Annotated in this window: 53 protein-coding genes, 4 tRNA genes and 1 pseudogene (1 of these 58 running past the window's edge); 30 read left to right on the forward strand and 28 right to left on the reverse strand. The window is 60.9% G+C overall.

All coding sequences use genetic code 11. The features are described 5' to 3' along the window. Positions 1–270 precede the first annotated feature (270 nt). The 6 genes from msrQ to KGA89_RS05825 form a co-directional block, all read right to left on the reverse strand. Positions 271–891 (reverse strand): protein-methionine-sulfoxide reductase heme-binding subunit MsrQ, encoded by a 621-nt coding sequence (gene msrQ, locus KGA89_RS05800; RefSeq protein WP_003205600.1) that lies wholly within the window; start codon positions 889–891, stop codon positions 271–273. Further along, the gene (msrP, locus tag KGA89_RS05805; RefSeq protein WP_123351436.1) at positions 891–1904 is read right to left on the reverse strand and encodes a protein-methionine-sulfoxide reductase catalytic subunit MsrP; all 1014 of its coding nucleotides are present in this window, start codon (positions 1902–1904) and stop codon (positions 891–893) included. Before msrP ends, msrQ begins: the two co-directional genes overlap by 1 nt. A 75-nt stretch (positions 1905–1979) precedes the next feature. Then, positions 1980–2825, reverse strand: coding sequence for a CDP-diacylglycerol--serine O-phosphatidyltransferase (gene pssA / locus KGA89_RS05810; protein WP_013694218.1), 846 nt, complete (start codon positions 2823–2825; stop codon positions 1980–1982). Between the two features lie 144 nt (positions 2826–2969). Continuing rightward, positions 2970–3986, reverse strand: coding sequence for a ketol-acid reductoisomerase (ilvC, locus tag KGA89_RS05815; RefSeq protein ID WP_003185459.1), 1017 nt, complete (start codon positions 3984–3986; stop codon positions 2970–2972). 44 nt (positions 3987–4030) lie between these two features. Continuing rightward, positions 4031–4522: an acetolactate synthase small subunit gene (ilvN, locus tag KGA89_RS05820; RefSeq protein WP_003205610.1), complete on the reverse strand. Its 492-nt coding sequence runs from the start codon at positions 4520–4522 to the stop codon at positions 4031–4033. Between the two features lie 2 nt (positions 4523–4524). Next, entirely contained in the window at positions 4525–6249 is a 1725-nt protein-coding gene (locus tag KGA89_RS05825; RefSeq protein WP_003205612.1) for an acetolactate synthase 3 large subunit, read from the reverse strand. A 401-nt stretch (positions 6250–6650) separates the two neighbouring features. On the opposite strand from KGA89_RS05825, the gene KGA89_RS05830 reads away from it, so the two are divergent. Then, complete coding sequence (locus tag KGA89_RS05830) at positions 6651–7073, forward strand: DUF4124 domain-containing protein (protein WP_013694219.1); 423 nt, start codon at positions 6651–6653, stop codon at positions 7071–7073. A gap of 6 nt (positions 7074–7079) precedes the next feature. Here KGA89_RS05830 and KGA89_RS05835 read toward each other — a convergent pair whose 3' ends face one another. From KGA89_RS05835 to mrcB, 3 genes are read right to left on the reverse strand one after another with little or no spacing between them, the layout of a single operon-like run. Next, complete coding sequence (locus KGA89_RS05835) at positions 7080–7409, reverse strand: YqcC family protein (RefSeq protein ID WP_003205615.1); 330 nt, start codon at positions 7407–7409, stop codon at positions 7080–7082. Then, entirely contained in the window at positions 7409–8128 is a 720-nt protein-coding gene (locus KGA89_RS05840; protein WP_003205617.1) for a tetratricopeptide repeat protein, read from the reverse strand. Before KGA89_RS05840 ends, KGA89_RS05835 begins: the two co-directional genes overlap by 1 nt. Positions 8129–8144: 16 nt before the next feature. After that, the gene (mrcB, locus tag KGA89_RS05845; RefSeq protein ID WP_223470877.1) at positions 8145–10463 is read right to left on the reverse strand and encodes a penicillin-binding protein 1B; all 2319 of its coding nucleotides are present in this window, start codon (positions 10461–10463) and stop codon (positions 8145–8147) included. Positions 10464–10582: 119 nt separating this feature from the next. Between mrcB and KGA89_RS05850 the strand changes: the two genes are divergently transcribed. The 3 genes from KGA89_RS05850 to KGA89_RS05860 all read left to right on the forward strand — a co-directional run bounded on the left by KGA89_RS05850 (position 10583) and on the right by KGA89_RS05860 (position 13074). After that, positions 10583–12139, forward strand: a complete 1557-nt coding sequence (locus tag KGA89_RS05850; protein ID WP_223470878.1) for an AAA family ATPase — start codon at positions 10583–10585, stop codon at positions 12137–12139. 90 nt (positions 12140–12229) lie between these two features. Further along, complete coding sequence (locus KGA89_RS05855; RefSeq protein ID WP_003205621.1) at positions 12230–12571, forward strand: pentapeptide repeat-containing protein; 342 nt, start codon at positions 12230–12232, stop codon at positions 12569–12571. A gap of 230 nt (positions 12572–12801) precedes the next feature. Further along, a complete protein-coding gene (locus KGA89_RS05860; RefSeq protein WP_003205623.1) occupies positions 12802–13074 on the forward strand; it encodes a TfoX/Sxy family protein in 273 nt (90 codons plus the stop codon). A gap of 222 nt (positions 13075–13296) precedes the next feature. On the opposite strand, the gene KGA89_RS05865 is transcribed toward KGA89_RS05860, so the two are convergent. From KGA89_RS05865 to KGA89_RS05880, 4 genes are read right to left on the reverse strand one after another with little or no spacing between them, the layout of a single operon-like run. Continuing rightward, positions 13297–14151 (reverse strand): ChaN family lipoprotein, encoded by an 855-nt coding sequence (locus KGA89_RS05865; RefSeq protein ID WP_223470881.1) that lies wholly within the window; start codon positions 14149–14151, stop codon positions 13297–13299. Between the two features lie 16 nt (positions 14152–14167). Continuing rightward, on the reverse strand, positions 14168–14935 hold the full coding sequence (locus KGA89_RS05870; RefSeq protein WP_003205626.1) for a heme ABC transporter ATP-binding protein: 768 nt from the start codon (positions 14933–14935) through the stop codon (positions 14168–14170). Further along, on the reverse strand, positions 14935–15918 hold the full coding sequence (locus tag KGA89_RS05875; RefSeq protein ID WP_167331299.1) for a FecCD family ABC transporter permease: 984 nt from the start codon (positions 15916–15918) through the stop codon (positions 14935–14937). Before KGA89_RS05875 ends, KGA89_RS05870 begins: the two co-directional genes overlap by 1 nt. A 50-nt stretch (positions 15919–15968) precedes the next feature. Then, complete coding sequence (locus KGA89_RS05880) at positions 15969–16847, reverse strand: hemin ABC transporter substrate-binding protein (RefSeq protein ID WP_038857101.1); 879 nt, start codon at positions 16845–16847, stop codon at positions 15969–15971. Between the two features lie 255 nt (positions 16848–17102). Between KGA89_RS05880 and KGA89_RS05885 the strand changes: the two genes are divergently transcribed. Then, positions 17103–17420 (forward strand): Rieske (2Fe-2S) protein, encoded by a 318-nt coding sequence (locus tag KGA89_RS05885; RefSeq protein ID WP_223470883.1) that lies wholly within the window; start codon positions 17103–17105, stop codon positions 17418–17420. Here the strand turns inward: KGA89_RS05885 and sfsA are convergent. Next, positions 17376–18122: a DNA/RNA nuclease SfsA gene (gene sfsA, locus KGA89_RS05890; protein WP_223470885.1), complete on the reverse strand. Its 747-nt coding sequence runs from the start codon at positions 18120–18122 to the stop codon at positions 17376–17378. The two genes, KGA89_RS05885 and sfsA, sit on opposite strands and share 45 nt — an antisense overlap. Further along, on the reverse strand, positions 18122–19294 hold the full coding sequence (locus KGA89_RS05895) for a pyridoxal phosphate-dependent aminotransferase (protein WP_223470887.1): 1173 nt from the start codon (positions 19292–19294) through the stop codon (positions 18122–18124). Before KGA89_RS05895 ends, sfsA begins: the two co-directional genes overlap by 1 nt. Positions 19295–19645: 351 nt before the next feature. Here KGA89_RS05895 and dksA point away from each other — a divergent pair, with 351 nt between their 5' ends. The 15 genes from dksA (at position 19646) to KGA89_RS05970 (ending at position 39669) form a co-directional block, all read left to right on the forward strand. After that, complete coding sequence (gene dksA / locus KGA89_RS05900) at positions 19646–20089, forward strand: RNA polymerase-binding protein DksA (protein ID WP_003185494.1); 444 nt, start codon at positions 19646–19648, stop codon at positions 20087–20089. Between the two features lie 222 nt (positions 20090–20311). Next, the gene (gluQRS, locus tag KGA89_RS05905) at positions 20312–21202 is read left to right on the forward strand and encodes a tRNA glutamyl-Q(34) synthetase GluQRS (protein WP_223470889.1); all 891 of its coding nucleotides are present in this window, start codon (positions 20312–20314) and stop codon (positions 21200–21202) included. A 78-nt stretch (positions 21203–21280) separates the two neighbouring features. Further along, positions 21281–21457: a hypothetical protein gene (locus tag KGA89_RS05910; protein ID WP_003176118.1), complete on the forward strand. Its 177-nt coding sequence runs from the start codon at positions 21281–21283 to the stop codon at positions 21455–21457. Next, on the forward strand, positions 21441–24395 hold the full coding sequence (locus KGA89_RS05915) for a sensor histidine kinase (protein WP_181819118.1): 2955 nt from the start codon (positions 21441–21443) through the stop codon (positions 24393–24395). The genes KGA89_RS05910 and KGA89_RS05915 overlap by 17 nt, the downstream gene beginning before the upstream one ends. 22 nt (positions 24396–24417) lie before the next feature. Next, a complete protein-coding gene (locus KGA89_RS05920) occupies positions 24418–25848 on the forward strand; it encodes a sigma-54-dependent transcriptional regulator (protein ID WP_223470891.1) in 1431 nt (476 codons plus the stop codon). Between the two features lie 715 nt (positions 25849–26563). After that, the gene (locus tag KGA89_RS05925; protein ID WP_003205647.1) at positions 26564–27961 is read left to right on the forward strand and encodes a polynucleotide adenylyltransferase PcnB; all 1398 of its coding nucleotides are present in this window, start codon (positions 26564–26566) and stop codon (positions 27959–27961) included. A 3-nt stretch (positions 27962–27964) separates the two neighbouring features. Then, the gene (folK, locus tag KGA89_RS05930; RefSeq protein ID WP_223470892.1) at positions 27965–28450 is read left to right on the forward strand and encodes a 2-amino-4-hydroxy-6-hydroxymethyldihydropteridine diphosphokinase; all 486 of its coding nucleotides are present in this window, start codon (positions 27965–27967) and stop codon (positions 28448–28450) included. Positions 28451–28813: 363 nt separating this feature from the next. Continuing rightward, on the forward strand, positions 28814–29614 hold the full coding sequence (gene panB / locus KGA89_RS05935) for a 3-methyl-2-oxobutanoate hydroxymethyltransferase (RefSeq protein ID WP_223470894.1): 801 nt from the start codon (positions 28814–28816) through the stop codon (positions 29612–29614). After that, complete coding sequence (gene panC, locus KGA89_RS05940) at positions 29611–30471, forward strand: pantoate--beta-alanine ligase (RefSeq protein WP_223470896.1); 861 nt, start codon at positions 29611–29613, stop codon at positions 30469–30471. The genes panB and panC overlap by 4 nt, the downstream gene beginning before the upstream one ends. A gap of 184 nt (positions 30472–30655) precedes the next feature. Next, positions 30656–31036 carry an aspartate 1-decarboxylase gene (gene panD, locus KGA89_RS05945; protein WP_003205654.1) on the forward strand — a complete coding sequence of 127 codons (381 nt, stop codon included), beginning with the start codon at positions 30656–30658 and terminating at the stop codon, positions 31034–31036. A gap of 341 nt (positions 31037–31377) precedes the next feature. Beyond that, the gene (gene pgi / locus KGA89_RS05950; RefSeq protein ID WP_003205656.1) at positions 31378–33042 is read left to right on the forward strand and encodes a glucose-6-phosphate isomerase; all 1665 of its coding nucleotides are present in this window, start codon (positions 31378–31380) and stop codon (positions 33040–33042) included. Positions 33043–33265: 223 nt separating this feature from the next. After that, positions 33266–35203: an acetate--CoA ligase gene (gene acs / locus KGA89_RS05955; RefSeq protein ID WP_223470898.1), complete on the forward strand. Its 1938-nt coding sequence runs from the start codon at positions 33266–33268 to the stop codon at positions 35201–35203. Positions 35204–35300: 97 nt separating this feature from the next. Further along, positions 35301–36317 carry a class I SAM-dependent rRNA methyltransferase gene (locus KGA89_RS05960; protein WP_038856236.1) on the forward strand — a complete coding sequence of 339 codons (1017 nt, stop codon included), beginning with the start codon at positions 35301–35303 and terminating at the stop codon, positions 36315–36317. Positions 36318–36437: 120 nt separating this feature from the next. Beyond that, a complete protein-coding gene (locus KGA89_RS05965; protein ID WP_223470900.1) occupies positions 36438–39371 on the forward strand; it encodes a DUF748 domain-containing protein in 2934 nt (977 codons plus the stop codon). A gap of 1 nt (position 39372) precedes the next feature. Then, positions 39373–39669, forward strand: coding sequence for a DUF2845 domain-containing protein (locus KGA89_RS05970; protein WP_013694228.1), 297 nt, complete (start codon positions 39373–39375; stop codon positions 39667–39669). Positions 39670–39997: 328 nt separating this feature from the next. On the opposite strand, the gene KGA89_RS05975 is transcribed toward KGA89_RS05970, so the two are convergent. Both KGA89_RS05975 and KGA89_RS05980 read right to left on the reverse strand, forming a co-directional pair. Continuing rightward, positions 39998–40351 (reverse strand): BON domain-containing protein, encoded by a 354-nt coding sequence (locus KGA89_RS05975; RefSeq protein WP_038857822.1) that lies wholly within the window; start codon positions 40349–40351, stop codon positions 39998–40000. 272 nt (positions 40352–40623) lie between these two features. Then, positions 40624–41049 carry a pilin gene (locus KGA89_RS05980; RefSeq protein WP_038857823.1) on the reverse strand — a complete coding sequence of 142 codons (426 nt, stop codon included), beginning with the start codon at positions 41047–41049 and terminating at the stop codon, positions 40624–40626. A gap of 224 nt (positions 41050–41273) precedes the next feature. Here KGA89_RS05980 and pilB point away from each other — a divergent pair, with 224 nt between their 5' ends. Genes pilB through yacG form a run of 5 tightly spaced genes read left to right on the forward strand, consistent with a single transcriptional unit; the run spans position 41274 to position 45891 of the window. Next, entirely contained in the window at positions 41274–42974 is a 1701-nt protein-coding gene (gene pilB, locus KGA89_RS05985) for a type IV-A pilus assembly ATPase PilB (RefSeq protein ID WP_003205669.1), read from the forward strand. 2 nt (positions 42975–42976) lie between these two features. Next, on the forward strand, positions 42977–44194 hold the full coding sequence (locus KGA89_RS05990) for a type II secretion system F family protein (protein WP_223470902.1): 1218 nt from the start codon (positions 42977–42979) through the stop codon (positions 44192–44194). A gap of 1 nt (position 44195) precedes the next feature. Then, positions 44196–45065, forward strand: a complete 870-nt coding sequence (locus KGA89_RS05995; protein WP_223470903.1) for a prepilin peptidase — start codon at positions 44196–44198, stop codon at positions 45063–45065. After that, entirely contained in the window at positions 45065–45688 is a 624-nt protein-coding gene (gene coaE, locus KGA89_RS06000) for a dephospho-CoA kinase (RefSeq protein ID WP_223470904.1), read from the forward strand. Before KGA89_RS05995 ends, coaE begins: the two co-directional genes overlap by 1 nt. Next, the gene (yacG, locus tag KGA89_RS06005) at positions 45685–45891 is read left to right on the forward strand and encodes a DNA gyrase inhibitor YacG (RefSeq protein ID WP_003205675.1); all 207 of its coding nucleotides are present in this window, start codon (positions 45685–45687) and stop codon (positions 45889–45891) included. The genes coaE and yacG overlap by 4 nt, the downstream gene beginning before the upstream one ends. Here the strand turns inward: yacG and KGA89_RS06010 are convergent. The 3 genes from KGA89_RS06010 to KGA89_RS06020 all read right to left on the reverse strand — a co-directional run bounded on the left by KGA89_RS06010 (position 45888) and on the right by KGA89_RS06020 (position 47305). Further along, positions 45888–46103, reverse strand: a complete 216-nt coding sequence (locus tag KGA89_RS06010) for a hypothetical protein (RefSeq protein ID WP_013694234.1) — start codon at positions 46101–46103, stop codon at positions 45888–45890. The two genes, yacG and KGA89_RS06010, sit on opposite strands and share 4 nt — an antisense overlap. A 63-nt stretch (positions 46104–46166) precedes the next feature. After that, a complete protein-coding gene (locus tag KGA89_RS06015; RefSeq protein ID WP_003205678.1) occupies positions 46167–46853 on the reverse strand; it encodes an energy-coupling factor ABC transporter permease in 687 nt (228 codons plus the stop codon). A 41-nt stretch (positions 46854–46894) separates the two neighbouring features. After that, complete coding sequence (locus KGA89_RS06020) at positions 46895–47305, reverse strand: tautomerase family protein (RefSeq protein ID WP_003205679.1); 411 nt, start codon at positions 47303–47305, stop codon at positions 46895–46897. 151 nt (positions 47306–47456) lie between these two features. On the opposite strand from KGA89_RS06020, the gene KGA89_RS06025 reads away from it, so the two are divergent. The 5 genes from KGA89_RS06025 (at position 47457) to KGA89_RS06045 (ending at position 51551) form a co-directional block, all read left to right on the forward strand. Next, entirely contained in the window at positions 47457–48356 is a 900-nt protein-coding gene (locus KGA89_RS06025) for a LysR substrate-binding domain-containing protein (protein ID WP_223470905.1), read from the forward strand. Between the two features lie 459 nt (positions 48357–48815). Next, the gene (locus KGA89_RS06030) at positions 48816–49442 is read left to right on the forward strand and encodes a DUF1780 domain-containing protein (RefSeq protein ID WP_003205682.1); all 627 of its coding nucleotides are present in this window, start codon (positions 48816–48818) and stop codon (positions 49440–49442) included. Next, positions 49439–49966: an MOSC domain-containing protein gene (locus KGA89_RS06035; protein WP_003205684.1), complete on the forward strand. Its 528-nt coding sequence runs from the start codon at positions 49439–49441 to the stop codon at positions 49964–49966. Before KGA89_RS06030 ends, KGA89_RS06035 begins: the two co-directional genes overlap by 4 nt. A 52-nt stretch (positions 49967–50018) precedes the next feature. Further along, complete coding sequence (locus KGA89_RS06040) at positions 50019–50192, forward strand: DUF3094 domain-containing protein (RefSeq protein ID WP_003205686.1); 174 nt, start codon at positions 50019–50021, stop codon at positions 50190–50192. 60 nt (positions 50193–50252) lie between these two features. After that, complete coding sequence (locus KGA89_RS06045) at positions 50253–51551, forward strand: NAD(P)/FAD-dependent oxidoreductase (protein WP_003205688.1); 1299 nt, start codon at positions 50253–50255, stop codon at positions 51549–51551. Positions 51552–51680: 129 nt separating this feature from the next. Here KGA89_RS06045 and KGA89_RS30675 read toward each other — a convergent pair whose 3' ends face one another. The 8 genes and pseudogenes from KGA89_RS30675 to pgeF all read right to left on the reverse strand — a co-directional run. Beyond that, positions 51681–52544 carry a methyl-accepting chemotaxis protein gene (locus KGA89_RS30675; RefSeq protein WP_371916764.1) on the reverse strand — a complete coding sequence of 288 codons (864 nt, stop codon included), beginning with the start codon at positions 52542–52544 and terminating at the stop codon, positions 51681–51683. Beyond that, positions 52536–53306: pseudogene (locus tag KGA89_RS30680) on the reverse strand (MCP four helix bundle domain-containing protein); the annotation flags it as partial. The gene KGA89_RS30675 and the pseudogene KGA89_RS30680, both read right to left, overlap by 9 nt. Before the next feature lie 146 nt (positions 53307–53452). Next, a tRNA-Pro gene (locus KGA89_RS06055) sits at positions 53453–53529 on the reverse strand. A 93-nt stretch (positions 53530–53622) separates the two neighbouring features. Next, positions 53623–53698: transfer RNA gene (locus KGA89_RS06060), tRNA-Lys, on the reverse strand. Positions 53699–53703: 5 nt separating this feature from the next. After that, a tRNA-Pro gene (locus tag KGA89_RS06065) sits at positions 53704–53780 on the reverse strand. A 7-nt stretch (positions 53781–53787) separates the two neighbouring features. After that, positions 53788–53863 (reverse strand) — tRNA-Asn (locus KGA89_RS06070). Positions 53864–54163: 300 nt separating this feature from the next. Further along, positions 54164–56728, reverse strand: coding sequence for an ATP-dependent chaperone ClpB (clpB, locus tag KGA89_RS06075; protein ID WP_003205692.1), 2565 nt, complete (start codon positions 56726–56728; stop codon positions 54164–54166). A gap of 130 nt (positions 56729–56858) precedes the next feature. Then, positions 56859–57119: the 3' end of a peptidoglycan editing factor PgeF gene (gene pgeF / locus KGA89_RS06080; RefSeq protein WP_223470906.1), read on the reverse strand. Its footprint extends 465 nt past the window's final position; 261 of the gene's 726 nt are visible here — the last part of the coding sequence; its start codon lies off the right edge, out of view — the gene reads right to left on this strand; the stop codon is at positions 56859–56861.

The raw sequence follows: 57119 nt of genomic DNA on the forward strand, positions 1-57119 counted from the left end.
TGCGCTTCCGATCTCTCGTTAGCGGGAGGCGAATTCTACAGCGTTACTCGCTGCTGTCAACACCTCTTTTTCACCGCTTTCGACCGAGAAGATCGAACCGCTGATAGAGCCAAACAACACCGCTCTATCTGCTCCTTCCGGGCGTCGATGAACTGAAGCCCAACACCTTCGAAACTTACTTAACTCATTGAATCTCAAGGAGTTTTCCGTTTCGACTGCGCCGGAAGTGGGGCGAATTATAGACTTCCAGAATCTGCCGTCAACCCCTAATTACGCTTTTGTTGCAGAAGGAACTTTCCTACCCAGCAAACGCGGGATCCGACGCATAACCGGCGGGACTCTCAGCATCAACAGTACAGCCCCTATAAAGGCGTATATCGCCCACTCCTTCAGATCTGCCCGCACGATCCACAGCATATGCAACAACCCAAGCCCCAGGATCAGATAAACCAGGCGGTGCAATTTCTTCCAGCGCACGCCAAGCCGCCGCTGACTGTAGCGATTGGATGTGACCGCCAGCGCCAGCAGGCCGAGAAAGCCAAGCGCCCCGACAATAATGTAAGGCCGCTTGCTCAACTCGACGCCCAGCTGCGACCAGTCGAACCCCAATATGAACGCCGCATACCCGCTCAAATGCAGCACCACATAAGTAAAGCACCACAACCCCAACTGCCGCCTGACCGCAATCCACCCTGCCCATCCCGTCAGCTTTTGCAGCGGCGTCATGCTCAAGGTGATCAACAACAGGATCAACGTGCCCAACCCGAGCCGATCCACCAGCACCTTGCCCGGGTCAGGACCCAGCGAGTTCATCAAGGCCTCGTAAAGCCAGAACAAGGGCCAGATCGCCGCCGCGATGAAGACGCCGATTCGCCAGACTGGAAAACGCATCAGTAGTCCTTCCTCAGGTCCATCCCTGCATATAAAGAAGCGACTTCATCCTGATAGCCGTTGAACATCAACGTATCGCGAACATTGGGACTGAACAGCCCGCTCGGTAAACGACGCTCATGCGCCTGGGTCCACCGCGGATGATCGACCGTCGGATTGACGTTGGCATAGAAACCGTATTCGTCAGACGCGATGCTCTGCCAAGTCGTCTTCGGCTGCTCACTCACCAGACTGATACGCACGATGGACTTCACACTTTTGAAACCGTATTTCCATGGGACCACTAGCCGCAGCGGCGCGCCATTCTGGTTCGGCAACTCCCGTCCGTACATTCCCACCGCCAGGATAGCCAACGGATTCATGGCCTCATCCAATCGCAAGCCTTCGACATATGGCCAGTTGATCAAGGCGAAACCGGAACGCTGCCCCGGCATGACCTTGGGATCCTGCAGGGTTTCGAAGCGGATGTACTTGGCCTTGGAGGTCGGCTCGACCTGCTTGAGCAATGCAGAGATGGGGAAGCCAATCCACGGAATAACCATCGACCAGGCCTCGACACAGCGCAATCGATAGATACGCTCTTCCAGTTGATAAGGCTTCATGAAGTCTTCCAACCCGTAGCGTCCCGGCTTGCCCACCTCCCCGTCCACGACCACGCTCCAGGGCTCGGTCTTCAACGACCCGGCATTGGCTGCCGGGTCTCCCTTGTCGGTTCCGAACTCATAGAAGTTGTTGTAATGGGTCGCGTCCTTGAACGGCGTGATGGGCTCATTCTTGACCGTGACCGCGCCCCATTGGACTGAAGGCAGTTTCTCGGCAAACCAGGACGGCGCCTTGCCGGGCTCGACATCGGCATACCGCGCCGCATCGGCAGCACTGGCCCATTGAGGCAAGCCGCTGACGGCGAGGCCAGCCAGGGTTGCACCGAGCATTTGTCGACGGGATAGATAGAGGGATTCGGGCGTGACGTCCGATTCACGGCAGTCGGACGACTTGGGGATCTTGATCAGCATGACAACTCCGCAGTATTGGAGGGCAGGTGCACCAATAGACTGCGGAGTATGGGGGAAATTACATTAAGGCAACGTTTAGCGTCGGCGAAGACGCAACAAGTATTGCACCGGTCCGGAGGCGGCATAGCCCAGGAACACCAACAACAGGATACGCGGCGGATCACTGAACACCACTGCGAACACCAGCACCACCGCCAGAATCGCCACGAACGGCACACGGCCCTTCAGATCCAGCTCCTTGAAGCTGTTGTACTTGATATTACTGACCATCAACATCCCGGCCGCCGCAACCAGCAACGCCACCAGGAACGACATTTTCGACCCCTGGATGCCGTAGTCGCTGAATGCCCAGACAACACCTGCCACGACACCCGCCGCAGCCGGACTGGCCAGGCCGATGAAGTAACGTTTGTCAGCCTTGCCAACCTGGGTGTTGAAACGAGCCAGGCGCAACGCCGCCCCCGCCACATAGATAAAGGCAACCATCCAGCCGACCTTGCCCATGTCCCCCAGCGCCCAACCGAACGCCAGCAAGGCGGGAGCGACGCCAAAAGCGACCATGTCGGACAGCGAATCATATTCGGCGCCAAACGCACTCTGGGTATTGGTCATGCGAGCCACGCGCCCGTCCAGGCCATCGAGCACCATGGCGACGAAGATCGCAATGGCGGCGAACGCGAAGTAACGGCTCGCCCCTGCGCTATCGCCAGCGCTCAAGGCAGCCTGGGCACTCATGGAGCTGATGATGGAATAGAAACCGGCGAACAGGTTCGCGGTGGTGAACAGGTTCGGCAACAGATAGATGCCACGATGCCGGACCTTACGGCCTTCAGCGTCATGGCCTTCTTCGACGTGCTCATCGATGGGCAACAGGCTTTCGGCGTCAGGAGCCTGGTTTGGCTCGTCGGGACGTTCGCTCATGGACAATACCTTGCAACGGTGTGAAAAAATTCGACAGATGTCTGGGACGACGGTTCGGCCGCAAACGATGCAGCTTTATACCAGAAGCCACCGCCCAAACGAAAAAACGCGGCCGAGGCCGCGTTTTTCGATCAAGTTCGCGACTTAGTTCTTGGCTTTGTCGACGATCTTGTTGGCACCGATCCACGGCATCATCGAGCGCAGTTGCTCGCCGATGATTTCGATACCGTGAGCGGCATTGTTGCGACGCTTGGCGGTCATCGAAGGATAGCCGGTAGCGCCTTCGCTGATGAACATCTTGGCGTATTCGCCGTCCTGAATACGTTTCAGGGCGTTGCGCATGGCCTGACGGGATTCGGCGTTGATGACTTCCGGACCGGTCACGTACTCGCCGTATTCGGCGTTGTTGGAGATCGAGTAGTTCATGTTGGCGATACCGCCTTCATACATGAGGTCAACGATCAGCTTCAGTTCGTGCAGGCACTCGAAGTAGGCCATTTCCGGCGCGTAGCCAGCTTCAACCAGGGTTTCGAAACCGGCCTTGACCAGCTCGACGGTACCGCCGCACAGAACGGCTTGCTCGCCGAACAGGTCGGTTTCGGTTTCGTCCTTGAAGGTGGTTTCGATGATGCCGGTACGGCCGCCACCCACGCCAGCAGCGTAGGACAGGGCCACGTTCTTGGCGTTGCCGGACGCATCCTGGTAGATCGCGATCAGGTCAGGGATACCGCCGCCTTTCACGAACTCGGAACGCACGGTGTGACCCGGGGCCTTCGGCGCGATCATGATCACGTCGAGGTCGGCACGTGGCACAACCTGGTTGTAGTGGATCGCGAAACCGTGGGAGAAGGCCAGGGTGGCGCCTTTCTTGATGTTCGGTTCGATTTCGTTCTTGTACAGCGCCGATTGGAACTCGTCCGGGGTCAGGATCATGACCAGGTCGGCCGCAGCAACGGCAGAAGCCACGTCGGTCACTTTCAGGCCATGGGCCTCGGCCTTGGCAACGGTGGCCGAGCCTTTACGCAGGCCGACAGTCACGTCAACGCCGGAATCTTTCAGGTTGCACGCTTGGGCGTGACCTTGGGAGCCGTAGCCGATGATGGCGACTTTCTTGCCCTGGATGATCGACAGGTCGCAGTCTTTATCGTAGAAAACTTTCATGAATTTCCCCTATATCCGGCCGTTCAGGCCATTCGCTAATTTGGTTAGATGCTCAGTACTTTGTCGCCACGGGCAATCCCGGTGACGCCACTGCGTACGGTTTCCAGAATCGAGGCAGTGCCGATCGATTGAATGAAGCTGTCGAGCTTGTCGCTGGTACCGGTCAACTGAACGGTATAGACGCTGGCGCTGACATCGACGATCTGCCCACGATAAATATCGGTAGTGCGTTTGATCTCGGCGCGCTGGGCGCCGGTGGCCTTGACCTTGACCAGCATCAGTTCACGCTCGATGTGAGCGCTTTCCGACAGGTCCACCAGCTTGACCACCTCGATCAGCTTGTTCAGGTTCTTGGTGATCTGCTCGATGATTTCATCGTGCCCTACGGTGGTCAGCGTCAGACGCGACAGGGTCGGATCTTCGGTTGGCGCCACGGTCAGGCTTTCGATGTTGTAGTTGCGCTGCGAGAACAGGCCCACAACACGAGACAGCGCACCTGGTTCGTTTTCCAGAAGCAGGGAAATAATATGTCGCATGATTAGGTACGCTCCGTCTTGCTCAGCCACATATCGCGCATGGAGCCGTCTTTGATCTGCATCGGGTAGACGTGCTCGCTGGTGTCGACCGCAATATCGATCACCACCAGGCGATCCTTCATGGCGAACGCTTCCTCCATCTTCGACTTCAAATCCTTCGATTCGGTGATGCGCACGCCAACGTGACCGTAGGCCTCTGCCAGCTTGACGAAATCAGGCAACGATTCCATGTACGAGTGCGAGTGACGGCTGCCGTAGCTCATGTCCTGCCACTGGCGAACCATCCCCAACACGCCGTTGTTCAGGATCACGATCTTCACCGGCAAACCGTATTGCAGGCAGGTGGACAGTTCCTGGATGTTCATCTGGATGCTGCCTTCGCCCGTGACGCAGGCGACATCAGCCTCTGGAAAGCTTAACTTGATGCCCATGGCCGCCGGAAAACCGAAGCCCATGGTGCCCAGGCCGCCAGAGTTGATCCAGCGATTGGGCTTGTCGAACTTGTAGTACTGCGCAGCGAACATCTGGTGCTGGCCCACGTCGGAGGTCACAAAGGCATCGCCCTTGGTCACTTCGCACAGGGTTTCGATCACGGTCTGCGGCTTGATCACGCTGCCGTCACCCTTGTCATAAGGGAACAGGCCGCGATCGCCGCGCCATTCATCAACCTGCTTCCACCAACTGGCCACGGATTCCTTGTTTGGAACCTCGCCGATTTCCTTGAGGATGGCGACCATTTCGGTCAGCACGCTCTCTACAGGACCGACAATCGGCACGTCTGCCTTGATGGTCTTGGAGATGGACGCCGGGTCGATGTCGATGTGGATGATCTTGGCGTTCGGGCAGAATTTCGCCGGACCATTGATGACGCGGTCGTCGAAACGTGCGCCGACCGCCAGGATCACATCGGCGTGGTGCATCGCCAGGTTGGCGGTGTAGCTGCCGTGCATGCCGAGCATACCGATGAACTGACGGTCGGTGCCCGGGAACGCGCCCAGGCCCATCAGCGTATTGGTGACCGGCAGGTTGAGCATTTTCGCCAGTTCGGTCAGCGGCGCGGAGCCACCACCGAGGATCACGCCACCACCGGAGTACAGCACAGGGCGCTTGGCTGCCAGGAGCATTTCGGCTGCCTTGCGGATTTGCCCGGAGTGGCCGCGCACGGCCGGGCTGTAGGAACGCAGCTTGGCTTTTTTCGGGAAGATGTATTCGAACTTCTCGGCCGGGTTGGTCATGTCTTTCGGAACATCGACCACGACCGGGCCCGGACGACCGGATTCTGCCAGGTAGAAGGCCTTCTTCATGACTTCCGGGATTTCCGACGCGTGCTTGATCATGAAGCTGTGCTTCACGATCGGCCGGGAGATACCGATCATGTCGGTTTCCTGGAATGCGTCGGTACCCACCATGGTGCTGGGCACCTGGCCGGAAATGATCACCATCGGGATGGAGTCCATGTACGCGGTGGCGATACCGGTGATGGCGTTCGTGGCGCCTGGACCGGAAGTCACCAGTACCACGCCGGCCTTGCCGGTGGCACGGGCATAGCCGTCAGCCATATGGGTGGCGGCCTGCTCGTGACGAACCAGGATATGGGTCACTTCCGGTTCTTTGAACAGGGCATCATAGACATGAAGAAGAGCACCACCGGGGTACCCGTAGATATATTTGACGCCTTCGTCACGCAAAAAGCGGACGAGCATCTCACCGCCAGATAAAAGCTCCACGTTGTTCACCTCTAAAACGCCAGAATACCGACCCACAAGAAAGGGACGGGTCTTAATAGGTTTACTTCTCGGCAGAGCATGAGCGACGGTGGTCGCCGACTACGTCAGCACTGACTGAGCAAGTATTGGGATCGTCCCAAGTGTTGCGGGCCTTTCCCACCCAGCGCGAGGTAACGCGTTGCGGGTGTAACAGGTCGGCGCGGATGTGCGCCTCATGATCTGCTGAGTGGGTCTGCTTCTGGCAGTCCCTCTACAGCGGACTTTGGATTCTTCTGTTTCGCCTCCTTCAAGTCAAGTCGTCTATGTGTTTTATTCGAAGTAAGCGCATGAGAACGCAAGAAAAAACCTTTAAACGGCAACTGTGTTAGCTTCAATTGCGCAACCCATGACAAGGAAACAGCATGCGAATGATCTTCTTGACGGCCAGCCTGCTGGTTGGCCTGAGCCCGATGTGCATGGCCGGTCAGGTCTACAAATGGGTGGACGCCCAAGGCGTTACCCACTTCGGCGCCCAGCCGCCCGAAGGCACGGAGGCCACGACCGTGATCAAGTCCGCCCCGCCGCCCGCCAAACCGGCGGCACCGCCGTCTGGCGGAGTCATTGGCGACCAGAAGGCCATCGACCAACAGGTCAAGAAACAGATTGCCGAGCAGGAAGCCCAACTCAAGGCGTTCTGCGAACAGGCCCGGACCAATCTGGCGCAATTGCAGAACAACCCCAGGGTGCGCGAAGACGTAGAGGGGGAAATGCGTCGCCTCACCGAAGAAGAGCGGCGCCAGCGGATCGACGAGACCCGCAAGCAAATCGAGGAGAATTGTCAGTAATGCCGGTCAGCCGGCGTTGCTGATCAACTGATCGAACTGCGCCAGCAGCCGCTGCAACTCGATGCCCTGCCCTGGCCGCTGGGCATAGACCATCTCGGCCATGGCAAGGATGCCCGAGGCGTTGGGCAGCGGCAGGTCGTTTTCCAGGATGGCTTTCATCCTGGGCAGGAAGATCCATTGCAGCCATTGCTCGAAGTCCAGGGTGTCGACCGCGAACGGCTCGACACTGGCCAGTGCCTGCGCCGAAGGCGAAACATCGCTCCACCAGCCCTGGACCCGCAGTTCCCGCTCGATCAACAACAACTGATCGGCGATTTGAGGAAAACGCGTATCCATCAAAGCGAAACCTTGGCCTTCTGACGGGCCAATGCCGCGCCAGCGGAATCGCCCTGTTTCTCACGGGCCTGGGCGATCAACTCCCACAGGCTGGCCTGAAGTGCCGGGCGACCACTGGAGAATGTCAGGCCACGACGGGCCAGCTGTTCGGCTTGCGGCGCATCGCCCTGGGCCATGCGCACCTGGGCCAGGCGATAAAGCACCTGGGGTTCGCGCGGCGCGACACGCTGGGCACGCTCCAGGCTGGAAGACGCACCGTTGAGGTCACCACCGGCCTGTTGCTGTTGCGCCGTGGTCAACAGGGCCAGAACCGGGCCGTCGAGCTGTTCATCGGCGGACAGACCACCGGCTCCTGCCGATGGAATGCTGCTCGGCGTCGAAGGCATGCTGTAGCTGCCCTGGTCGATCGGCGAGGTTTCGATTGGCCCGGGGGTGATCGGGCCCGGCGTGATCGGCGTGCTGCTGATCGGCGCCGAGGTCGTCGCGCCGCCACCAGGCACCATCACGACGACACCGGTGTCGCCCTGCGGGATTGCCTGGACCTGGCCCTGCGCCGGCCGCTTCACTGTCGTTTGACGGAAACCGCCATTGGCCGAGACCCGCTCGCTGTTGGAAACAGCGGTGCCGGAATCAACGACCGGAATCGAACCGCGTTGTACGGTAGAGCAACCACTGAGCAAAGCCACGGCCGTTACCGCTGGAATCAACCACTTGTTCACTTGAAACCCTCTTTGCTTAATTCATCCAGTCCTTGACCCAATCCATCACCGATTCGGCGGGATTCGTGCCGCCACAGGCTGCACCGGGTGGCGGTTCGCTGCCGCGAATATACGGCATCTGCACGGCGCCCGGGCAATTGGCATCGGAGCCTTGCCCCGTGCGCGAATCAACCCACGCCTGGACGATGTTGTCCGGTTGCGGCATGTCCAGCGGCAACGGGTCGGCCTTGCGCATGAAGCTGGTCCAGACCTGCAGCGCACCGGTGGCACCGGTGAACGGGGTCTTGCCATTGTCATCACGTCCGAGCCAGACCACCGCCAGCAGGTCCTGGCTGAAGCCGGCAAACCAGCTGTCGCGCGAGTCGTTACTGGTACCGGTCTTGCCCGCCAGGGTCAGGGTCCGGGGCAGCACGTTATAGACCGAGCTGCCGGTGCCTTCACGCATGACCCGCTGCATCGCGCTCTGGATCAGGTAAATGGAGGCCGGATCGAAACGCTGCTGGACCTGGAACGGATAACGCTTGAGCGGTTCGCCATCGGCGGTCAGCACGCTGCGGATCCCGCGCATCGGCGTATTGAAGCCGCCGTTGGCCAGCGTCTGGTACATGGCCGCCACTTCGATCGGCGTAAGGCCACCGGCCCCCAGCAACATCGATGGGAACGCCGGGAATTCGCGACTAACCCCCAGGCGCGCCAGGGTCTTGAGTACGTTCGGCACGCCGACTTCCAGCCCGAGGCGAGCCGTCGACAGGTTGTAGGAATGCGCCAGCCCCTGGTACAGGAACACTGTGCCGTGGGAACGACGATCATAGTTCTGCGGTTTCCAGACCTGGCCATCGGCGCCCTTGACCGAGAAGGTCTCATCCGACAGCCAACTGGTCAGCGTGTATTGGCTCGGCTTTTCCAGGGCGGTGAGGTACACCGCCGGCTTGATCAGCGAGCCAATCGGACGCACCGCATCCAGCGCTCGGTTGAAACCGGCGAAACTGGCCTGCCGGCTGCCGATCATGGCCTGGACTTCACCGGTTTCCGGGTTGGTCACCACCATGGCCGCTTCAACTTCGTCGGCGCCCTTGCGCCCACCCAGCCGCTTGAAAGTGTCCTCGACCGAGGCTTCAGCCTTCATCTGCAGGATCGGATCGAAACTGGTGAAGATGCGCAGGCCTTCTTCGGTCAAGTCTTCGTCGCGGTAGTCTTCCCGCAGCTGACGCTTGACCAGATCCATGAAGCCGGGGAAGGAGCTGTCCGCCAGGCTGCCGCGCTTGGTCACGCCCAACGGCATCTTTTTCGCCGCTTCGACTTGCTCGGCCGTCGCCACACCCTGTTGTTGCAGCAGGTCGAGCACCAGGTTGCGCCGTTCGAGGGCGCGTTCCGGATTACGACGCGGGTTGTAGGAAGACGGTCCCTTGACCATGCCCACCAGCAACGCCACCTGATGCAACTTGAGTTCGGACAGCGGTTGGCTGAAGAAGAACTGGCTGGCGAGGCCGAAACCGTGCACCGCCCGTTGACCGTCCTGACCGATAAATACCTCGTTGAGGTACGCCTCCAGGATCTCCTGCTTGTCGTAGTGCAGCTCCAGCAACAACGCCATCATGGCTTCGGTGAGCTTGCGGGTCAGGCTGCGTTCGTTGGTCAGGTAGAAGTTCTTGACCAACTGTTGGGTCAGGGTACTGCCGCCCTGGCGCATGTGGCCCGAGGAGGTATTGACCCAGATGGCCCGGGCAATCGACTTGGGCGAGACGCCGAAGTGATGGTAGAAGTCGCGGTCTTCGACGGCGATCAGCGTATCGAGCAGGAACGGCGGCACCTGGTCGATCTTGATCAGGATCCGGTCTTCGAGGTTCTTGGGGTACAGGCCACCAATGAGCAGCGGCTCAAGGCGCACCACCGACAGGCTTGCGTTGTTGGCGCCGGTCAGCGCAGCGACATAATCGCCGGAAAAACGCACCCGCACCGGTTGTGCCTGCTCCATGCCTTCATAGAACTGAAAGCCACGGGTGTTGAGGTCGATGGTATTGCCATTGACCGAGGCCGCACCCGGACCATTGGCCACGCTTTCACGGCGATAACCCAAGGCATCGAGCTCGGTCAGGAAATCATCCTTGCTCAGCTTCTGTCCGACGAACAGCTCCAACGGCCGGGCATAGACCTTGGCCGGAATGGTCCAGCGCTTTCCGGAGAACTTCTCCTGGACCACGGCATCGAGATAGACCGCAAAACCGGCGAGCACGACGAGGCCCACCAGGCTGAGTTTAAGGGCCCAGCCCAGCCAGGGCCGCAGGCGGCTGGCGGGTGGTTTCTTGGGGGTACGGGGGGATCGGGTACGAGTCATGGCGGCGGATTATACGCACTTTGCCTCGGTTCAACATGAGCCCTCCACGCGGTTTGCGTTAGCGCGGCTTGCGGCCATAATGACGGCCTTGAATTTTTCCAGTCTATGAAGGACCGCCCGTGAGCCAATCCCTGATCGCTGCCCTGCAAAACCCGGCCCTCTACCCACATCCCGTCGAAGGGTTCCAGGTCATCGAGACCCACATTTCCTGGGTATTGCTCACTGGGCCATACGCCTACAAATTCAAAAAGCCGGTCAACTTCGGCTTCCTCGACTTCACCAGCCTCGAGGCGCGCAAGCACTTCTGTGGTGAGGAGTTACGCCTCAACCAGCGCCTGACCCAGGACCTGTACCTGGACGTCCTGCCGATTACCGGCAGCGCCGAAGCGCCACAGCTGGGTGGCGACGGCCCGGCCATCGAGTACGCCCTGAAGATGCGTCAGTTCCCGCAGAGCGAACTGCTCAGCACGCTGCAAGCCAACGGCGAACTGACCACCGCGCACATCGACGAGATGGCCGCGCAGATCGCCCAGTTCCATCTCTCCACGCCCAAGGTGCCCGCCGAAAACGACGCCGGCACCCCGCAAAGCGTGATGGCACCGGTGCTGCAGAACTTCGAACAGATCCGCCCGTTCCTCAACGACAAGGCCGACCTGTTGCAACTCGAAGCCCTGCAAGCCTGGGCCGAGAGCAGCTTCGAACGCCTCAAGCCGCTGTTCACCCAACGCAAAGCCGAAGGTTTCATCCGCGAATGCCACGGTGATATCCACCTGGGCAACGCCACCGTGATCGACGGCAAGGTGGTGATTTTCGACTGCATCGAGTTCAACGAACCGTTCCGTTTCACCGACGTCTACGCCGACACCGCATTCCTGGCGATGGACCTGGAGGACCGAGGCCTGAAATCGCTGGCACGGCGCTTCGTCAGCCAGTACCTGGAACTGACCGGTGACTACCAGGGCCTGGAGCTGCTGAACTTCTATAAAGCCTATCGTGCCCTGGTCCGGGCAAAAGTCGTGTTGTTCAGCATGCCGGCCGAAGCCGATCCGGTGCAGCGCGCCACCACCCTGCGCCAGTACCGCAACTACGCCAACCTGGCGGAAAGCTACAGCACCATTCCTTCGCGCTTCCTGGCCATCACCCACGGCGTCTCGGCCGTTGGCAAAAGCCATGTCGCGATGCGCCTGGTAGAGGCGCTGGGCGCCATTCGCCTGCGTTCGGACGTGGAGCGCAAGCGTCTGTTCGGCCAGCAACAAGTACCCAACGATCCAGAGGCCGGCATCTATAGCAGTGACGCCAGCAGCGCTACCTACGCCCGCCTGCATGAAATCGCCGCGGTGATCCTGCGCGCCGGCTTCCCGGTAGTGATCGATGCCACTTACCTCAAGCGCGATCAACGCGACGCAGCGGCGAAAATCGCCGAGGCCACCGGTGCTCCGTTCCTGATTCTCGACTGCGACGCGCCGCAAGCGGTCATCGAAAGCCGCCTGGCACAGCGTCAGGCCGACCAGAAAGACCCCTCCGATGCGAACCTGGCGGTCATTGCCGCACAACAATCCAGCCGCGAAGCCCTGACCCCGGCGGAAATTCTCTGCAGCAAACGGGTCCAAACCAATGAAAGCGGCACACTCGACATCGTGGTCGCGCAGATCCGTCAGCGCCTGCCAGGCCTGTAGATATTTTTTCGGCCGTGAAGCGATGCCCGGCTTCACGGCCGTCAAATAGTGGCACTATACTGGCGTCATAAAACCAACAGGTGATATGAAATGAGCCTTCCCAAGCTTCTCAATACCCCGCTATATGCCTTGCTGCGCAAAGACGATATCGCCGGGTTCAACAACGAACGCCCACAAGGCCCGGTCGACATGCGTGGCGGCGACTTTCGAGGCCTTGATCTGCGGGAACTGAATGCGGACGACGTTGACTTCAGCGACGCCTACTTCCGCTCCGCCGATCTGCGTGGCATCGATTTTCGCAAGTCGTCACTGGAAGGCGCGAGCCTGGCCCACGCGCAAATCTCCGGTGCCTACTTCCCGCCGGAACTGTCTGCGGACGAGATCCTGATGTCGATGAACTTCGGCACCCGGTTGCGCTACCGCACTCGCTGAACCTGTTTGAAGCGGGTCGGCCAACGAGCGGACCTGCCACAGGCTGAACGGATCTCCAGCGCCCCCGCTTGCGCTGGAGCATATAGTTTGCAGCCTTTCCCACCCCATCGTGCGTAATGCATTAGAAGCTTTTGCGTCGAATCCGACCAAACAATCACGCTTTTCCTACTGACCGCTACACTGCTCAGAAGCTTGCCCACTGCACCAGTCGGCCGTCGCAAGGAGGCTCGATGAATGATGAACTGCAACACCTGAAGAATCTGGGCAAGACATCAGCCCAGTGGCTGCACGCTGTGGGCATCCACAGCGCATCCGATCTACGCCGGCTCGGCGCGGTGGACGCCTATCGCGCCGTACGCACGCGCGGCTTCCGGGCTTCCAAGGTGTTGCTGTACGCCATCGAGGGCGCGTTGATGGATGTGCATTGGAATGACATTCCCGCCGAGCGCAAAGAAGCCCTGAATAAACAGCTGGACGCCATTTCGACGCGCCACAAGGCCTGACGCCCTTTCGTTTCCTGCACGGACCCTGACCGCGAGGTTATTTCGGCGAATCGCAAAACAATGTTTGACATGGTAATGAGAATCGCTATGATTACCACATCCGGTCGCGAGACTGGTCGATATTTGAACAGCCCTTGGTTCGGACTCTCAGATATCTCCTCATCAGGCTAATCACGGTTATTTGACCCGGCTTTTGCCGGGTCTTTTTTTGCCTGTAGAAAATCACTTTCCGACGTGTTCACGCATCTGCGCACAGTAATCCTGTGGCGGCATGGCCGGCGTGTACCACACGTAATCCGCCATGGCCGACGTCACCTCACTGCCCTCCTCGGCCAGCATCAGGACGATCGGTGCCTCGCTGGCGCCAAGATCCAGCGCATGCAGCGGCACACCAACATCCTTTCGCGCATGCCAGGCACCGGCGAACAACAATGCCGGTGTCGGCGCTTGCAGCAGGCGTTCGGCCATGCGTCGGTCACGCTGTTGCTGCACGGCCAGCATCGCCGGCATTTGCGACTCTGGCAGCAAACCGCAGTGGGATTCACGGATTTGCCCCAACAATTCGTCCTTCACAGTGACTGCATTGGAGCGAGCGCCCATCAAGCCCGGTGCTTGTCGATAGAAGCGCTGAATCTCGGCGGCGTCCAGATTGGCGGCCAACAGCGGATAGCGTTGCGCCAGGGCAAACTCGACGACGGGGCCATACAGGCTCCAATCCCAGCCGGGCGACCAGCCCAGTGCGCCGGGCAGGTCCTTCGGCAAGGCGGGTAACTGGCGGACCGAATCAACGCGTGGCTGCTGGGCGGGGGTGAGCATTTCCAGCAACAGACTGCCCTGGGCCCGCTGCCCGGCCAGGGCCTGGAGCAGCCAGACCTGCAGCGCGTGGTGATCGCGATTGTCGTGCCGCTCCCCCACCACCACCCGAGGCGCCTTGGCCAAGCGTTCAACCAATGCCTGGGGCGTCACGGCCTGGCCATTGTGCAAATCACGGATTCGTCCGCCGAGTGGGGGCGGTGCGATGCTCTGACACGCCGTCAGTACACTCAATGCCAGAATCAGAAGCAGGCGCACGTCCATATCCTCCAGGGTGCCCTCAGCGGGCAATGATCAATGGATGCCCACGCTCCGGATGGTCTTGCACCAGCACGTCCAAGCCAAACACCGCCTTGAGCGGTTCCGGGCGCAGCACATGCCGGGGCGTGTCCAGGGCCACCGGCCGACCGGACGCGAGCAGCAACAGGCGATCACAGTAACGCGCCGCCAGGTTCAGGTCATGCAGGATCACCAGCACGGCAGCGCCGCGACTGGCGAATTCACGCACCGCCAGGAGGATGGTGTGCTGGTGCAGCGGATCGAGCATCGAGGTCGGCTCGTCCAGCAACAGGGTTTGCCCCGCTTCACCTGGCCACAACTGCGCCAACACCCGCGCCAGGTGCACCCGCTGACGTTCACCGCCGGACAACGCCAGGTAACTGCGACCGTGCAGATGCGCGGCGTCTGCCGCTTGCAGCGCCGCGGCGACGACTTGCTCATCGCGCACTCGACCACTCTGGTGCGGCAGGCGCCCCATGCCGACGACCTCCTCGACACGAAAGGCGAAATCCAGGGTCGAGGACTGCGGCAAGACCGCCAGGCACCGGGCGCGCTCGGCACCCTGCCACTGGGCCAATGGCCGGTCATCGAGCCAGACCTGCCCCTGGGCCGGGCGCAGTTCGCCGCACAGCCCCGCCAACAAAGTACTTTTACCTGCGCCGTTGGGCCCAAGCACTCCGAGCACTTCGCCAGGGTTGAGTTCGAGATCGACGTCCGCCAGCACCGTCTTGCGGCCACGTTGAATGTGCAGGTTCTGCGCTCGCAGCATCAGGCGCGCCCTCGCACCAATAGATAAAGGAAGAACGGCGCGCCTATGAAGGCCGTGACAATGCCGATCGGCAATTCCGCAGGGGCCAGGGCCAGGCGCGCCACCAGGTCGGCGAACAACAGCAGGCTGGCACCCGCCAACACCGAAGCGGGCAGCAACACACGGTGGTCGGGGCCCGCCACCAGGCGCACCAGATGCGGCACTACCAGCCCGACAAAGCCGATCATGCCCGCCGCCGCCACCGCCGCGCCAACCCCCATGGCCGTACAAAACACCAGTTCACGCTTGAGGCTTTCGACGTTAACGCCCAGGTGGGCAGCCTCGGACTCCCCTAGCAACAGTGCATTGAGCGCCCGGGCCCGCCGTGGTAGCCAGAGCGCCACGCCGACGCTGACCAGCAACAGCGGCCACAACCGCGCATAGCTGGCGCCGTTGAGACTGCCCAGGTTCCAGAACGTCAGGGTGCGCAGGGTCGCGTCGTCCGCCAGGTAGGTGAACAGGCCGACGGCCGAACCGGACAGCGCGGTCAGGGCAATACCGGCCAGGAGCATGGTCGCGACATGGGTCTGGCCGTTGCGTCGCCCGAGACGATAGACCAGCGCCGTAACGCCGAGCCCGCCAAGAAATGCACACAACGACAGCACGTAGGGGCCAAAGGCTTCGGGCAACCCACCCAGCGCCGAGCCACCGACAATGGCGAACGCGGCGCCCAGTGCCGCACCGCTGGACACACCCACCAGCCCCGGGTCCGCCAGTGGGTTGCGAAACAACCCCTGCATCGCCACACCGGACAACGCCAACACCCCGCCCACCGCCAACCCCAGCAAGGTACGCGGCAAGCGGATCTGGCCAAGGATCAGTTCGGCCTGCTCCAGGCCATCGGCGGCCACCGGCAAGCCCAACAGACGCAAGGCAGCGCGCAAGGTGTCGAGCAACGGCAAACTTACCGGCCCCAGGGCCAGGGACAGCCAGGTTGCCAGCAGACACAGCAGGCCCAGGCCAATGAACAAGGTACCTGGCTTGACCAACGAGGTCATGGCGCCGTGGCCGACGCAGCCGGATAAAAGCCTGCCGTCAGTGTCATCAGGCTTTGTGGCAACCGCGGGCCCAAGCCGCCTACCAGCAGCGTCGGATCAAGCTCCATGACGCGCCCGTCCCTGGCGGCCCGGGTCGAAGAAAGAATCGGGTTTTCCCTGAACAACGCCGCACGCGCTTCTTCACCGCTCAAGGCACGGTCAGCAAAGACCAGAACTTGCGGATTCAGGCTGGCCAGGGTTTCCACGGAAAAAGACTTGTAGCCGCTGTGGGTCGCCAGGTTGTGACCGCCGGCCTGCTGTAACAACCAATCAGCGGAAGTGCCCTTGCCCGCAACCAGTGGTTTGCCGCCGGAACTACCCACCAACAGCAATACGCCGGGAGCCTTTTGCTTGCGCTGGGCTTCGGTCACCCGGGCCTGTTGCTGGGTGAGTTGTTTTTGATAAAGGTCGAACAACCGCGCCGCCTCGGCCTCGGCCCCCAGCAGTTTTCCCAGGTGCCGCAAATTGCCCTGCAGGGCCGGCAGGTCTGGTGTGGCCGAGAACAGTTCGACCTGCACACCGGCGCTGCGAATTTGCGCCAGCACGGGCGGTGGCCCCATTTCCTCAGTGCCCACCAGGATCTGCGGACGCAGGCTCAGCACGCCCTCCGCCGACAGCTGTCGCTGATAGCCAACACTGGGCAAGGCCCGCAAGGATTCAGGATGCTGGCTGGTGGAGTCCACGCCCACCAGCTTCGATTCGCCCCCCAGCGCACTGACCCACTCCGACACGGCGCCGCCGGCACTGACCCAGCGTTGCGGCAATTGAGCCGCGCTGGCCCCCTGGTTGACCAACAGTGCGACACAGAGCGCAACAACGCGGATATTCAGGCGCATCGGGCAGCTTCCTCAAAGAAGTTTTTCACAGGACCGGGCATGGCCAAGTATCCTCAGCCTCCTGCGAAGAAGGCGCCATTTGATAATTGTTTTCATTTGACCGTCAAGCGTGGATCTTTTGCCACACGAAACCTTGTGGGAGCGAGCTTGCTCGCGATAGCGGCGAGTCAGTCACCGAGATGTTGAATGTGCCGCCGTCATCGCGAGCAAGCTCGCTCCCACAGTGGATTCACTCCGACAAATATTGAGACACACATGAAGTTTCTTTGTACCGCCGCCCAATTGCCCGACAACGGCAGTCGCGGTTTCGACCTCGATGGGCGCAAGGTGCTGGCCGTGCGGCGTGCCGGCCAAGTGTATGCCTATCTCAACCGCTGCCCGCACCGGGGCGTACCGCTGGAATGGCAACCCGACCAGTTCCTCGACCCCAGCGCCACTCTGATCCAGTGCGCCACTCACGGCGCGCTGTTCCTGATAGAAAGCGGCGAATGCGTGGCGGGCCCCTGCGCCGGTCAGTTCCTGGCTGCGCTAGACAGCCGGGAGGACGAGCAAGGCATCTGGGTCGAGCTCTAGCAATACCGGCAACGCACGGTCCACCCACATCTGCTCGGATGTCAGCGTGACCCCATAGGCCAGCACCTCCACACCCGCCGCCACCGCATCACGCAAGGCCGCGGCGTACACCGGGTCGATTTCCTGTGCCGGGCGCACCGCTTCGATGCCGCTCAGGTTCACACAATACAGCTGCACCGCTCGCACACCTTCCCGGGCCAGGCAGGCGAGTTCCCTCAGGTGTTTGGCCCCGCGCAGGGTCACCGCATCGGGAAACGCCGCCACATTCGTGCCATCGAACCCCAGCGTGACACTTTTGACTTCGACCCAGGCCGAGCCTTGATCGTAGTCCAGGCGAAAATCGATACGGCTGTTTTCCACCCCATAAGCCACTTCCCGCTTGAGCCCGGTAAACCCTTTCAGTTCGCTGATGACCCCGGAGCGCAAGGCTTCTTCGACCAAGGCGTTGGCCCGCGCGGTATTGATGCAGGCGAGCCGCCCTTGAGGGGTTTCGCCGATTTCCCAGGTGCCGGGCAACTTGCGCTTGGGGTCGCTGGAGCGACTGAACCAGACACGCGCGCCTTCAGCCATGCAATTGAGCATCGAGCCGGTGTTGGGGCAGTGAATAGTGAGAAGTTCGCCGTGAACGGTCTCGATATCGGCGAGAAAACGCTTGTAACGTCGAATCAAGCGACCCTCTTCCAACGCAGGGGAAAAATGCATCAGCCTTGCCAGCTCCGTAGTCCGCGTTCGATTCGTGCCACCGCTTCCTGTAGCCGCGGCAGGCTCTGGGTGTAGGCGAAACGCACGTGGTGACCGGCCTGATGGCGGCCGAAATCCAGGCCCGGTGTAAAGGCCACGTGTTCGGTCTCCAGGAAGTGCTGGCAGAACGCAAAGGCATCGCCGCCGAACGCACTGATATCGGCATAGAGGTAAAACGCCCCTTCCGGCTCCACCGCAATACCGAAGCCCAACTCACGCAAGGCCGGCAGTAGAAAGTCACGGCGCCGCGCAAACTCGGCCCGTCGCTGCTCGAAGATCTCGATGGTCGCCGGCTCGAAACAGGCCAGGGCGGCGTACTGGGCCATGCTCGGCGCACTGATGTAGAGGTTCTGCGCGAGCTTTTCCAGCTCGCCGACAGCCGCCGAAGGGGCCACCAGCCAGCCAAGTCGCCAGCCGGTCATGCCGAAATACTTGGAAAAACTGTTAAGGACAAAGGCATCGTCATCGACTTCCAGCACGCTGGCGGCGTCGGTGCCGTAGGTCAGGCCGTGATAGATCTCGTCCACCACCAGATGGCCGTTGTGGCCCTTGGTGGCCTTGGACAGTCCCGCCAGCTCGTCCCGGGTGAGAATCGTCCCGGTCGGGTTGGCCGGTGAGGCCACCAACGCACCGACGCTGTCCTGATCCCAATAGCGGTTCACCAGGTCTGGCGTCAATTGGTAACGCACATCCGGCCCCACCGGCACCAATTGCGCCGCCCCTTCGACCAGGCGCAGGAAATGACGGTTGCACGGATAACCGGGGTCGGCCAGCAGCCAATGCTTGCCTGGGTCCACCAGCAAGGCGCTGGCCAGCAACAACGCGCCGGACCCGCCCGGAGTCACGAGGATGCGCCGGGGGGCAATCTCCACCCCATAGCGCTGAGCGTAGAAACCGGCGATGGCCTCGCGCAGCTCGGGAATGCCACGGGCCGCGGTGTAGCGGGTCTTGCCCGCCGCCAGCGCGGCCTGGCCGGCCTGGATGATTGGCTCGGCGGTGGTGAAGTCCGGTTCGCCGATCTCCAGATGGATGACGTCATGCCCGGCGGCCTGCAGTTCGTTGGCACGGGCCAGCAACGCCATCACATGGAAAGGTTCGATGGCGCGGCTGCGCGCACTGTAGGGCTGAGCCATTGGCCTTCCTTCAGGGGGAAAAAGAACCGATTCTACCCAACTCTCCAGCCAAGTCAGAAACAACTGCGGGAACGCGCGCGAACCGTAAGTGGTCTGAGCCCGTGAATTGCAGGAAATGACTCCCGCGATTGGCCCAGGCTTGACTAGAATCAAGCATTGAGCAGGTTTAAATCCCCACCGAAGCGAACCCGGCCACGTTTTACAAGCCCCGGCCACCGCAGGCTCGACAACCGGGAGTAGCGCGGCCCGATTTGATCTGGTAAGTTCGCCCGCTTGCAGCCGCAGGGCCGGCAGGTGTCGGTGATGGAGCAATCCTGCGTAGTGGATTACAAGAGTAGAGGCGGTCCATTCATGCCCACCCAAGCAAAGCAAAATCAAAATCAAACGCTCAGCGGGTTTGAGCCGTACGTCCCGCAAGCTGGCGAAGAGTACATGGGCGCCCCCATGCGCGCGCACTTCACCAAGATCCTGAACAAGTGGAAACAGGACTTGATGCAGGAAGTCGACCGCACCGTGGATCACATGAAAGACGAAGCGGCCAACTTCCCCGACCCGGCCGACCGTGCCAGTCAGGAAGAAGAGTTCAGCCTCGAACTGCGCGCCCGTGATCGCGAGCGCAAGCTCATCAAGAAAATCGACAAGACCCTGCAGTTGATCGAAGACGAAGAATACGGTTGGTGCGAGTCCTGCGGCATCGAGATCGGCATTCGCCGCCTGGAAGCCCGCCCGACAGCCGATCTGTGCATCGACTGCAAGACCCTGGCGGAAATCAAGGAAAAACAGGTCGGCAAGTAACTGCCGGGGCTGTCACCGAAACGGAGCGTTCATACGCTCCGTTTTTTGTTTCCGATACTTTCAATATCCCTGTGGGAGCGAGCTTGCTCGCGATAGCAGTGGGTCAGCCAGCGTTGATGTGACAGATACACCGCTATCGCGAGCAAGCTCGCTCCCACAGGGGGATATGCTTCGGCATCAAGATTTGTATTCCTACCGCTCAGACTCAGTAACATTCGCCTTATGACTGCCACCGCCCCCTACATCGGCCGCTTCGCCCCTACCCCCAGCGGCTACTTGCACTTCGGTTCACTAGTCGCCGCACTGGCGTCGTACCTGGATGCCCGCGCCATGGGCGGGCGTTGGTTGCTGCGCATGGAAGACCTCGACCCGCCCCGGGAGGAGCCGGGGGCGCAAGCGGCGATTCTCAAGGCACTGGAAAGCTACGGGTTCGAATGGGACGGCGAGATGGTTCGCCAGAGCGAGCGCCATGACGCCTACGATCAGGTCATCAACCGGCTGTTCAGCCAGGGCCTGGCCTACGCCTGCATCTGTTCGCGCAAGCAACTGGAGGCGTACCAGGGCATTTATCCGGGGTTGTGCCGCAACGCCGGGCACGACACCGAGGACGCCGCCATCCGCCTGCGCGTCCCCGAACTTGAGTACCACTTCACCGACCGGGTCCAGGGCGAGTTCCGCCAGCACCTGCGCCGTGAGGTCGGCGACTTCGTGATACGCCGCCGCGACGGGCTCTACGCCTATCAATTGGCCGTGGTCCTGGACGACGCCTGGCAAGGGGTGACCGATATCGTGCGCGGCGCCGACCTGCTGGACTCCACGCCGCGCCAGCTCTACCTGCAAGAACTGCTCGGCTTGCCGCAACCGCGTTACCTGCACGTGCCGCTGATCACCCAGCCCGACGGGCACAAGCTCGGTAAATCCTACCGCTCACCGCCCCTGGCAGCCGATCAGGCCACGCCACTGCTGTTACGGGCGTTGCGCGCGCTGGGCCAGCAACCGGGCCTCGAACTGGTCGATGCCAGCCCACGGGAACTGCTGGCTTGGGGCATTCGCCACTGGGATGCAGGCAAGATCCCGCGCACACTGAGCCTGCCCGAAGCGCAAATGCGTTGACGGCCCTTGCAGCTTGGCGCCCATCCGTTACCATCGCCGCACGTTTTTTGGGCACGCGCATAAATTAGAGAGGCCGGGATGTATATCTATCGCTTGGTCCTGCTCCTGGTAGTGGGGATTTATCTGTTCTCCCCGGCCATCATGGATTGGTGGATCGATGCCACGGGTGCCTGGTATCGGCCGTATCTGCTCTGGCTGATCCTGATTGTCGTGACCTTCATCCTGCAGAGCCAAAAAGATGCCGATGAGCTTTAGCCTGACCCAGATGGTCCTGATCAGCGCCGCCTACCTGGCAGTGCTGTTCGGCGTAGCCTGGATCAGCGAACGAGGCATGATCCCCCGGGCGATCATCCGCCACCCGTTGACCTACACCCTGTCGCTGGGTGTCTATGCCAGCGCATGGGCGTTCTATGGCACGGTCGGGCTGGCCTATCAGTACGGCTATGGTTTCCTCTCCAGTTACCTCGGCGTATCGGGCGCGTTCCTGCTGGCGCCGGTGTTGCTCTATCCGATCCTGAAAATCACCCGCACCTACCAACTGTCGTCGCTGGCCGACCTGTTCGCCTTTCGCTTTCGCAGCACCTGGGCCGGCGCGCTGACCACGATCTTCATGCTGGTCGGGGTACTGCCGCTGCTGGCCCTGCAGATCCAGGCCGTGGCCGACTCCATCAGCATACTGACCCGCGAGCCGGTGCAGCACCGGGTGGCGCTGAGCTTCTGCGTACTGATCATCCTGTTCACGATTTTCTTTGGTTCCCGACACATCGCCACACGGGAAAAACACGAAGGCCTGGTGTTCGCCATCGCTTTCGAATCAGTGATCAAGCTGATTGCCATCGGTGGTGTCGGTCTCTATGCCCTGTACGGCGTGTTCGACGGCCCACAACAGCTGGAAGTGTGGCTGCTGCAGAACCAGACAGCCCTCGCCGCCCTGCATACGCCCTTGCAGGAAGGCCCATGGCGCACGCTGTTGCTGGTGTTCTTCGCATCGGCCATCGTGATGCCGCACATGTACCACATGACCTTTACCGAAAACCTCAACCCGCGCTCGCTGGTAAGCGCCAGTTGGGGCCTGCCGCTGTTCCTGCTGCTGATGAGCCTGGCGGTACCGCTGATCCTCTGGGCCGGCTTGAAGCTGGGCGCCAGTACCAATCCGGAATACTTCACCCTGGGTATCGGCATCGCCGCCAACAGCAAGGCCCTGGCGTTGCTGGCCTATGTCGGCGGCCTGTCGGCGGCCAGCGGCTTGATCATCGTCACCACGCTGGCATTGTCGGGCATGGCCCTCAACCACCTGGTGCTGCCGCTCTACCAGCCACCGGCCGAAGGCAATATCTACCGCTGGCTGAAATGGACACGGCGGGCGCTGATCGTCGCGATCATCATGGCCGGCTACGGTTTTTACCTGATGCTGGGTGAGGGACAGGACCTGGCCAACCTGGGCATCGTCGCCTTCGTTGCCACCTTGCAGTTCCTGCCCGGCGTGCTGTCGGTGCTGTATTGGCCGACCGCCAACCGCCGTGGCTTCATCGCCGGCCTGTTGGCAGGGATCCTGGTGTGGCTGGTCGCGATGCTGTTGCCGCTGATGGGCAACCTGCAGGGCTTCTATATTCCGCTGCTGAACATGATCTACGTGCTCGACGACACCAGTTGGCATATGGCGGCCATCGCCTCTTTGGCGGCGAACGTGCTGATGTTCACCCTGATCTCGCTGTTCACCAACGCCAGCAGCGAAGAGGCCAGCGCCGCCGAAGCCTGCGCGGTGGACAACGTCCGCCGCCCGCAGCGCCGCGAGCTGCACGCCGCCTCGCCCCAGGAATTCGCCACGCAACTGGCCAAGCCCTTGGGCGCCAAGGCCGCGCAAAAGGAAGTCGAACAGGCCCTGCGCGACCTCTACCTGCCCTTCGATGAACGTCGCCCGTATGCTCTGCGTCGCCTGCGGGACCGGATCGAGGCCAACCTGTCCGGCCTGATGGGCCCCAGCGTGGCCCAGGACATGGTCGAGACATTCCTGCCCTACAAGGCCGGCGGCGAGAACTACGTCACCGAAGACATCCACTTCATCGAAAGCCGCCTCGAGGATTACCATTCGCGCCTCACCGGCCTTGCCGCCGAATTGGACGCCTTGCGCCGTTACCATCGCCAGACCCTGCAGGAACTGCCGATGGGTGTGTGCTCCCTGGCCAAGGACCAGGAAATCCTGATGTGGAACAAGGCCATGGAAGAACTGACCGGGATCGCGGCCCAGCGCGTGGTCGGTTCACGCCTGAGCACCCTGGGCGAGCCGTGGAAAGGCTTGCTGCAAGGCTTCATCGACCTGCCGGACGAGCACCTGCACAAACAGCACCTGGCCCTCGACGGCCAGACCCGTTGGCTGAACCTGCACAAGGCGGCGATCGACGAGCCGTTGGCGCCGGGTAACAGCGGCCTGGTGCTGCTGGTCGAAGACCTGACCGATACCCAGATGCTCGAAGACAAGCTGGTCCACTCCGAACGACTGGCAAGCATCGGCCGGCTGGCCGCCGGGGTGGCCCACGAAATCGGCAACCCGATCACCGGCATCGCCTGCCTGGCGCAGAACCTTCGCGAAGAGCGCGAGGACGACGGCGAGCTGACGGAAATCAGCGGCCAGATCCTCGAACAGACCAAGCGCGTGTCGCGCATCGTCCAATCGCTGATGAGCTTCGCCCATGCCGGCGGTCACCAGCACAATGACGAGCCCGTCTGTCTGGCCGAAGTGGCCCAGGATGCCATTGGTCTGCTGGCGCTCAACCGGCGCAATTTCGAGGTGCAATTCTTCAACCTGTGCGATCCGGACCATTGGGTCGATGGCGACCCCCAGCGGCTCGCGCAGGTGTTGATCAACCTGCTATCCAACGCGCGGGACGCCTCACCGGCCGGCAGCGCGGTGCGGGTCAAGAGTGAAGCCTTCGAACACACGGTCGACCTGATCGTCGAAGACGAAGGCAGCGGTATCCCACAGAACATCATGGACCGATTGTTCGAACCTTTCTTCACCACCAAGGATCCTGGCGAAGGCACCGGTCTGGGCCTCGCACTGGTCTATTCCATCGTTGAAGAGCATTATGGACAAATCACCATCGACAGCCCGGCCGATGTACAAAGCCAACGCGGCACCCGTATCCGGGTGACCTTGCCGCGTCATGTCGAAGCGACGTCCGCTGTGAACTGAGACCGTCGAGAGAATCGAATCAATGCCGCACATTTTGATCGTCGAAGACGAAACAATTATCCGCTCCGCCTTGCGCCGCCTGCTGGAACGCAACCAGTACCAGGTCAGCGAAGCCGGTTCAGTGCAGGAAGCACAAGAACGTTTCAGCATTCCCACGTTTGACCTGATCGTCAGCGACCTGCGCCTGCCTGGCGCCCCGGGTACCGAGCTGATCAAGCTCGGCCAGGGCACACCCGTGCTGATCATGACCAGTTACGCCAGCCTGCGCTCGGCGGTCGACTCCATGAAAATGGGTGCGGTGGACTACATCGCCAAACCGTTCGACCACGACGAGATGCTCCAGGCCGTGGCCCGCATCCTGCGTGACCGACAGACGGCGACCAGTAACCCGGCGGAACCCGCCGGCAAGGCCAGTGCCTCGGCGAAAGCCGGCGCCAGCAACAATAATGGCGAAATTGGCATCATCGGTTCCTGCCCGCCCATGCAGGACCTGTACAGCAAGATCCGCAAGGTGGCACCGACCGACTCCAATGTCCTGGTCCAGGGCGAGTCCGGTACCGGCAAGGAGCTGGTAGCCCGTGCCCTGCACAATCTGTCACGCCGGGCCAAGGCGCCGATGATCTCGGTGAACTGCGCGGCGATCCCGGAAAGCCTGATCGAGTCCGAACTGTTCGGTCATGAGAAAGGTGCGTTCACCGGCGCCAGCGCCGGGCGCGCAGGCTTGGTGGAAGCGGCGGACGGCGGCACGCTGTTCCTCGATGAAATCGGCGAGTTGCCGCTGGAAGCCCAGGCGCGGTTGCTGCGGGTGCTTCAGGAAGGCGAAATCCGCCGGGTCGGCTCGGTGCAGTCGCAAAAAGTCGACGTCCGCCTGATCGCGGCTACCCACCGTGACCTCAAGAGCCTGGCGAAGATCGGCCAGTTCCGCGAAGACTTGTATTACCGCTTGCACGTGATCGCCTTGAAGCTGCCCGCCCTGCGCGAGCGTGGCGCGGACGTCAATGAAATCGCCCAGGCATTCCTGGCTCGCCAGAGCGCGCGGGTCAACCGCACCGACCTCAAGTTCGCCCCGGACGCCGAGCAGGCCATTCGTCATTACGCCTGGCCGGGTAACGTTCGCGAGCTGGAAAACGCGGTCGAGCGGGCGGTGATCCTGTGCGAGAGCCCGGAAATCTCGGCCGACCTGCTGGGCATCGACATTGAACTGAGTGACCTGGACGACGAAGAGTTCATCGGCCTGGCCCCGCAACAGGGCGGCGCTGCCAACAACAGCCACGAACCCACCGAAGACCTGTCCCTGGAGGATTACTTCCAGCATTTCGTCCTGGAACACCAGGACCACATGACCGAGACCGAACTGGCACGCAAGCTGGGCGTAAGCCGCAAGTGCCTGTGGGAACGTCGCCAGCGCCTGGGAATTCCACGGCGCAAGACCGGAGCGACCAGTGAAAGCTGAGGTGTGGGGGTAACACAGCTGAATGTGAAAAAACTGTTACCTCAGCTTTTTCACGTAACAGAAGCCGGGGTTTACGGTAACGAAACCCCGGCTTTTTTTCGCCCCGAAAAAATGGTTATAACCCTAGAACCCCCGGTTTCGCTGGGCCTCGCAAAAGTTGGCACGCACCCTGCTATAGCTTTGGTACAAGAACAATAACAAGCAATGCAAAAGACAATAAAAATAAGACGAATCGACTCACGCACAATAAAAACAAGACGGCGAGAGGCGCAGCTAACTGATTCTTTTGGAGAGGCGTTGTATTTGGGGCTTGCCCCACAACCAGGCCGAGAACAATAAAAACTGTCTCAAGACAGGTGCCTGAACTGGTTGGATCGATAGATCACTGCAACACAGCGACCAAAGCAATCCGTTTGCTCTTGGCTCCCGATTGGGAGGGTCACGAAGGGAAAACCTCGTGACGCGGGCACTCAACAAAAACAAGAAGCCCGAAACCAATAATAAAAATAGAGCACGTAACTAATTCTGGGGGAGCTTCGGCTCCCCTTGTGGTTTCTGTCGTTCCGCCTCCCCGCAGCCTACAAGGCTTGTCTCTGAAGCTTGCAGCTCTAAACTGCTCCGTCCTACACCATCCCTCGACTAAATGCTAGAATCTCGGCCCATCATGCGGTCATTCTTCGTTTTTGGCCGAATATTCCTTCAAACAGTGCATCCCATGCTGAAGAAGCTGTTCCAGTCATTCCGTTCTCCCTTGCGTCGTACGCAACACATTCGCAGCACGCCTGAAGTGCTCAACAGCGGCCAGCATTCACTGCAAAAGGCCCAGTTCAGCCGTTATGCGGTGAACATCGTCGAACGTTTGCAGAACGCCGGTTACCAGGCTTACCTGGTCGGTGGCTGCGTGCGCGACATGCTGCTCAACATCACCCCCAAGGATTTCGACGTCGCCACCAGCGCCACGCCGGAACAGATACGGGCCGAATTTCGCAATGCGCGGATCATTGGCCGGCGCTTCAAGCTGGTCCACATTCACTTCGGCCGCGAAATCATCGAAGTGGCGACCTTCCGCGCCAATCATCCGCAAAACGATGAAGAGGAAGACAGCAACCAGTCTTCCCGCAACGAGAGCGGGCGCATCCTGCGCGATAACGTCTACGGCACGCTGGAAGAAGATGCGCAACGCCGCGACTTCACCATCAACGCCCTGTATTACGATCCGGTCAGCGAGCGCATCCTCGATTACGCCAACGGCGTACACGACATTCGCAATCGCCTGATCCGCCTGATTGGCGACCCCAAGCAGCGCTACCAGGAAGACCCGGTGCGAATGCTGCGGGCCGTGCGTTTCGCCGCCAAGCTGGATTTCGGCATCGAAAAACACAGCGCCGTGCCGATTCGCGAACTGGCGCCGATGCTGCGGGAAATCCCTTCGGCGCGCCTGTTCGAGGAAGTGCTCAAGCTGTTCCTGTCGGGCAACGCCGCAGACACCTTCGAGATGCTGGTGGACCTGCAGTTGTTCGATCCGCTGTTCCCCGCCAGTGCCGAGGCCCTGGAGCACAACCCGACCTACACCCACACCTTGATCAGCGAAGCACTGATCAACACCGACCTGCGCATCAAGCAGAACAAGCCGGTGACGCCTGCGTTCCTGTTCGCCGCGCTGCTCTGGCCTGCCCTGCCGGCCCGGGTGTTGCGCCTGCAAGAGCGTGGCATGCCGCCGATCCCGGCGATGCAGGAAGCTGCCCACGAGCTGATCGCCGAACAGTGCCAGCGCATCGCCATTCCAAAACGCTTCACGATGCCGATCCGCGAGATCTGGGACATGCAGGAACGCCTGCCACGGCGCAGCGGCAAACGTGCCGACCTGCTGCTGGACAACCCGCGTTTCCGCGCTGGCTACGACTTCCTGCTGCTGCGTGAAAGCGCGGGCGAGCAGACCGATGGCCTGGGCGAATGGTGGACCGATTACCAGGACGCCAACGACAGCGAGCGCCGCGACATGATTCGCGAACTCAGCGGCAAGGATGAAGGCGCCAGCGGCCCGCGCAAGCGCCGTCGCAGCAGCGGTGCCAAGCGCAAGCGCGCCGGTGTACCGAGCGCATCGGGCGAGTAATCGATGGAACGCATCTACATCGGCATGGGCAGCAACCTGGCCGAACCCGCCGAACAATTGCGCAGTGCCATCCAGGCGCTGGCGCAATTGCCCGATACCCAACTGGTGGGGGTCTCGGCGTTTTATCAAAGCGATTCCCTGCTGCCCGGCCAGCCGCGCTACACCAACGCGGTGGCGGCGCTGGACAGCCGCCTGGCACCGCTGGACCTGCTCGATGCGCTGCAAGCCATCGAAACCGGGCAGGGTCGAGAACGCCTGGAACGCTGGGGCCCGCGCACCCTGGACCTGGATATTCTGCTGTTCGGCGATCGGCTGATCGACGAGCCTCGCCTCAAGGTCCCCCACTACCACATGCAGGCCCGGGCCTTCGTGCTGTACCCACTGGCCGAATTGGCGCCCGCCGACCTGCGCCTGGCCGATGGACGCTTGCTCAAGAACCTCCTCGCAGCGTGTCCATTCGCCGGTCTGGAACGCTTGCCTCCAAACTGATGCAAATCCCCTGTGGGAGCGAGCTTGCTCGCGATAGCGGTGTAGCAATCGACATTTATATTGACTGGCCCGCCGCCATCGCGAGCAAGCTCGCTCCCACAGGATCCGGGACCCGGCAGTCAGATCCGAAACACGCCTCTACGCTGAAACGCATCAGTAACCCCGGTAACACCCGGCGGTAACACATCCAATTGACTTCCCGAGAGCTCCTCACGACTATAGGCGTCCCGATGCCGCCAACGCGGCGTTTAAAGGGCGCAATCCAGGCCTTACAAGCACCACACATAGAGGGTGCGCCTGTATAGATGACGATTCATGCGCGTTACTCGCAGTAGCTCAAGAGCGCCTAATGAGGACTTTTTCATGCCAGCTATTACCCTGACCACGCTGCAAGGTCTCAAGCAAAAAGGTGAGAAAATCACCATGCTGACCTGCTATGACGCAACTTTCGCCCACGCCTGCAATGAGGCCGGTGTCGAAGTGTTGCTGGTGGGCGATTCCCTCGGCATGGTGCTGCAAGGTCACGACAGCACGCTGCCGGTGACCACCGCCGAGATGGCCTACCATGTGGCCGCCGTCAAACGCGGTAACACCGATGCACTGATTCTCGCCGACCTGCCATTCATGGCCTACGCCACCCTTGAACAAACCATGACCAACAGCGCCATGCTGATGCAGGCCGGTGCCCATATGGTCAAGGTCGAGGGCGCGTTGTGGCTGGCCGATTCGATTCGGCTGCTGGCCGAGCGGGGTATCCCAGTGTGCGCGCACATGGGACTGACCCCACAATCGGTCAATGTCCTCGGTGGCTACAAGGTCCAGGGCCGCAATGAGAACCAGGCGCGGCAGATGCGCGCCGATGCGATTGCGCTGGAGCAGGCTGGCGCGGCGATGTTGCTGCTCGAATGCGTGCCCAGCGAGTTGGCGGAAGAAATCACCCAGGCGGTGAAGATCCCGGTGATTGGGATCGGCGCCGGCCACGCCACCGACGGCCAAGTGCTGGTACTGCACGACATGCTCGGGCTGTCGATCACCGGTCGCGTGCCCAAGTTCGTGAAAGACTTCATGGCAGGGCAAACGTCCATCCAGGGTGCCCTGAGTGCCTATGTCGCTGAGGTCAAGGCCGCGACCTTCCCTGGCGCCGAGCACGGGTTTTCTGCATGAACACCGTCAAAACCGTACGCGAACTGCGGGCCGCCGTGGCCCGTGCCCGCGGCGAAGGCAAACGCATCGCCTTCGTGCCGACCATGGGCAACCTGCACAGCGGCCACGTGGCGCTGGTCACCAAGGCCGCGCAACGGGCCGACTTCGTGGTGGCGAGCATTTTCGTCAACCCCCTGCAATTCGGTGCCGGCGAAGACCTGGACAAATACCCCCGCACCCTGGCGGCCGACCAGGAGAAACTGCTCCAGGCCGGCTGCCATCTGTTGTTCGCGCCCAGCGTCGAGGAGATGTACCCCGACGGCATGGCCGGGCAGACCCGGGTCAGCGTCCCGCAATTGTCCGAAGGCTTGTGCGGCGCCAGCCGTCCAGGGCATTTCGAGGGTGTGGCGACGGTGGTCAGCAAGCTGTTCAACATGGTCCAGCCTGACCTGGCGGTGTTTGGCCAGAAAGACTACCAGCAACTGGCAGTGATCCGCGCACTGGTCCATGACCTGAACATGCCGATCCAGATTATCGGCGAGCCGACCGTTCGCGCCGAGGACGGCCTGGCGCTATCCTCGCGCAACGGCTTCCTCAGCCCGGATCAACGTGCCGTCGCGCCCGTGGTCTATCGCGTCCTGAGCCAGATCGCCGAGGCCATCAAACAGGGCCGACGAGATTTTCCGGCGCTGATCGGCGAGCAGCTCAAGCAACTCGAAGCCGCCGGCCTGCGTCCCGATTACCTGGAAATCCGTCACGCCAAGACCTTGCGCCCGGCATTGAGCGAGGACCGTGACCTGGTGATTCTGGTGGCGGCCTTCCTGGGCACCACGCGCCTGATCGACAACCTGCACCTGGACCTCGACATACCCGCCTAAGCATCACAAAACCCTGTGGGAGCGAGTTTGTTCGCGATAGCAATCTGTCAGCCAGCCTATCGGTCAACTGAGCCACCGCTATCGCGAGCAAGCTCGCTCCCACATGGGTCCTGCGGTGTTATTGCCGCCTCGGCAGGCTTCAGGCAGACTGCCCGCCGTTCGGACCCGACCAGAGGAAAAATTCATGCACGCCATCATGCTCAAGGCCAAGCTGCATCGCGCCGAAGTCACTCACGCAGTGCTCGATTACGAAGGCTCCTGCGCCATCGATGGTGAGTGGCTGGACCTGTCGGGGATTCGCGAGTACGAACAGATCCAGATCTACAACGTCGACAACGGTGAGCGCTTCACCACCTACGCCATCCGTGGCGAGGAAGGTTCGCGGATGATCTCGGTGAACGGCGCTGCAGCGCACAAGGCCAAGGTCGGTGATCGTGTCATCATCTGCGCCTATGCCCACTACAGCGAAGCCGAACTGGTCAACTTCAAGCCGCGCATGCTGTACATGGCGCCAGGCAACGAATTGAGCCACACCAGCAATGCCATTCCGGTCCAACTGGCCTGATCGAAACACCTGCGTCACCACTTTCCCCTGTGGGAGCGAGCTTGCTCGCGATGGCGGCGGGCCAGTTGATACAGATGCCGACTGACACACCGCTATCGCGAGCAAGCTCGCTCCCACAGTAAGCAATCTGCGTTTCCGTTTGTCGGACCTTTCCCACCCAGTTGTATAAAAAAGTACCGGGAACCGGTCAGACAAAGTCAAGACAGATCGCAACGCGAGGTTTACTGTATTCGCCCTGCGTCCGGCGATCATGTCGATGCAGTGTCCGGACGCCCACTTCGAGCCGCGCCGGAATTTTTAGTGTACAAAAGGTCGTTCAAGTAAAAAGGAAACCCGCAGCGATGGCGTATTACCGAACCCCTCATGACGTGACCGCTCTGCCAGCCTGGCAAGCGCTGAATGACCACCGCAAAGCCATGCAGGATTTCAGCATGCGCGAAGCGTTCAATGCCGATCCGCAGCGTTTTACTCAATTCACCCTGTCGAGCTGCGGCCTGTTTCTCGACTACTCGAAAAACCTGATCAACGCCCAGACCCGCGACCTGCTGGTGGGCCTGGCCAACGAAGTCGACCTCAAGGGCGCGATCAAGTCGCTGTTCGAAGGCGAAATCGTCAACGCCTCGGAAAACCGCCCTGCCCTGCACACCGCCCTGCGTCGGCCGGTGGGCGACAAGCTGCTGGTCAACGGCGTCAACGTGATGCCGGACGTGCACAAAGTGCTGAACCAGATCACCGACCTGGTGGGCCGCATTCACGACGGCCTGTGGCGCGGCTACACCGAAAAGCCCATCACCGACGTGGTGAACATCGGCATCGGTGGTTCTTTCCTCGGCCCGGAGCTGGTGTCCGAAGCGCTGTTGTCCTACGCGCAAAAAGGCGTTCGCTGCCACTACCTGGCGAACATCGACGGCAGTGAGTTCCATGAACTGACCATGAAGCTGCGCGCCGAGACCACGCTGTTCATCGTCTCGTCGAAATCCTTCAACACCCTCGAAACCCTGAAGAACGCCCAGGCCGCCCGCGCCTGGTACCTGGCCCAGGGTGGCTCAGAAGCGGAGCTGTATCGCCACTTCATCGCCGTATCGAGCAACAACGCCGCCGCCGTGGCCTTCGGCATCCGCGAAGAAAACATCTTCCCGATGTGGGACTGGGTCGGCGGGCGTTACTCGCTGTGGTCGGCCATCGGCCTGCCGATCGCCCTGGCCATCGGCATGTCGAACTTCAAGGAATTGCTCTCCGGGGCCTATTCCATGGACCAGCATTTCCAGAGCGCCCCGTTCGAACAGAACATGCCGGTGCTGCTGGCACTGCTGGGCGTGTGGTACGGCAACTTCTGGGGTGCGCAGAGCCATGCGATCCTGCCGTACGACCACTACCTGCGTAACATCACCAAGCATTTGCAGCAATTGGACATGGAATCCAACGGCAAGAGCGTGCGCCAGGACGGTACCCCGGTGTCGACCGACACGGGCCCGGTCATCTGGGGCGGCGTCGGCTGCAACGGTCAGCACGCTTACCACCAGTTGCTGCACCAGGGCACCCAGTTGATCCCGGCCGACTTCATCGTGCCGATCGTCAGCTTCAACCCGGTTTCCGATCATCACCAGTGGCTGTACGCCAACTGCCTGTCCCAGAGCCAGGCACTGATGCTCGGCAAGACCCGCGCCGAAGCCGAAGCCGAGCTGCGGGACAAGGGCGCCAGCGAAGAAGAGGTGCAGAAACTGGCCTCCCACAAGGTGATCCCGGGCAACCGTCCGAGCAACACCCTGGTAGTCGAACGCATCAGCCCGCGTCGCCTCGGCGCGCTGGTAGCGCTGTATGAACACAAGGTGTTCGTGCAGAGCGTGGTCTGGGGCATCAACGCCTTCGACCAATGGGGCGTGGAGCTGGGCAAGGAACTGGGTAAGGGCGTCTACAACCGCCTGGTGGGTAGTGAAGAAAGCCTGGCCGAAGATGCTTCGACCCAGGGCTTGATCAACTACTTTCGCGGACGCCACCGCGGCTGATCCCTGGGTTTGCATTCCCCCTGTGGGAGCGGGTCTTGTGGGAGCAAAGCTTGCTCGCGATAGCGGTCTGATATCAACCTATGCATTGAATGAGACGGCGTCATCGCGAGCAAGCTTTGCTCCCACGAGGCTCGCTCCCACAGTTGCTTTGTGCATGACTTGAACCCCCAGGCGACTGGGCGCATCTTTATGACTTGTCGCAAAACAAGAATAAGGAACCGTCATGTTCGATATCAGCCAGTACCCCCAAGCCGATGCCGTCCGCCGGGCTGCGCAACTGAGTCAGGACGAGTACACGCGGCTCTATAAAGAATCCATCGAACACCCCAGCGCCTTCTGGGCCGAGCAGGCCACGCGCTTTCTCGACTGGATGACGCCCTGGCAAACCGTCCAGCGCTATGACCTCAAGAACAGCGATGCGACCTGGTTCGCCGGTGGCAAGCTGAACGTCAGCGCCAATTGCATCGACCGTCACCTGCAAACGCGCGGCGACCAGACGGCAATCATCTGGGAAGGCGACAACCCCGCCGAATCGGCAGAAATCACCTACAAAAAACTTCACAACCATGTGTGCCGCCTGGCCAACGTGCTGAAAAGCCGTGGCGTGAAGAAAGGCGACCGGGTCTGCATCTACATGCCGATGATCCCCGAGGCCGCCTACGCCATGCTCGCCTGCACCCGCATCGGCGCCGTGCATTCGGTGGTGTTCGGCGGTTTCTCACCGGACTCGCTGCGCGACCGGATTCTCGACGCCGACTGCCGCACCGTGATCACGGCGGACGAAGGCGTGCGCGGCGGGCGCTTCGTACCGCTCAAGCGTAACGTCGACAAGGCCCTGGAAAGTTGCCCGAACGTCAGCACCGTGCTGGTGGTCGAGCGCACCCAGGGTGAGGTGGGCTGGGTTGAAGGCCGCGACCTGTGGTACCACCAGGCCATGCACGAGATGAGCGACGACTGCCCACCGGAACCGATGGACGCCGAAGACCCGTTGTTCATCCTCTACACCTCCGGCAGCACTGGCAAACCCAAGGGCGTGCTGCACACCACGGGCGGTTATCTGCTGCAAGCGGCGATGACGTTCAAGTACGTGCTCGATTACCGCGACAACGAAGTGTTCTGGTGCACCGCCGATGTCGGCTGGGTCACCGGCCACAGCTACATCGTCTATGGCCCGCTGGCCAATGGCGCCACCACGCTGATCTTCGAGGGCGTGCCGAGCTACCCGAGCAGTTCGCGCTTCTGGCAGGTGATCGACAAGCATCAGGTCAACATCTTCTACACCGCACCGACCGCCCTGCGCGCGCTGATGCGCGAAGGTGCCGGACCGTTGCAGGAAACGTCCCGCAAAAGCCTGCGACTGCTCGGCACCGTTGGTGAGCCGATCAACCCGGAGGCGTGGGAATGGTATTTCAACACGGTAGGCGAACAACGCTGCCCGATTGTCGACACCTGGTGGCAGACCGAGACCGGCGGCATCATGCTCAGCCCGTTGGTGAGCGCCCCACGGCTCAAGCCAGGCTGCGCCACCCGGCCGATGTTCGGCGTGCAACCGGTCTTGCTGGATGAAGTGGGCAAGGAAATCAGCGGTGCCGGCAGCGGCGTACTGGCGATCAAATCCAGTTGGCCCGGGCAGATTCGCAGCGTCTACGGCGATCATCAACGCATGGTCGACACCTACTTCAAACCCTACCCCGGCTATTACTTCACCGGCGACGGCGCGCGCCGCGACGAAGATGGCGACTACTGGATCACCGGGCGCATCGACGATGTGATCAACGTCTCCGGGCATCGCATCGGCACCGCCGAAATCGAAAGCGCCCTGGTGCTGCACGACAACATTGCCGAAGCGGCGGTCGTCGGTTATCCCCACGACCTCAAGGGCCAGGGCATCTATGCCTTTGTCACGCCGATGAACGGTGTGGACGCCAATGACGAGCTGAAGAAGGAATTGCTGGCCCACGTCAGCAAGGAAATCGGCAGCTTCGCCAAACCGGAACTGATCCAGTGGGCGCCGGCGTTACCCAAGACCCGTTCGGGCAAGATCATGCGGCGCATCCTGCGCAAGATCGCCTGCAACGAACTCGATAGCCTCGGCGATACCTCGACCCTGGCCGATCCAAGTGTGGTGGAGGGGCTGATCGACAAACGCCTCAATCGCTGAGGCTTCCCTGTGGGAGCGAGCTTGCTCGCTCCCACAGGGACCACGCCAGCCAGAACTGCTAAACTTCCGCGCCTCATTTCTCTAAGGCGCGCCCGGCATGTCTTCCTTGAATCAGGCGCTGCGCGCCGCCCTCGACCAGCGTCAGGAGCTGCTCGGCCAACTGCACCAGCAAGGCACCGACTGCTATCGCCTGTTCCATGGCAGCCAGGAAGGCACCCCCGGCCTGACCATCGACCGCTACGGCCCGCAACTGCTGGTACAGAGCTTCCATCAGTCGCTGGAGCGCGACGACCTGCTGCAACTGCATGCCATTGTCAACGAACGGCTGGGACTGGAGACTTTGTTGGTCTACAACGACCGCGCCCGGGGCAATTCGCGCGTCGACCGCCAGGACACCGTCTATCAGGCGGACGAGGCCGCCCTGCAAGACCTGGTCGGGCATGAATGGGGCTTGAATTATCGCGTACGCGGTCGCCATGCCGGGCAGGATCCACTGCTGTTTCTCGACCTGCGCAACGCCCGAGGCTGGGTCAAGGCACACAGCCGCAACAAAAGCGTGCTGAACCTGTTCGCCTACACCTGCGGCGTCGGCCTGAGCGCCGCGGCCGGTGGTGCGCGGGAAGTGTGCAACCTGGACTTCGCCGAAGGCAACCTGGCGGTGGGCCGCGAAAACGGCCTGCTCAACCCCGATTTGCCGCCGATGGAATTCGTGCAGTCGGATTACTTTCCGGCGATCCGCCAACTGGCCGGCCTGCCCATCAGCCAGCGGCGCGGGCAGAAACTGCCTAGCTACGTGCGCCTGGAACAACGCCAGTACGACCTGGTGCTGCTCGACCCACCGGCCTGGGCCAAAAGTGCGTTCGGCACCGTCGACCTGTTGCGCGACTACCAAAGCCTGCTGAAACCGGCGCTGCTCACCACCGCCGACAATGGCGTGCTGATCTGCTGCAACAACCTGGCAAAAGTGCCCATGGACGACTGGCGCGAGCAGGTGCTGCGTTGTGCGGAAAAAGCCGGTCGCCCGGTACGCGAGTGGAGCGTGCTGACGCCCGGCAGCGATTTCCCCTCCCGGGACCAGCAGCCGCCGCTCAAGACTTTGGTGCTCCAGCTCTAAGCCAGACTCAGAATTCTTACTCGAAAAACGGACAATTCTCATAAATCACAGTGGCTTCGGAACCGTAAACGCATGCCATACTCCAAGGCATTCCGAATTCACACCAAGATGAAGCCGCACATGCCCAAAGGATTGATTCGCGCCATCGGCGCTCTGTTGACCGCACTGGCCCTCTACAGCCTGTTGGGCTTTCTGATTTTGCCGGGCATCGCCTTGCGCATCGCCAACCAGCAATTGGCCACCCTTGCGACGGTACCGGCCCAGATCCAGCGCATCGAACTCAATCCCTTCAGCCTTGAAGTCACCCTATGGGGCCTGAATATCGGCGAACCAGGCAAGGAACAGGTCGGCTTCGAACGGCTGTACGCAAATTTGCAACTCGACAGCTTGTGGTCCGGCGCCCTGCACCTGGTCGACATCGAGCTGGACAAGCCCAAGACCGAAGTGATGTTCGCCAAGGACGGTCAGTTGAACCTACTGGGCCTGTTCAAGCTGCCGGCCAGCGAGCCGACGCCTGCCGACCCCGAGGCGAAGCCGTTTCCCCTGCGGGTTGACCGAATCAAGTTGGCCGGCGGCTATGTGCATTTCCAGGACCTGCGCCCCAGCGAGCCCATTGAGTTTCTCTACGACACCCTCGACTTCGAGCTGAAGAATCTCAGCACCCTGCCCGACGACAATGCCGACATGACCCTGGTGGCCATAGGTCCCAACGGCGGGCAGATCGACTGGACCGGTAATTTCAGCCTCACGCCGATTGCCTCCCAAGGCACGCTCAAAGTCACCGACGGCCAGATGAAAGCCTTTTGGCCCTACGTACGCGACGCCGTGCCGCTGGTGTTGGAAAACGGCGTCCTGAACCTCAGCACCGACTACAAGCTCAACCTGGCCAAGGGCACCGAACTGCTGCTCAACAACGTCGCGGTCAGCGTCGCGCCCTTCGCCATCAAGGCCCCCGATGGTCGTCCACTGGTGAAGCTCGAACGCCTGGACGTGAGCGAAACCACGGTGGACCTGGCCAAGCAGCAAGTCATCGTGGGCAAGATCCGCAGCCAGCAGCTGGAAACCTGGGCCGCTCGCGAGGCGGACGGGCAACTGGACTGGCAGAAACTCTTCGCCAGCCAACCGGCCAAACCGCAGGTCAAGGCTGAACCGGCATCCGCCCCGGCAGCGGCAGACTCGCCAAAAGCTGAACCGGCACCGCCCAACAAACCCTGGCAGGTGATGTTGAAGGACGTGCAGCTGCGCGACTATAAGGTGCACTTGGCTGACCGTCAGGCCCAGCCCGCCGTGGCACTGGAGGTCGGCCCGCTGAACCTCGACCTGCAGAACTACGACACCCTCAACGGCTCGCCCTTTACCCTCAAGCTGGACACCGGGATAGGCAAGCAGGGCAAGATCCTCGCCGACGGCGAGGTCAACCTGAACCCGATCACCGCCAAGCTCAAGGTCAAGACCCAGGACGTCGACCTGCGCGTCGCCCAGTCGTACATCAACCCGTTCATTCGCCTGGAGCTGCGCTCCGGGATGCTCGGCAGTGATCTGGCGGTCGACCTCAAAAGCACCGAACCGCTGGCATTTGCCGTCACCGGCCGCGCCCAGGTCGATCAGTTGCACACCCTCGACACGCTCAAGACCCGCGACTTCCTCAAGTGGCAGAGCCTGGTCCTCGAAGGCCTGAGTTACCAGCACGGTGACAGCCTGTCCATCGACAAGGTCAACCTGTTCCAGCCTTACGCGCGGTTCATGATCAACGACGACCGCACCACCAACATCGATGACCTGCTGATCCCGCAACCGGCCGACAGCGGCACCAAGAAAGCCGCGGCAAAACCGGCGTCCCAGGAAAAACCGCTGGGCATCCACATCGGCGGCATTGCCATCAATGACGGTTCGGCCAACTTCGCCGACTTCAGCCTGACGCCCAATTTCGCCACCGCCATCCAGCAGCTCAATGGCCAGATCGGCACCATCGACAGCCGCCAGGCCAAACCGGCCAGCGTCGACATCAAGGGCAAGGTCGACCGTTACGCGCCTGTCACCATCAAGGGGGCAGTCAACCCCTTCGACCCGATGGCCAGCCTCGACATCGCCACCAGTTTCAAACGGGTCGAGCTGACCACCCTGACGCCCTACTCCGGAAAGTTCGCCGGCTATCGCATCCGCAAGGGCCGGCTCAATCTCGACCTGCATTACCGGATCACCCAGGGCAAGCTCCAGGCAGAAAACAAAGTGGTGGTCGAGCAACTGCAACTGGGGGAAAAAGTCGACAGCCCGGACGCCGTGAGCCTGCCACTCAAATTGGCCGTCGCATTGCTGAAGGATTCCGACGGCAAGATTTCCATCGAACTACCGGTGTCCGGCGATCTCAACGACCCGCAATTCAGTGTCATGCCGATCATCTGGCAGACCCTGCGCAACCTGGTGGTACGAGCGGCCCAGGCACCGTTCAAGCTTATCGGTGGGCTGGTGGCCGGCGGCGGCTCGGAAGACCTGGGCAGCGTGGCGTTTGCGCCGGGCTCCAGCGACCTGAGCAAGGACAATGAAGGCGTGCTGCTCAAACTGTCCGAGGCCCTTGGCAAACGTCCGGAGCTGCGCCTGGAGATCGAAGGCACCGCCGCCGAAAGCAGCGATGGCCCACTGCTCGCCGCCCAGCGCCTGGAACGCGAATACCAGTACAACTACTACAAGATGCTGCAGCGTCGGGGCGACAAAGTTCCGGCCCAGGCCTCTCTGATCCAAGTGCCCGAGGACGAAAAGGCACCACTGCTCGAAGGCATCTACCGCACCCGCCTCAAGACCCAACCGCCCGCCGAATGGACGCAATTGGACAAAAAGGCGCGCATCGAGAAACTGCGTGAAGGCGTGATCAAGTTCTGGAGCGGCAGCGACGTGCTCTTGCGTCAACTGGGGCAGGAACGGGCCAGCAGCATCAAGGACTTCCTGGTGGACAAAGGCCAGTTGGCCGATGACCGCGTGTATTTCATCGACGCCAGCCTCGGCCAGGCCGAGAGCGATGGCCGGGTGATTACCCCGATGCATCTGGATGCCGAATAAGATGAAACCCTGGTTTGGGCTCTGCCTGGGTCTAGTACTGGCCGCCGGCCAGGCCGCGGCTGCCGACACGCTGCGTTGCGGCAGCCAGTTGATCAGCGTCGGTGACCGCTCCAGCGAAGTGCTGCAAAAGTGCGGGGAGCCAGCGGCGCGGGATGACCTGGGCTACAAGCGCAGTGTCAATCGCCGGGAGGAATACCCGGTGGAAGAATGGACCTACGGCCCCAACAGCGGCATGTATCAGTACCTGCGCTTCGAGGGGAATCGGCTGGTGCAGATCACCAGCAAGCGGGGGCGGTGAGCTTGTCCGCACAGATGTGTTGAATGTGCCGCCGCCATCGCGAGCAAGCTCGCTCCCACATTGTTTAGGGTGATCTCAAAATCCGTGTTCACCGCCGCCCCCGGTGGGAGCGAGCTTGCTCGCGATGGCGGCAACTCGGTTCTGACTCGTGTGTAAACGCTGACCCGCAGATTGATTCCCCAGAATAGAACAGGCCCCCGGCACGAATGCCGGGGGCCTGTAATGGCCACGTCCGTGTGGCCTTTCGCATGAACTCCAAAGCGACGGCAAACGTATATCCTGGCCCGCTTGCCGCGCCTTCTCCCAGTCCAGGCGAGAAGTCTTGGCCTTACTCGGCTTTCAGGCCGTCAGCCGATACGGCCTTGACGCCTTTGATTTTCTTGGCGATCGCCACAGCGGTGGTTTTCTGGGCTTCGGTCACGGCAACAGTGGAAGACAGCGACACAACGCCTTTGTTGGTTTCGACTTTGATGTCGGTACCTGGAATGCCTTTTTCGGTGACCAGGTCGGCTTTGACCTTGGTGGTGATCCAGGTATCAGAGGTGGCTTCCTTGGCCTCTGTCACTTCGCCCGCAGCCAGCATCATTGGCGCCTGAGTTGCTTGAGTGGTCTCGGCGAATGCGCTAGCCATGGTCAGGGTCAGAGCGGTAGCAGCGGCGGCAGTGATAGCGAACTTCTTCATACGAGTAACTCCTGTTTTTCTCAAAAACTGCCGGAGGTGCATCCCGGCAGGGTTATCAGGAGTAGTGCGAACGCTGTGCCAGCTTTTAAAAATTAATTAATTTCTTATAAATCAGCAAGTTAAGCGAAACGGCAATTTTCGTGATCATGCAAAATGCATGAAGCGGTGATTCTGGACATGCAACTTGCGGGTTTTTGGCCAATTTCTAAGCTCATGAATTGCGAAGGGTTTCTGTATCGAGGCAGTTCACTGCCTCGATACGTGCACTCAAATCATGGAGTCGTCGCTGCTGTACCTGTGCATCCAGCCGGCAGGAATTCCTGAGCGGCGGTGGCGCCGCAGGTCCAAACGCCTTGAGTAGAGCGCGTAAGGGTGATCACTTTGCCGAGTACCGGAGCAGGCGCATTCAAAAGGGTACACTTGATAGTGCCCCCTCCATTCGATGCTGTTCCTGCAGCCTCCAACGTGCAATTGCTGGTGGGCGATGTCCCACCGATGTTGGCCAACGTTGGATCGGTACCTTGATTCATGATGTCCTCAAACGGCACTTTCAACGCAGAGACCTCCGCCAGCCCCGCCGTAGCCTTGGCCCGCGCCTGGTATTTGGAATATTGCGGCAACGCAAACGTCGCCAGAATGCCGATGATCGCCACGACGATCAGCAGCTCGATCAAGGTAAAGCCACTCTGCTTATTCATAGACATCTCCCATGCATGAGTCGAAATCTCATGACCTGAAACGGCCATTGCAGGGCACATGCCAACCCTGAAACCCCATCACTCAAGGGATTTGAACCAGCACAACGGCAACGTCCTACCTCAACAACCGCACTATCTGACGTTTTTTGTCACCCTGCCCCGCTGGTTTGGCGTCGAGGCTTGACTAGGCTATAAGTCATGAACTGTTCGCCGCCGGGATTCCCATGAATGACATCGCCCTCAGCGGCCTGACCAAGCAATTGGTGCTGGCCGAACTGCTCACCGAGCAAAGTGCGCAACAGGCGTATCAACAGGCTCAACGCAATCGCATCCCCCTGGTCAGCTATCTGGTGCAGAACAAACTGGTCCAGAGTCGACAGGTCGCGGAGATCGCCTCGGAGCATTTCGGCGTCGCCCTGCTGGACCTCAACAGCCTGGACAAAGAAACCCAACCCACCGGTCTGGTCAGCGAAAAGCTGGTACGCCAGCATCACGCCCTGCCGCTGTGGCGGCGCGGTAACAAGCTGTACGTGGGTATTTCCGACCCGACTAATCACCAGGCTATCAATGACATCCAGTTCAGCACCGGCCTGACCACCGAAGCCATCCTGGTGGAGGACGACAAGCTCAGCGACGCCATCGAAAAGTTTTTCGAGTCCAGCAGCACCGGCCTGGAAGGCATGGGGGATGTCGACCTCGACGGCCTGGACATCGAATCGATCGACGACACCAGGCAGGATTCCATTGCCGGCCAGGACACCGACGATGCGCCCGTGGTGCGTTTCGTCAACAAGATGCTGCTGGACGCGATCAAGGGCGGCTCTTCCGACCTGCACTTCGAGCCCTACGAAAAAATCTACCGGGTGCGGGTGCGCACCGACGGCATACTGCGGGAAGTGGCCAGGCCGCCGATCCAGTTGGCCAACCGTATCGCCGCACGCCTGAAAGTCATGGCCAGCCTGGATATTTCCGAGCGGCGCAAACCCCAGGATGGGCGCCTGAAAATGCGCCTGTCGAAAACCAAGTCCATCGATTTCCGGGTCAACACCCTGCCCACGCTCTGGGGCGAAAAAGTGGTGATCCGGATCCTCGACCCATCCAGCGCGCAAATGGGCATCGATGCCCTGGGCTACGAGCCGGACCAGAAAGACCTGTACATGGCCGCCCTCAAGCAACCGCAGGGTCTGATCCTGGTGACCGGCCCAACCGGCTCGGGCAAGACCGTGTCGCTCTACACTGGGCTGAATATCCTCAACACCGTGGACATCAACATTTCCACCGCCGAAGACCCGGTGGAGATCAACATGGAAGGCATCAACCAGGTCAACGTGAACCCACGCCAGGGGTTGGATTTCGCCCAGGCCCTGCGCTCGTTCCTGCGTCAGGACCCGGACGTGATCATGGTCGGCGAGATCCGCGACCTGGAAACCGCCGAGATCGCCATCAAGGCCGCCCAGACCGGGCACCTGGTGCTCTCCACCCTGCACACCAACAGCGCCGCCGAAACCCTGATCCGCCTGCAGAACATGGGCATTCCGGGGTTCAACATCGCCACCGCCGTGCACCTGATCATTGCCCAGCGGCTGGCGCGCAAGCTGTGCAGTCACTGCAAGAAGGCCATCGAGATTCCCGAGGAAACCTTGCTCAAGGAAGGTTTCCCTCGGGAACGCATCGGCACATTCACGATCTATGAGCCGGTCGGTTGCGAACAGTGCAACAACGGTTACAAAGGGCGCGTGGGGGTTTACGAAGTGGTCAAGAACACGCCCGAGCTGCAACGGCTGATCATGGCCGAGGGCAACTCGCTGGAAATCGATCTGCAAATGCGCAAGGACGGTTTCAATGACCTGCGCACCTCGGGGCTGCTCAAAGTGATGCAGGGCGTCACCAGCCTCGAAGAAATCAACCGGGTCACCAAGGATTGAACATGGCGGTCAAGGCAGTCAAAACCGATGTTTACACTTGGGAAGGCAAGGACCGCAAAGGCACGAAAATGAGTGGCGAGCTGACGGGTCAAAGCCCGGCGCTGGTCAAGGCACAGCTGCGCAAACAAGGCATCAACCCGCAGAAGGTGCGCAAGAAATCCACCTCGATATTCAGCAAGGGCAAGCGCATCAAGCCGCTGGATATCGCCCTCTTCACCCGCCAGATGGCCACCATGCTCAAGGCTGGTGTGCCGCTGTTGCAGGCGTTCGACATCATTGGCGAAGGCTTCGACAACCCCAACATGCGCAAGCTGGTGGACGAGGTGAAGCAGGAAGTCGCCGCTGGCAACAGCTTCGCCGCGGCGCTGCGCAAGTGCCCGCAATATTTCGACGAGCTGTACTGCAACCTGGTAGACGCCGGCGAGCAGGCCGGTGCCCTGGACACGCTGCTGGACCGGGTCGCGACCTACAAGGAAAAGAGCGAAGCGCTCAAGGCCAAGATCAAGAAAGCCATGACCTATCCAGCGGCAGTGGTCCTCGTCGCCGCAGTGGTCACGGGGATCCTGCTGGTCAAGGTCGTGCCGCAATTCGAATCGGTATTCTCCGGGTTTGGCGCGAAGCTGCCAGCCTTCACAGTGATGGTCATAGGCCTGTCGGAAATCATGCAGCAATGGTGGTGGGTGATGCTTGGCGGGGCGGTGGGGGCTTTTTTTGGCGTGAAGTATGCGCTCAGGCGTTCGGAGCGCTTTCGCGACTGGCGCGACAAATGGCTGCTCAAGCTGCCGCTGATCGGCACCTTGCTGTACAAATCCGCCGTGGCCCGCTACGCCCGCACGCTGTCCACTACCTTCGCCGCCGGCGTGCCGCTGGTGGAGGCCCTGGATTCGGTGTCTGGCGCCACCGGCAACGTGGTATTCAAACGTGCCGTGCAGCGCATCAAGCAGGAGGTCTCGACCGGCATGCAGTTGAATTTCTCCATGCGTGCCTCAGGGATTTTTCCGAACCTGGCGGTCCAGATGACCGCCATCGGCGAGGAATCCGGTGCGCTGGACGACATGCTCGACAAGGTGGCGAGCTTTTATGAGGCCGAGGTGGACAATCTGGTGGACAACCTCACCAGCCTGATGGAACCCTTCACCATGGTGGTCCTGGGGGTGGTCGTCGGTGGCCTGGTAGTTGCCATGTACCTGCCCATCTTTCAACTCGGCTCTGCGATCTGACATGCCCCTGAGCGAATTCTTCGTGCTGTATCCCCTGGCTTTCGTGCTCGTTGCAGCATTGCTCGGCCTGATCATCGGCAGCTTCCTCAACGTGCTGGTGTGGCGCCTGCCGAAGATGCTCAACCGCGAATGGCGCCTGCAGGCCCACGACCTGCTGGGCCTGCCGGCCGAAACCCCGGGCCCGGTCTACAACCTGATGCTGCCCCACTCCCAGTGCCCGCACTGCGGCCATCGCATCCGCCCCTGGGAAAACATTCCGATGCTCAGCTACCTGATACTGCGCGGCCGCTGTTCGAGCTGCGCCGCGCCCATCGGCAGGCGTTACCCCCTGACCGAATTGGCCTGCGGCGCGTTATCGGCGTTCGTCGCCTGGCATTTCGGTTTTGGCTGGCACGCCGCGATGGTGATGGTGTTGACCTGGGGCCTGCTGGCCATGAGCCTGATCGACGCCGAGCATCAATTGCTGCCCGATACCCTGGTGCTGCCGCTGTTGTGGCTGGGCTTGATCATCAACAGCTTCGGGCTCTTCGTGTCCTTGAACCAGGCGATGTGGGGCGCGGTGGCCGGCTACCTGGCGCTGTGGTCGGTGTTCTGGGTGTTCAAGCTGATCACCGGCAAGGAAGGCATGGGCTATGGGGATTTCAAGCTGCTGGCGATGCTCGGCGCCTGGGGTGGCTGGCAGATCCTGCCGCTGACGCTGCTGCTGTCGTCGTTGGTGGGCGCCGTTATTGGGGCGATTGTGCTGCGCTTGCGTGATGCCCCGGGGTCGGCGCAGATCCCCTTTGGACCTTATCTGGCCATTGCCGGCTGGATTGCCTTGCTCTGGGGTGGTCAAATAACCGACTTCTATTGGCAGTCTGTCGGTTTTTAATGAATACCTCAGTGAAAAAACCCTGGATTCTCGGCCTGACCGGTGGCATCGGCAGCGGCAAGAGCGCGGCGGCCCAGCATTTCATCGACCTGGGCGTGCACGTCATCGACGCCGATCATGCGGCGCGCTGGGTGGTCGAGCCCGGGCGTCCGGCGCTGGCGAAAATCGCCGAGCACTTCGGCCCCGGCGTATTGCAGGCCGACGGCGCCCTGGACCGAGCGGCGCTGCGCAAGTTGATCTTCGAGAATGCCGATGAACGCCGCTGGCTCGAGGCGCTGCTGCATCCGCTGATCGCCGAGGAAATTGCCCATCATCTGGCCCAGGCACAATCGCCCTATGCGATCCTGGTATCGCCGCTGCTGATCGAGTCAGGGCAGTACACCATGACCCAGCGGATCCTGGTGATCGATGCGCCGGAACAATTGCAGATCGAACGTACGTTGCAGCGCGACCAGACCAGCGAACAGCAGGTCCAGGCGATTCTCAAGGCCCAGTCCAGCCGCCAGGATCGCCTGAGCCATGCCGACGACGTGGTGGTCAACGATCGCGACCTCGCCTGGCTGCACAGCGAGGTCGAGCGCCTGCATCACTTTTACCTTACTTTGCGTGGAGGCCAATCATGAGCCAAACCCCAACCGTTGATTGCCCAACCTGTGGCGCCCCTGTGGAATGGAGCCCGGAGAGCAAGTTCCGGCCGTTCTGCTCTGACCGCTGCAAACTGATCGACCTCGGCGCCTGGGCGTCGGAAGAACACAAGATCCCGGTCAGCCCCGACGCCGAGGACGAGCTGTTCAGCGAAGACTTCGAGCCTCGCTCACATCATTAAGGCCGCATGAAACCGTAGTCCTGTTCATCGTCGAGGTTTTCCGCCAGGAAACTCAACTCATCGGCCAGGTCTTCAGGGCTGCGCACTGTCTTGCTCTGTTGCACGATCGCACTGAGCAAGGCGCGCAGGCTCAAGCCTGGGTCAAAACCAATTTCCATTGCGGCATCGTGGCTACGCCTGATCTCTTGTCTCGCCCACTCATAAACACTCATGGTTGTGCTCCTGGAAGTTTTCCAAAGCATGAAGGGCGTGTGGTGGTGCAGCCTTGACGTGAATCAAGGCTTGTCATCATCGTTCCACGGAGCCGACAGGTAGCGCGTGCGGTTGAAGGTCTCCAGCCATTCGGGACTGAACACCACCAACGCACTGATCACCATGCCGTTGATGAAGGCCTCGGGGAAGATGATCAACCAGAGGTAGCCGACAAAATCTTCCAGCCAGTAAGGCATGGCGAATATACCGTCGTACCACAGCAGACCAAGCCCCAGCAGCAGGCACGCCAACGCCGAAAGCGCGGCCGCGAGAAACCCCGAACAGAAGATATACACGAACAGATTGCGCGGCTGGGCGCGCTCCACCAGGATCGCGCAACACTCGGTGACCAGCACCGGCAACAGGATCAGCAGCGCACCGTTGACCCCTACCGCGGCCATGTCCTGACGGCCCAGTAGCACCAGCGCGAGCTGCGCGCACAGGCCACCGAGGATCGCCAACGGCCAGTCCAGCAGCAGCGTCACGGCAGTCATGCCAATGAAGTGATACGAAACGCCCGTATCGAAATCCCGGCGCACCAGCCACAGCATGAACAACGCCAGCACCGTACCGAACAGCAGGTGCTGGCGACGGCTGTCGGTGAACAGTTCGACCCACGGCGCCCGCACCACGGCCCAGGCCAACACCGGCACATACACCAGCCAACCGGCCGCCAGGGTCTGCGGTGAAAGCAGTTCGGCACCGATCATGGGCTACTCCTGCGAGAACTAGAACGCCGTCCGTGCGCTACTTAAGTAGCGACACTTCCTGGCTGTTGTACCAAGGCCATAGCAAACTTACCAAAGCCTACCGACCAATCCGAATAGTCATTCTCGTGCATGAAGATGAAAACGTCTTGCGGACGAACCTGGGCTTGAACCCCGAGATTGTCCGCGATTTTTTTGTAGAGCTCGCGCTTCATCGCATCACTGCGCCCTCTGCGCATCGTAATCTCAATCACGATCAAATGGTCTGAACGAGCCACACCGTTAAACGTGCGGCTGTAGAAAAACTGTTCAGGGTCATAGTCCGTGACCAGGTTGAACAATTCATCCTCTGGCATACCAATGCTCTCGACCAGTGCTTGATGTATGCCATCGACGATGCGCTGACGTTGCTGCTGGCTGGTGCCCTTGATGACGGCGGTACGAACGAATGGCATGTGAGGTGCTCTCAATTTGATAGGGAATGCCCCTCAATCCTGGCGACTCGGAACAGTCGGCAGACACTGCGGGAGCCGGGGGATTCTGCAAAATACGCTCGATACCTGATATCGATTTATACGCTCGATGTAATTGAGTTAAAGTCACTTTATGAAACGTCGCCTCCCCCCATTGAATGCGCTGCATACCTTCGAGGCCGCTGCCCGACTGGGCAAAATGATCGCGGCCGCCGAGGAGCTGTCTGTCACGCCTGGCGCAGTGAGTCGCCAGGTACGCCAGCTGGAGCTGAGTCTTGGTGTGGACCTGTTCGAAGGCCCAAAAAACAAACCTCAGCTCACCGTTGCCGGTAGAGAACTGCTGCCGGAACTGACGGCCGCACTGGATCAGATCGAGGCCGCGGTGAGCAGGGTCCGAGACACGGCGACAGGCACCTTGGACGTGTCCTGCTTCAGCACATTTACGGTCAAGTGGCTGATACCGCGTCTTTTCGACTTCAATACGACTTATCCAGGGATCAAGATTCGCCTGAGCTCACCGGTTCACGGGAGCGATCCGGGCCGGGATCGCTATGACGTGATGATCACGGCTGAACAGGGCATCGTGGGCGAGCAGAAAAACACCGTCCGGCTGTTTCCTGAACGATTGGGCGTCGTGTTGTCGCCCACCTTATCCGCACGTATTCAATTAGCCGACGTGGGCTCGATTTTCAGCCATCCCCTCCTGCATACCAAAACCCGTCCGGATGCCTGGGCGAACTGGGGGGATGCGATTGGACACCAGGCCACCGCGCCGGCCGGGCTGGAATACGAGCACTATTACTTTACGTTGGAGGCGGCGATTGCCGGCCTGGGGATTTGCGTCGCCCCGTGGCACTTGGTGGCTGACGACATTCGCCTGGGTCGCCTGGTGGCGCCGTTCGGGTTTCGCCCGAGCCGCTACGTCTATATCGCCAAGCGCAGCGCGCAGCAGAGCAAGAAGCTGGATTTGTTTTGCGCTTGGTTGGCGTGTCAGGCTGAACAGGATGATCTATTGGGCCCTGCATGGGGGTGATGCTGTTCACTTGAGCGTTTATCGGAGATTTGGTCTTCCATTCTGAGGGCTGTTTCAGCGTGGTGTGTATATCCGTTTCTGCGGTAACGGCCGCTTAGGGTTCCGCCCTGACGGCGGCTCACTTTTGAGAAGCCCGGGAGCCGGCCCAGTCAAAAGTAAGCAAAACGCTTCTGCCCCACCACTCGGTGCCTCGCCTAGGCTCGGCATACCTGAACGAAGGCATTGATCCGTGGGCCGCCGCGAAGGGCCATCCATGGCCCAGCGCGGCTCTCCCGATCGTACATCCGTTAGATCTGTGGGAGCAAAGCTTGCTCGCGATAGCGGTGGTGCAGATGCATAGAGGCTCGCCCCCTTGCTTTAGGCTCTAAGTGAACAGCATTACCTGGCCTGAGCGGAAATTTGCCCCTTCACAGCAAGCTTTATTTTTTTTGATCACATTTGAACGCTAAGCTTGGGCTCATGGATGACTCAGATTACTTACGCCTGCTGACCATCGCGGCCGAGCAAGCCAACGCCTTTCTCTCAAATGCCCGCAAATGGGAGCGTGAGCGTTGGGTCTGCCAGCGTCTGCTGCAAGGGCTGAACGTGCCTTATCGCGCCGACGAGTTCGCACCGGCCGGCGAGCCGCCGGACGTGTTGTTTCGCGATGCCAATTTCGAGGTGTTTTTCGTGCTCGACGAGGGCCGCCGCCTCAATGACGAATGGCGCGATGAACTGCAACGCCGCCGCAGCGCTTTCTCCCTGAGCCAGCTGGTGCGTCGTGAGGCCAAGCCGCGGCGGATCCCGGCCAATGAGTTCCTGATGCGGCTGGCCCCGACCCTGCGCAAGAAAGCTCACAACTACACCGAGCGCGGCATGGACCTGGGCGACCTGGACATCATCGCCTTCGCCAGTCTCAAGCGCGAAGTGCTGGACCTCAACAGTCACTTCCCACCACCGACCGAATACCTGCGCCAGGGCTGGCGCTCGCTGTCACTGGTGGGGCCGACGTTTGCCCGGGTGCTGTTCGCCCACCCCGACGCGCCGGACTTCCTGCGCAGCAACCTGGGTCGCAGCATCGTGTTCGATGTCGGGATCAGCCTGTGAGCCCACTGCAGGAACTGATTGCCGCTGTGCCCCAGCAAGGCCGCGTACGCTGGATTGGCGTACGACCCCAGGGCCATGCGCCCATGATCGAACTGGACGCCGTGGAAGCCCGCCTGGAGGCTGGGCTGACCGGCGATCATGCCCGCCCCGGCGTGCGCAATGCGCGGCAAGTGACGCTGATCCAATGGGAGCACCTGGCCGTGATCGGCGCGCTGATGGGCCGTCCCGAAGACCGGCCCGTGCTGCCACAGGAGCTGCGACGCAATATTGTGGTCAGCGGCATCAATCTGTTCAGCCTCAAGGGCCGGCGCTTTCGCATTGGCCAAGCCATTTTTGAAACCACCGGTTGGTGCCAGCCTTGTGCCCGACTGGAGCGAAACCTCGGCGAAGGTACGTTCCAGGCGGTACGCGGCCATGGCGGAATCACCGCCCGGGTGTTAAAAAGTGGAATCATTCGCCTGGACGACAGCCTGAGCGTCGAACCCGTTCCGGCGAGCGGCTACGCTGCTTTCAATGCCGGCTAGCCGGACGCTGTAACGTCTTCACATTCCGCAACGTCTACCTGACGAGGCCTTTATGACCAGCCGCCTGAACCCAGAAGACCAGAAGCATGTCGAAGAGTACCTGCAACTGTCCCAGCACCGAGTCGAGCGCCGGCCTTTCCGGCCGTGGATGCTCCTGGTGGTGGTACTGGCCGTGACCATCGGCCTGGGCCTGTTGAGCCGACTGATCAGTTACCTGACGCTATGAGTTGCATGGCACTCGCGCAGGTAACGGCACCGATTTCCTTTAGCCTTGCGAGATATCCCCATGACTCATCGTATTGTCATCGTTGGCGGCGGCGCCGGCGGTCTGGAGTTGGCTACCCGTCTGGGTAAGACTCTGGGCAAGCGTGGCACGGCCAGTGTGATGCTGGTCGACGCGAACCTGACCCACATCTGGAAACCGCTGCTGCACGAAGTGGCCGCCGGCTCCTTGAACTCCTCCGAAGACGAACTCAACTATGTCGCCCAGGCAAAATGGAACCACTTCGAGTTCCAGCTGGGGCGCATGAGCGGCCTGGATCGCGAGCGCAAGAGAATCCAACTGGCCGCCACCTATGACGAGACCGGCGTCGAGCTGTTGCCGGCCCGGGAACTGGGCTACGACACCCTGGTGATTGCCGTCGGCAGCACCACCAATGACTTCGGCACCGAAGGCGCGGCGCAGCACTGCCTGTTCCTCGACACCCGCAAACAGGCCGAGCGCTTCCATCAGCAATTGCTGCACCACTATCTGCGCGCCCACGCCGGGCAGACCGATATCGTCGAGCGCATCAGCGTCGCCATTGTCGGCGCCGGTGCGACCGGGGTCGAACTGGCCGCCGAGCTGCATAATGCCGCCCACGAACTGCACGCCTACGGCCTGGACCGGATCAAACCGGAGAACATGCACATCACCCTGATCGAGGCGGGCCCACGCGTCTTGCCGGCCCTGCCGGAGCGTATCGGCGGGCCGGTGCACAAGACCCTGGAAAAACTCGGGGTCAACGTCATGACCAACGCCGCCGTCAGCCAGGTGACCGCCGACAGCCTGATTACCGCGGACGGCAAAGTGATCGACGCGAGCCTGAAAGTCTGGGCCGCCGGGATTCGCGCCCCGGACTTCCTCAAGGACATCGACGGGCTGGAGACCAACCGGATCAACCAGTTGCACGTGCTGCCCACTTTGCAGACCACCCGCGACGAGAACATCTTCGCCTTCGGCGATTGCGCCGCCTGCCCGCAACCCGGCAGCGAGCGCAACGTCCCACCTCGCGCCCAGGCCGCACACCAGCAGGCCTCGCTGCTGGCCAAATCCTTGAAGCTGCGGATCGAGGGCAAGGCCCTGCCGGAATACAAATACACCGACTACGGCTCGCTGATCTCGCTGTCGCGGTTCTCGGCAGTGGGCAACCTGATGGGCAACCTGACCGGCAGCGTGATGCTCGAAGGCTGGCTGGCGCGGATGTTCTATGTGTCGCTGTACCGCATGCACCAGATGGCGCTGTACGGCATGTTCCGCACGGCCATGTTGATGCTGGGTAGCAAGATCGGGCGTGGGACCGAGCCTCGGCTGAAGCTGCACTGAGTCAGCAGCACTGACATTGAATGATCCACCGTCATCGCGAGCAAGCTCGCTCCCACAGTTGATCGCGGTCATCCTGTGGGAGCGAGCTTGCTCGCGATGAGGTCGGTACAGCCAGTACTGAATCCTCGATCAAACCTGAAACCGCTGCACCATCATGCGCAGCGAATTCGCCAGCTGCGACAACTCATGGCTGGACGCGCTGGTCTGGCCCGCGCCGGAAGCCGAGCGCACCGACAAATCACGAATGTTCACCAGGTTGCGATCCACCTCGCGGGCCACTTGCGCCTGTTCTTCGGCGGCGCTGGCGATCACCAGGTTGCGTTCGTGGATTTCATTGACCGACGCCGTGATGGTCTGCAACGCGTCCCCCGCCCGTTCCGCCATGGCCAGGGTACTGGCGGCGCGACTGGAGCTGGCCTGCATGGAGTCGAGTGCCTGGGTGGCACCGCTGCGCATGCCCTGGACCATTTGCTCGATTTCCTGGGTCGATTGCTGCGTGCGATAAGCCAGCGCCCGCACCTCATCGGCCACCACCGCAAACCCACGCCCGCTCTCACCCGCCCGGGCCGCTTCGATGGCCGCGTTGAGGGCCAGCAGGTTGGTCTGCTCGGCGATGGCGCGGATCACGTCCAGCACCTTGCCAATATCCTGCGATTGGTTGGCCAGGGATTGCACCAGGCCACCGGTCACCTGCACATCGCTGGCGAGGGCGCCGATGGCATCGACCGTGTCGCTGACCCGCTGCTGCCCAAGGGACGCCGATTCACTGGACTGACGCGTGGCATCGGAGGTGGAAACCGCATTGCGCGCAACCTCCTCCACGGCAGTGGTCATTTCGGTGACGGCCGTGGCCGCCTGTTCAATTTCGTTGTTCTGTTGTTGCAGGCTGTGGGTGCTGTCGAGCGTGACAGCGTTCAGCTCATCGGCGGCGGTGGCCAGTTGCGCGGCCGAACCGCTGATGCCCTGCAACGTCTCACGCAGATTCTGCTGCATGGCCGCCAACGCCTTGAGCAAGCGACTCACTTCGTCGTTGCCATGGGTCTCGATTGGCCGGGTCAGGTCACCCCGGGCGACGTTCTCCGCAGCGTTGAGCGCCTCACCCAAGGGCTTGACGATACTGCGCGTAAGCAACATGGCCAGGGCTACCGTGGCCAGGGCGGCAAGCACAACGAACAGGCTGACGATCATGCGGGAATTGGCGTAGTGCTCCTGGGACTTCTGGCTCTCGATGGAGACCTGCTTGGAGAACAGCTCCGCCAGGTCGTTGAGCTGCTTGCCGGAACCGTCCACCACGGTCTTCATGTCCACCAGCAGCAGCTTGATCAGCTCATCCCGACGCCCTTGTTCTGCCAGGGTGAAAGATTGCGCAATACCTGCACGGTAAGCGGCGAAGGTCTGCTTGAACTGGTCGTAGAGGGCTTTGCCTTCAGGCGTCACAACGAGCTTTTCGTAGGCAGTGATTTTTTCGCTCAGCTCCTTGTCGCGCGTATCCATCTGCCCGCGATACACCGCAATGTTCTTCGGGTCCTGATCCAGGGCCATGCGCAGGGAAATGGTGCGGATCCGCAGCATCCACTCGCGGATCTCGTCACCGCCGCGAATGCTCGGCAGCCACTGGGTTTCCACCGCGACTTCACTGTCACGAATACTCGACATCTGTCCCAGTGCGAACACCCCGAGCAACGCCACCAGCACGGCGATCAAGGCAAAACCCAACGCGGCACGAGGGGCGATATTCAACTGACGAAGAACCATAGGGAATGCCTTTTTTATTGTTGGCCTGAAGTGGGGCCAGGCCCCTGTCGGCGGGTTATCGGCAGGTTGTACGATGTCTTAAGTCCAATTCACTTTATCGCAGGCAAAAAAAATCCCCGTATCTTTCGATACGAGGATTTTTAATATGGTCGGGGTAAGGGGATTCGAACTCCTGACATCCTGCTCCCAAAGCAGGCGCGCTACCGGACTGCGCTATACCCCGGTAAAAAAAAGGCGACCTTCGCAAGTCGCCTTCTCGATCAGCGCTTTTGGCCTCTGATCTTAAGATTCGATTCCAGCGAGCTGGTTTCAAAAATGGTGGGTCGTGTGGGATTCGAACCTACGACCAATTGGTTAAAAGCCAACTGCTCTACCAACTGAGCTAACGACCCAAAAATGGTCGGGGTAAGGGGATTCGAACTCCTGACATCCTGCTCCCAAAGCAGGCGCGCTACCGGACTGCGCTATACCCCGATTGAAATGGCTCCGTGACCAGGACTCGAACCTGGGACCCAATGATTAACAGTCATTTGCTCTACCGACTGAGCTATCACGGAACTGATATTTCAAGTTACAACGTTGAAGCTAGCTTCAACCTCTTCTACCCTTACGCATCGCTGCGTTCGTGTGTCTGAGGCGCGCTATTCTACAATCTTCAAAACCTCTGTCAACCCCTTAAATTGCTTTCAAGACAATGATTTGCAACTTATTTTGGATTCCTTCTCAGCGAGAAGTAACCCTTGGGGTGACTGACTGCGGGGCGCACTTTACAAGCCTTTTCCTTTGAGTTCAACGGCCTGATGAAAAAAATGGCCTCGCAAAGCGAGGCCATCTCAATTGCAGGCAGTGCCAGCCTTTCAGTTGAAGACGATTTCGTCGTTCTCCACTGTACCGGTCACAGTCTCACCAGGCATGAACCGACCGGACAGGATCAACTGCGCCAGCGGGTTTTCGATCCAGCGCTGGATCGCCCGCTTCAGCGGCCGTGCGCCATAGACCGGGTCGTAACCCACCGCAATCAGCTTGTCCAACGCCTCGTCGCTCAACTGCAGTTTCAGCTCACGTTCGGTGAGGCGACTGCGCAGGCGACCCAACTGGATCTCGGTAATGCCGGCAATCTGATCACGAGCCAATGGCTCGAAGATCACCACTTCGTCGACCCGGTTGATGAACTCCGGCCGGAAGTGCGTAGAGATCGCGTCCATCACCGCCGCACGCTGCGCCTCGCGGTCGCCCACCAGTTCCTGGATCTGCGTCGAGCCCAGGTTGGAGGTCATCACGATCACCGTGTTGCGGAAGTCCACCGTGCGCCCGTGGCTGTCGGTCAGGCGACCATCCTCCAGCACCTGCAGCAGGATATTGAACACATCCGGGTGCGCCTTCTCGACCTCATCGAGCAGGATCACCGAGTACGGCTTGCGACGCACTGCCTCGGTCAGGTAACCGCCCTCTTCATAACCGACATAACCCGGTGGCGCACCGATCAGCCGTGCCACGGAATGTTTCTCCATGAACTCGGACATGTCGATGCGCACCATGGCCTCTTCAGTGTCGAAGAGGAACTCGGCCAGCGCCTTGCACAGCTCGGTTTTACCGACACCGGTCGGGCCGAGGAACATGAACGAGCCGCTCGGCCGGTTCGGGTCCGATAGCCCGGCACGGGAACGACGCACGGCGTTGGACACCGCCACCACCGCCTCTTCCTGGCCGATCACACGCTGGTGCAGCAGGCTTTCCATCTTCAGCAGCTTGTCACGCTCGCCTTCGAGCATTTTCGAAACCGGAATGCCGGTCCACTTGGAGACCACTTCGGCGATTTCTTCCTCGGTGACCTTGCTGCGCAGCAACTGGTTTTCGCTCTTGCCGTGCTGGTCGACCATCTGCAGGCTGCGCTCCAGATCCGGGATCACCCCGTACTGCAGCTCGGCCATGCGGTTGAGGTCGCCTTTACGACGGGCCGCTTCCAGCTCCTGGCGGGATTGTTCGATCTTCTGCTGGATCTGCGCCGAGCCCTGGACTTCGGCTTTCTCCGAGTTCCAGATTTCCTCGAGGTCGGAATACTCACGCTCGTGACGAACGATTTCTTCCTGCAACCTTTCCAGACGCTTCTTCGCCGCTTCGTCGCTTTCTTTCTTCAGGGCCTGGGACTCGACCTTGAGTTGAATCAGGCGCCGCTCCAACCGATCGAGCACTTCGGGCTTGGAGTCGATTTCCATGCGGATACGGCTCGCGGCTTCGTCGATCAGGTCGATGGCCTTGTCCGGCAACTGGCGGTCGGTGATGTAGCGGTGGCTGAGCTTGGCCGCCGCGATGATCGCGCCATCGGTGATCGCCACCTTGTGGTGAACTTCGTAGCGTTCTTTGAGGCCGCGCAGGATGGCGATGGTGTCTTCCTCGCTCGGCTCCTCCACCAGCACTTTCTGGAAGCGCCGCTCGAGGGCTGCGTCCTTCTCTATATATTGGCGGTACTCGTTGAGCGTGGTCGCGCCGACGCAGTGCAACTCGCCACGGGCCAGCGCGGGCTTGAGCATGTTGCCGGCGTCCATCGAGCCTTCGCCCTTGCCCGCACCGACCATGGTGTGCAGTTCGTCGATGAACAGGATGATCTGCCCTTCCTGCTTGGACAGCTCATTGAGCAGGGCCTTGAGCCGTTCTTCGAATTCACCACGGTACTTGGCACCGGCGATCAAGGCCCCCATGTCCAGGGACAACAGGCGTTTACCCCTGAGGCCGTCCGGCACTTCGCCGTTGATGATGCGCTGGGCCAGGCCCTCGGCGATGGCGGTTTTACCCACGCCTGGCTCACCGATCAGCACCGGGTTGTTCTTGGTACGGCGTTGCAGCACCTGGATCGTGCGGCGGATTTCATCGTCGCGACCGATCACCGGGTCGAGCTTGCCTTCCTCGGCACGCTTGGTCAGGTCGACCGTATATTTGTCCAGTGCCTGGCGCGACTCCTCGTGGTTGGCGTCGTTGACCGCTTCGCCGCCACGCAGGTTGTTGATGGCATTTTCCAGGGCTTTCTTGCTCACGCCCTGGCCGAGCAACAATTTGCCGAGCTTGCTGTTCTCGTCCATGGCGGCGAGTAGCACCAGCTCGCTGGAAATGAACTGGTCGCCCTTCTGCTGGGCCAGGCGATCGGCCTGGTTGAGCAGCCGCGCCAGGTCCTGGGACATGTTCACGTCACCGGTGGGGTTCTGGATCTTGGGTAACTGGTCGAGTTCCTTGGCCAGTTCTTTGCGCAGGCTGTTGACGTCAAAGCCGACCTGCATCAGCAGGGGCTTGATGGAACCGCCCTGCTGTTCGAGCATGGCCTGCATCAAGTGCGCCGGTTCGATACCGGGATGGTCCAGGCCGACGGCCAGGGACTGGGCATCGGACAGGGCCAACTGTAATTTGCTGGTTAAACGATCAATACGCATGGGTCACCTTCCTAATGAGCAGGCCGGACCTTGGAAACATCCTGAATGAAGAAACCTGCCAGATACCGTTATAGATGTGGTCGATTCTGGAAGATTCAAGCCGGGCGCCCTTGATACAGATCAGAGAAGTCTAGCGTTCGATCCAGATCAACGAGGCGAAGCGACCAGTGCGCGGGTTGCGGCGGTAGGAAAAGAACCGAGGGTCGGTCACGGTGCAGAGACCGCCACCGTAGACGGCCGTGACACCGCGTGCGGCCAGGCGCAGCCGTGCCAACGCGTAGATATCGGCCAGGAACTTGTCGGCGTTGGGGCTCGCAGTAAAGGCTTGTGCCGCCTGGGGCAGTTGCGCGATGAAGGCTTCACGCACTTCCGGCCCGACTTCAAACGCTTG

It is taken from the genome of Pseudomonas sp. A-RE-22 (genome assembly GCF_019956035.1).
GTDB classification, from domain to species: domain Bacteria; phylum Pseudomonadota; class Gammaproteobacteria; order Pseudomonadales; family Pseudomonadaceae; genus Aquipseudomonas; species Aquipseudomonas brassicacearum.

Coding starts and splice junctions, on each gene's coding strand:
- msrQ (WP_003205600.1), bottom strand. CDS start 891: ATGCGTTTTCCAGTCTGGCGAATCGGCGTCTTCATCGCGGCGGCGATC.
- msrP (WP_123351436.1), bottom strand. CDS start 1,904: ATGCTGATCAAGATCCCCAAGTCGTCCGACTGCCGTGAATCGGACGTC.
- pssA (WP_013694218.1), bottom strand. CDS start 2,825: ATGAGCGAACGTCCCGACGAGCCAAACCAGGCTCCTGACGCCGAAAGC.
- ilvC (WP_003185459.1), bottom strand. CDS start 3,986: ATGAAAGTTTTCTACGATAAAGACTGCGACCTGTCGATCATCCAGGGC.
- ilvN (WP_003205610.1), bottom strand. CDS start 4,522: ATGCGACATATTATTTCCCTGCTTCTGGAAAACGAACCAGGTGCGCTG.
- KGA89_RS05830 (WP_013694219.1), top strand. CDS start 6,651: ATGCGAATGATCTTCTTGACGGCCAGCCTGCTGGTTGGCCTGAGCCCG.
- KGA89_RS05835 (WP_003205615.1), bottom strand. CDS start 7,409: ATGGATACGCGTTTTCCTCAAATCGCCGATCAGTTGTTGTTGATCGAG.
- mrcB (WP_223470877.1), bottom strand. CDS start 10,463: ATGACTCGTACCCGATCCCCCCGTACCCCCAAGAAACCACCCGCCAGC.
- KGA89_RS05855 (WP_003205621.1), top strand. CDS start 12,230: ATGAGCCTTCCCAAGCTTCTCAATACCCCGCTATATGCCTTGCTGCGC.
- KGA89_RS05860 (WP_003205623.1), top strand. CDS start 12,802: ATGAATGATGAACTGCAACACCTGAAGAATCTGGGCAAGACATCAGCC.
- KGA89_RS05865 (WP_223470881.1), bottom strand. CDS start 14,151: ATGGACGTGCGCCTGCTTCTGATTCTGGCATTGAGTGTACTGACGGCG.
- KGA89_RS05870 (WP_003205626.1), bottom strand. CDS start 14,935: ATGCTGCGAGCGCAGAACCTGCACATTCAACGTGGCCGCAAGACGGTG.
- KGA89_RS05880 (WP_038857101.1), bottom strand. CDS start 16,847: ATGCGCCTGAATATCCGCGTTGTTGCGCTCTGTGTCGCACTGTTGGTC.
- KGA89_RS05885 (WP_223470883.1), top strand. CDS start 17,103: ATGAAGTTTCTTTGTACCGCCGCCCAATTGCCCGACAACGGCAGTCGC.
- sfsA (WP_223470885.1), bottom strand. CDS start 18,122: ATGCATTTTTCCCCTGCGTTGGAAGAGGGTCGCTTGATTCGACGTTAC.
- KGA89_RS05895 (WP_223470887.1), bottom strand. CDS start 19,294: ATGGCTCAGCCCTACAGTGCGCGCAGCCGCGCCATCGAACCTTTCCAT.
- dksA (WP_003185494.1), top strand. CDS start 19,646: ATGCCCACCCAAGCAAAGCAAAATCAAAATCAAACGCTCAGCGGGTTT.
- gluQRS (WP_223470889.1), top strand. CDS start 20,312: ATGACTGCCACCGCCCCCTACATCGGCCGCTTCGCCCCTACCCCCAGC.
- KGA89_RS05910 (WP_003176118.1), top strand. CDS start 21,281: ATGTATATCTATCGCTTGGTCCTGCTCCTGGTAGTGGGGATTTATCTG.
- KGA89_RS05915 (WP_181819118.1), top strand. CDS start 21,441: ATGCCGATGAGCTTTAGCCTGACCCAGATGGTCCTGATCAGCGCCGCC.
- KGA89_RS05920 (WP_223470891.1), top strand. CDS start 24,418: ATGCCGCACATTTTGATCGTCGAAGACGAAACAATTATCCGCTCCGCC.
- KGA89_RS05925 (WP_003205647.1), top strand. CDS start 26,564: ATGCTGAAGAAGCTGTTCCAGTCATTCCGTTCTCCCTTGCGTCGTACG.
- folK (WP_223470892.1), top strand. CDS start 27,965: ATGGAACGCATCTACATCGGCATGGGCAGCAACCTGGCCGAACCCGCC.
- panB (WP_223470894.1), top strand. CDS start 28,814: ATGCCAGCTATTACCCTGACCACGCTGCAAGGTCTCAAGCAAAAAGGT.
- panC (WP_223470896.1), top strand. CDS start 29,611: ATGAACACCGTCAAAACCGTACGCGAACTGCGGGCCGCCGTGGCCCGT.
- panD (WP_003205654.1), top strand. CDS start 30,656: ATGCACGCCATCATGCTCAAGGCCAAGCTGCATCGCGCCGAAGTCACT.
- pgi (WP_003205656.1), top strand. CDS start 31,378: ATGGCGTATTACCGAACCCCTCATGACGTGACCGCTCTGCCAGCCTGG.
- acs (WP_223470898.1), top strand. CDS start 33,266: ATGTTCGATATCAGCCAGTACCCCCAAGCCGATGCCGTCCGCCGGGCT.
- KGA89_RS05960 (WP_038856236.1), top strand. CDS start 35,301: ATGTCTTCCTTGAATCAGGCGCTGCGCGCCGCCCTCGACCAGCGTCAG.
- KGA89_RS05965 (WP_223470900.1), top strand. CDS start 36,438: ATGCCCAAAGGATTGATTCGCGCCATCGGCGCTCTGTTGACCGCACTG.
- KGA89_RS05970 (WP_013694228.1), top strand. CDS start 39,373: ATGAAACCCTGGTTTGGGCTCTGCCTGGGTCTAGTACTGGCCGCCGGC.
- KGA89_RS05975 (WP_038857822.1), bottom strand. CDS start 40,351: ATGAAGAAGTTCGCTATCACTGCCGCCGCTGCTACCGCTCTGACCCTG.
- KGA89_RS05980 (WP_038857823.1), bottom strand. CDS start 41,049: ATGAATAAGCAGAGTGGCTTTACCTTGATCGAGCTGCTGATCGTCGTG.
- pilB (WP_003205669.1), top strand. CDS start 41,274: ATGAATGACATCGCCCTCAGCGGCCTGACCAAGCAATTGGTGCTGGCC.
- KGA89_RS05990 (WP_223470902.1), top strand. CDS start 42,977: ATGGCGGTCAAGGCAGTCAAAACCGATGTTTACACTTGGGAAGGCAAG.
- KGA89_RS05995 (WP_223470903.1), top strand. CDS start 44,196: ATGCCCCTGAGCGAATTCTTCGTGCTGTATCCCCTGGCTTTCGTGCTC.
- coaE (WP_223470904.1), top strand. CDS start 45,065: ATGAATACCTCAGTGAAAAAACCCTGGATTCTCGGCCTGACCGGTGGC.
- yacG (WP_003205675.1), top strand. CDS start 45,685: ATGAGCCAAACCCCAACCGTTGATTGCCCAACCTGTGGCGCCCCTGTG.
- KGA89_RS06010 (WP_013694234.1), bottom strand. CDS start 46,103: ATGAGTGTTTATGAGTGGGCGAGACAAGAGATCAGGCGTAGCCACGAT.
- KGA89_RS06015 (WP_003205678.1), bottom strand. CDS start 46,853: ATGATCGGTGCCGAACTGCTTTCACCGCAGACCCTGGCGGCCGGTTGG.
- KGA89_RS06020 (WP_003205679.1), bottom strand. CDS start 47,305: ATGCCATTCGTTCGTACCGCCGTCATCAAGGGCACCAGCCAGCAGCAA.
- KGA89_RS06025 (WP_223470905.1), top strand. CDS start 47,457: ATGAAACGTCGCCTCCCCCCATTGAATGCGCTGCATACCTTCGAGGCC.
- KGA89_RS06030 (WP_003205682.1), top strand. CDS start 48,816: ATGGATGACTCAGATTACTTACGCCTGCTGACCATCGCGGCCGAGCAA.
- KGA89_RS06040 (WP_003205686.1), top strand. CDS start 50,019: ATGACCAGCCGCCTGAACCCAGAAGACCAGAAGCATGTCGAAGAGTAC.
- KGA89_RS06045 (WP_003205688.1), top strand. CDS start 50,253: ATGACTCATCGTATTGTCATCGTTGGCGGCGGCGCCGGCGGTCTGGAG.
- KGA89_RS30675 (WP_371916764.1), bottom strand. CDS start 52,544: ATGCAGCAGAATCTGCGTGAGACGTTGCAGGGCATCAGCGGTTCGGCC.
- clpB (WP_003205692.1), bottom strand. CDS start 56,728: ATGCGTATTGATCGTTTAACCAGCAAATTACAGTTGGCCCTGTCCGAT.